At 66.8% G+C, this 57,312-nt stretch carries 49 protein-coding genes and 1 other RNA gene (2 of these 50 running past the window's edge); 13 read left to right on the top strand and 37 right to left on the bottom strand.

Going from position 1 to position 57,312, the window contains the following annotated elements:
• Positions 1 to 226, bottom strand: the 5' end (the start) of a protein-coding gene (locus ACGTN6_RS01305) for a sensor domain-containing diguanylate cyclase (protein ID WP_394589421.1). 1,274 nt of this gene lie to the left of the window's left edge; only the first 226 of its 1,500 coding nucleotides appear in the window; it begins with the start codon at positions 224 to 226; its stop codon lies beyond the left edge, outside the window.
• 221 nt (positions 227 to 447) lie between these two features.
• Between ACGTN6_RS01305 and bioA the strand changes: the two genes are divergently transcribed.
• From bioA to ACGTN6_RS01285, 4 genes are all read left to right on the top strand, one after another.
• Positions 448 to 1,725: an adenosylmethionine--8-amino-7-oxononanoate transaminase gene (gene bioA / locus ACGTN6_RS01300; protein ID WP_394589420.1), complete on the top strand. Its 1,278-nt coding sequence runs from the start codon at positions 448 to 450 to the stop codon at positions 1,723 to 1,725.
• Positions 1,726 to 1,809: 84 nt separating this feature from the next.
• A complete protein-coding gene (locus tag ACGTN6_RS01295; protein WP_394589419.1) occupies positions 1,810 to 2,103 on the top strand; it encodes a winged helix-turn-helix domain-containing protein in 294 nt (97 codons plus the stop codon).
• Between the two features lie 71 nt (positions 2,104 to 2,174).
• Complete coding sequence (locus ACGTN6_RS01290) at positions 2,175 to 2,723, top strand: thioredoxin family protein (RefSeq protein ID WP_394589418.1); 549 nt, start codon at positions 2,175 to 2,177, stop codon at positions 2,721 to 2,723.
• A 17-nt stretch (positions 2,724 to 2,740) separates the two neighbouring features.
• On the top strand, positions 2,741 to 3,118 hold the full coding sequence (locus ACGTN6_RS01285) for a VOC family protein (protein WP_394589417.1): 378 nt from the start codon (positions 2,741 to 2,743) through the stop codon (positions 3,116 to 3,118).
• Between the two features lie 63 nt (positions 3,119 to 3,181).
• Here the strand turns inward: ACGTN6_RS01285 and ACGTN6_RS01280 are convergent, their stop codons facing one another.
• The 5 genes from ACGTN6_RS01280 to ACGTN6_RS01260 form a co-directional block, all read right to left on the bottom strand.
• Positions 3,182 to 4,045, bottom strand: coding sequence for an HTH domain-containing protein (locus ACGTN6_RS01280; protein ID WP_394589416.1), 864 nt, complete (start codon positions 4,043 to 4,045; stop codon positions 3,182 to 3,184).
• A 181-nt stretch (positions 4,046 to 4,226) separates the two neighbouring features.
• A complete protein-coding gene (locus ACGTN6_RS01275; protein ID WP_394589415.1) occupies positions 4,227 to 6,050 on the bottom strand; it encodes an acyl-CoA dehydrogenase C-terminal domain-containing protein in 1,824 nt (607 codons plus the stop codon).
• 279 nt (positions 6,051 to 6,329) lie between these two features.
• Complete coding sequence (locus tag ACGTN6_RS01270; RefSeq protein WP_394589414.1) at positions 6,330 to 7,097, bottom strand: SDR family NAD(P)-dependent oxidoreductase; 768 nt, start codon at positions 7,095 to 7,097, stop codon at positions 6,330 to 6,332.
• Between the two features lie 15 nt (positions 7,098 to 7,112).
• On the bottom strand, positions 7,113 to 8,783 hold the full coding sequence (locus ACGTN6_RS01265; protein ID WP_394589413.1) for an AMP-binding protein: 1,671 nt from the start codon (positions 8,781 to 8,783) through the stop codon (positions 7,113 to 7,115).
• Between the two features lie 241 nt (positions 8,784 to 9,024).
• The gene (locus ACGTN6_RS01260) at positions 9,025 to 9,594 is read right to left on the bottom strand and encodes a TetR/AcrR family transcriptional regulator (protein WP_394589412.1); all 570 of its coding nucleotides are present in this window, start codon (positions 9,592 to 9,594) and stop codon (positions 9,025 to 9,027) included.
• Between the two features lie 128 nt (positions 9,595 to 9,722).
• On the opposite strand from ACGTN6_RS01260, the gene ACGTN6_RS01255 reads away from it, so the two are divergent.
• The 3 genes from ACGTN6_RS01255 to ACGTN6_RS01245 all read left to right on the top strand — a co-directional run bounded on the left by ACGTN6_RS01255 (position 9,723) and on the right by ACGTN6_RS01245 (position 13,025).
• A complete protein-coding gene (locus tag ACGTN6_RS01255) occupies positions 9,723 to 10,910 on the top strand; it encodes an acetyl-CoA C-acyltransferase (protein WP_394589411.1) in 1,188 nt (395 codons plus the stop codon).
• 73 nt (positions 10,911 to 10,983) lie between these two features.
• Complete coding sequence (locus ACGTN6_RS01250; RefSeq protein ID WP_394589410.1) at positions 10,984 to 11,718, top strand: alpha/beta fold hydrolase; 735 nt, start codon at positions 10,984 to 10,986, stop codon at positions 11,716 to 11,718.
• 122 nt (positions 11,719 to 11,840) lie between these two features.
• Positions 11,841 to 13,025, top strand: coding sequence for an MFS transporter (locus tag ACGTN6_RS01245; protein ID WP_394589409.1), 1,185 nt, complete (start codon positions 11,841 to 11,843; stop codon positions 13,023 to 13,025).
• Positions 13,026 to 13,035: 10 nt separating this feature from the next.
• On the opposite strand, the gene ACGTN6_RS01240 is transcribed toward ACGTN6_RS01245, so the two are convergent.
• The 8 genes from ACGTN6_RS01240 to ACGTN6_RS01205 form a co-directional block, all read right to left on the bottom strand.
• A complete protein-coding gene (locus ACGTN6_RS01240; protein ID WP_394589428.1) occupies positions 13,036 to 13,332 on the bottom strand; it encodes a metalloregulator ArsR/SmtB family transcription factor in 297 nt (98 codons plus the stop codon).
• 106 nt (positions 13,333 to 13,438) lie between these two features.
• On the bottom strand, positions 13,439 to 14,665 hold the full coding sequence (gene arsJ, locus ACGTN6_RS01235; protein WP_394589408.1) for an organoarsenical effux MFS transporter ArsJ: 1,227 nt from the start codon (positions 14,663 to 14,665) through the stop codon (positions 13,439 to 13,441).
• The gene (locus ACGTN6_RS01230) at positions 14,658 to 15,701 is read right to left on the bottom strand and encodes an ArsJ-associated glyceraldehyde-3-phosphate dehydrogenase (RefSeq protein WP_394589407.1); all 1,044 of its coding nucleotides are present in this window, start codon (positions 15,699 to 15,701) and stop codon (positions 14,658 to 14,660) included. The genes arsJ and ACGTN6_RS01230 overlap by 8 nt, the downstream gene beginning before the upstream one ends.
• A 156-nt stretch (positions 15,702 to 15,857) precedes the next feature.
• Complete coding sequence (pstB, locus tag ACGTN6_RS01225) at positions 15,858 to 16,640, bottom strand: phosphate ABC transporter ATP-binding protein PstB (RefSeq protein WP_394589427.1); 783 nt, start codon at positions 16,638 to 16,640, stop codon at positions 15,858 to 15,860.
• Between the two features lie 93 nt (positions 16,641 to 16,733).
• Entirely contained in the window at positions 16,734 to 17,900 is a 1,167-nt protein-coding gene (gene pstA, locus ACGTN6_RS01220) for a phosphate ABC transporter permease PstA (protein ID WP_394589406.1), read from the bottom strand.
• Positions 17,901 to 17,917: 17 nt separating this feature from the next.
• Positions 17,918 to 19,174, bottom strand: a complete 1,257-nt coding sequence (gene pstC, locus ACGTN6_RS01215) for a phosphate ABC transporter permease subunit PstC (RefSeq protein ID WP_394589405.1) — start codon at positions 19,172 to 19,174, stop codon at positions 17,918 to 17,920.
• A 111-nt stretch (positions 19,175 to 19,285) separates the two neighbouring features.
• Positions 19,286 to 20,299, bottom strand: a complete 1,014-nt coding sequence (locus ACGTN6_RS01210; protein WP_394589404.1) for a PstS family phosphate ABC transporter substrate-binding protein — start codon at positions 20,297 to 20,299, stop codon at positions 19,286 to 19,288.
• A 184-nt stretch (positions 20,300 to 20,483) separates the two neighbouring features.
• Positions 20,484 to 21,668 carry a multidrug effflux MFS transporter gene (locus tag ACGTN6_RS01205; RefSeq protein ID WP_394589403.1) on the bottom strand — a complete coding sequence of 395 codons (1,185 nt, stop codon included), beginning with the start codon at positions 21,666 to 21,668 and terminating at the stop codon, positions 20,484 to 20,486.
• 132 nt (positions 21,669 to 21,800) lie between these two features.
• On the opposite strand from ACGTN6_RS01205, the gene tal reads away from it, so the two are divergent.
• Positions 21,801 to 22,739 (top strand): transaldolase, encoded by a 939-nt coding sequence (gene tal, locus ACGTN6_RS01200; protein ID WP_394589402.1) that lies wholly within the window; start codon positions 21,801 to 21,803, stop codon positions 22,737 to 22,739.
• Between the two features lie 82 nt (positions 22,740 to 22,821).
• Here the strand turns inward: tal and ACGTN6_RS01195 are convergent, their stop codons facing one another.
• From ACGTN6_RS01195 to ACGTN6_RS01155, 9 genes are all read right to left on the bottom strand, one after another.
• The gene (locus tag ACGTN6_RS01195) at positions 22,822 to 23,331 is read right to left on the bottom strand and encodes an STAS domain-containing protein (protein WP_394589401.1); all 510 of its coding nucleotides are present in this window, start codon (positions 23,329 to 23,331) and stop codon (positions 22,822 to 22,824) included.
• On the bottom strand, positions 23,318 to 24,514 hold the full coding sequence (locus tag ACGTN6_RS01190) for a PP2C family protein-serine/threonine phosphatase (RefSeq protein ID WP_394589400.1): 1,197 nt from the start codon (positions 24,512 to 24,514) through the stop codon (positions 23,318 to 23,320). The genes ACGTN6_RS01195 and ACGTN6_RS01190 overlap by 14 nt, the downstream gene beginning before the upstream one ends.
• Before the next feature lie 12 nt (positions 24,515 to 24,526).
• Positions 24,527 to 25,300, bottom strand: coding sequence for an MlaA family lipoprotein (locus ACGTN6_RS01185; RefSeq protein ID WP_394589399.1), 774 nt, complete (start codon positions 25,298 to 25,300; stop codon positions 24,527 to 24,529).
• A gap of 46 nt (positions 25,301 to 25,346) precedes the next feature.
• A complete protein-coding gene (locus ACGTN6_RS01180; protein ID WP_394589398.1) occupies positions 25,347 to 26,459 on the bottom strand; it encodes a beta-ketoacyl-ACP synthase III in 1,113 nt (370 codons plus the stop codon).
• Between the two features lie 54 nt (positions 26,460 to 26,513).
• Entirely contained in the window at positions 26,514 to 30,530 is a 4,017-nt protein-coding gene (gene hrpA / locus ACGTN6_RS01175) for an ATP-dependent RNA helicase HrpA (RefSeq protein ID WP_394589397.1), read from the bottom strand.
• A gap of 224 nt (positions 30,531 to 30,754) precedes the next feature.
• Positions 30,755 to 32,434: an AMP-binding protein gene (locus ACGTN6_RS01170; protein WP_394589396.1), complete on the bottom strand. Its 1,680-nt coding sequence runs from the start codon at positions 32,432 to 32,434 to the stop codon at positions 30,755 to 30,757.
• Positions 32,435 to 32,540: 106 nt separating this feature from the next.
• Positions 32,541 to 33,320, bottom strand: a complete 780-nt coding sequence (locus tag ACGTN6_RS01165; RefSeq protein ID WP_394589395.1) for a class II glutamine amidotransferase — start codon at positions 33,318 to 33,320, stop codon at positions 32,541 to 32,543.
• A complete protein-coding gene (locus ACGTN6_RS01160) occupies positions 33,313 to 35,151 on the bottom strand; it encodes a vWA domain-containing protein (RefSeq protein ID WP_394589394.1) in 1,839 nt (612 codons plus the stop codon). The genes ACGTN6_RS01165 and ACGTN6_RS01160 overlap by 8 nt, the downstream gene beginning before the upstream one ends.
• Before the next feature lie 9 nt (positions 35,152 to 35,160).
• Entirely contained in the window at positions 35,161 to 35,577 is a 417-nt protein-coding gene (locus ACGTN6_RS01155) for a hypothetical protein (protein ID WP_394589393.1), read from the bottom strand.
• A gap of 91 nt (positions 35,578 to 35,668) precedes the next feature.
• Between ACGTN6_RS01155 and ACGTN6_RS01150 the strand changes: the two genes are divergently transcribed.
• Complete coding sequence (locus ACGTN6_RS01150) at positions 35,669 to 37,780, top strand: S9 family peptidase (protein ID WP_394589392.1); 2,112 nt, start codon at positions 35,669 to 35,671, stop codon at positions 37,778 to 37,780.
• Positions 37,781 to 37,838: 58 nt separating this feature from the next.
• Here ACGTN6_RS01150 and ACGTN6_RS01145 read toward each other — a convergent pair whose 3' ends face one another.
• The 7 genes from ACGTN6_RS01145 to ACGTN6_RS01115 form a co-directional block, all read right to left on the bottom strand.
• On the bottom strand, positions 37,839 to 38,285 hold the full coding sequence (locus ACGTN6_RS01145) for a YcgN family cysteine cluster protein (protein ID WP_183386583.1): 447 nt from the start codon (positions 38,283 to 38,285) through the stop codon (positions 37,839 to 37,841).
• Between the two features lie 182 nt (positions 38,286 to 38,467).
• Positions 38,468 to 38,770, bottom strand: a complete 303-nt coding sequence (locus ACGTN6_RS01140; RefSeq protein ID WP_394589391.1) for a YcgL domain-containing protein — start codon at positions 38,768 to 38,770, stop codon at positions 38,468 to 38,470.
• Positions 38,767 to 39,900, bottom strand: coding sequence for a ribonuclease D (gene rnd, locus ACGTN6_RS01135; protein WP_394589390.1), 1,134 nt, complete (start codon positions 39,898 to 39,900; stop codon positions 38,767 to 38,769). The genes ACGTN6_RS01140 and rnd overlap by 4 nt, the downstream gene beginning before the upstream one ends.
• Before the next feature lie 33 nt (positions 39,901 to 39,933).
• Positions 39,934 to 40,539 carry a recombination mediator RecR gene (gene recR / locus ACGTN6_RS01130; protein ID WP_394589389.1) on the bottom strand — a complete coding sequence of 202 codons (606 nt, stop codon included), beginning with the start codon at positions 40,537 to 40,539 and terminating at the stop codon, positions 39,934 to 39,936.
• An 89-nt stretch (positions 40,540 to 40,628) separates the two neighbouring features.
• On the bottom strand, positions 40,629 to 40,955 hold the full coding sequence (locus tag ACGTN6_RS01125) for a YbaB/EbfC family nucleoid-associated protein (protein WP_394589388.1): 327 nt from the start codon (positions 40,953 to 40,955) through the stop codon (positions 40,629 to 40,631).
• A 66-nt stretch (positions 40,956 to 41,021) separates the two neighbouring features.
• Positions 41,022 to 43,091 (bottom strand): DNA polymerase III subunit gamma/tau, encoded by a 2,070-nt coding sequence (dnaX, locus tag ACGTN6_RS01120; protein WP_394589387.1) that lies wholly within the window; start codon positions 43,089 to 43,091, stop codon positions 41,022 to 41,024.
• 143 nt (positions 43,092 to 43,234) lie between these two features.
• Positions 43,235 to 44,314: an endonuclease/exonuclease/phosphatase family protein gene (locus ACGTN6_RS01115; RefSeq protein WP_394589386.1), complete on the bottom strand. Its 1,080-nt coding sequence runs from the start codon at positions 44,312 to 44,314 to the stop codon at positions 43,235 to 43,237.
• Positions 44,315 to 44,452: 138 nt separating this feature from the next.
• Here ACGTN6_RS01115 and ACGTN6_RS01110 point away from each other — a divergent pair, with 138 nt between their 5' ends.
• Positions 44,453 to 45,490, top strand: a complete 1,038-nt coding sequence (locus ACGTN6_RS01110) for a sodium:calcium antiporter (RefSeq protein WP_394589385.1) — start codon at positions 44,453 to 44,455, stop codon at positions 45,488 to 45,490.
• A gap of 82 nt (positions 45,491 to 45,572) precedes the next feature.
• On the opposite strand, the gene cysK is transcribed toward ACGTN6_RS01110, so the two are convergent.
• From cysK to ffs, 6 genes are all read right to left on the bottom strand, one after another.
• On the bottom strand, positions 45,573 to 46,544 hold the full coding sequence (gene cysK, locus ACGTN6_RS01105) for a cysteine synthase A (RefSeq protein WP_394589384.1): 972 nt from the start codon (positions 46,542 to 46,544) through the stop codon (positions 45,573 to 45,575).
• 24 nt (positions 46,545 to 46,568) lie between these two features.
• Positions 46,569 to 47,603: a histone deacetylase family protein gene (locus tag ACGTN6_RS01100; RefSeq protein ID WP_394589383.1), complete on the bottom strand. Its 1,035-nt coding sequence runs from the start codon at positions 47,601 to 47,603 to the stop codon at positions 46,569 to 46,571.
• Between the two features lie 34 nt (positions 47,604 to 47,637).
• Positions 47,638 to 48,360, bottom strand: a complete 723-nt coding sequence (locus ACGTN6_RS01095) for a tellurite resistance TerB family protein (protein ID WP_394589382.1) — start codon at positions 48,358 to 48,360, stop codon at positions 47,638 to 47,640.
• 276 nt (positions 48,361 to 48,636) lie between these two features.
• Positions 48,637 to 48,894, bottom strand: a complete 258-nt coding sequence (locus ACGTN6_RS01090; RefSeq protein WP_394589381.1) for a hypothetical protein — start codon at positions 48,892 to 48,894, stop codon at positions 48,637 to 48,639.
• 141 nt (positions 48,895 to 49,035) lie between these two features.
• Positions 49,036 to 49,614, bottom strand: coding sequence for a hypothetical protein (locus tag ACGTN6_RS01085; RefSeq protein ID WP_394589380.1), 579 nt, complete (start codon positions 49,612 to 49,614; stop codon positions 49,036 to 49,038).
• 717 nt (positions 49,615 to 50,331) lie between these two features.
• An RNA gene (ffs, locus tag ACGTN6_RS01080) (signal recognition particle sRNA small type) lies at positions 50,332 to 50,428 on the bottom strand.
• A gap of 250 nt (positions 50,429 to 50,678) precedes the next feature.
• Here ffs and ACGTN6_RS01075 point away from each other — a divergent pair.
• From ACGTN6_RS01075 to ACGTN6_RS01065, 3 genes are all read left to right on the top strand, one after another.
• A complete protein-coding gene (locus ACGTN6_RS01075; RefSeq protein WP_394589379.1) occupies positions 50,679 to 51,902 on the top strand; it encodes an ATP-grasp domain-containing protein in 1,224 nt (407 codons plus the stop codon).
• Positions 51,903 to 51,948: 46 nt separating this feature from the next.
• Complete coding sequence (locus ACGTN6_RS01070; RefSeq protein WP_394589378.1) at positions 51,949 to 53,979, top strand: hypothetical protein; 2,031 nt, start codon at positions 51,949 to 51,951, stop codon at positions 53,977 to 53,979.
• 64 nt (positions 53,980 to 54,043) lie between these two features.
• On the top strand, positions 54,044 to 54,799 hold the full coding sequence (locus ACGTN6_RS01065; protein WP_394589377.1) for a TlyA family RNA methyltransferase: 756 nt from the start codon (positions 54,044 to 54,046) through the stop codon (positions 54,797 to 54,799).
• Between the two features lie 11 nt (positions 54,800 to 54,810).
• On the opposite strand, the gene mscK is transcribed toward ACGTN6_RS01065, so the two are convergent.
• Positions 54,811 to 57,312, bottom strand: partial view of a mechanosensitive channel MscK gene (gene mscK, locus ACGTN6_RS01060; protein WP_394589426.1) — the 3' portion only. It continues 843 nt past the right edge of the window; only the last 2,502 of its 3,345 coding nucleotides appear in the window; its start codon lies beyond the right edge, outside the window; the stop codon is at positions 54,811 to 54,813.

Below are 57,312 nucleotides of genomic sequence, written 5' to 3'. Positions count from 1 at the left end.
CCGGCGCGGCGGCCCACTCGAAGACGTAGTCCTGCAGCACGGCCTGAGGCTGGATCTCCAGCAACTGGAAGACCCACACCCGGCTGGCACCGGTCGCACGGCCAATCTCGGCGAGTAGCCGATCCACCCCATCCGCCCAGTTGTCGGCCTGCATCATGGCACGGCTGCCGACCGAGAGGGCCGCCAGGTAAACGCTCTCAGGAGACGCGGACGCGACTGTCGTCATGCCATCCTCATTGTCAGCGATGCCGGCCGGCGCGGCGAGGCACATCCTCAATTCGATTAGGCCGATATGTTCGACACTCTATCCGCTCAATCCAGACGACGCCACGCGCCAACAGTCAACATCTTCATAACCCAATGGTTTACATGTAAGGTGAACACACCCACTTCATCGGCACGCCGTGCGTCCCGATGGCGCCGTTTACGCACGTTTCAGGAGGCCCGATGACGTCCACCGTCTGGCACCCCTACGCCCATCTCAAGACCCAGTCTCCCGCCCCCAAGGTAGTCGGCGGCGAAGGTCCTCGCTTCATCCTGGAGGACGGCGAGTCGCTGCTCGATGCCACCTGCTCCTGGTGGTGCATGATCCACGGCTACCGTCACCCGCGTCTGGTCGAGGCCATCCAGCGCCAGGCCGACGAGCTGTGCCACGTGATGCTCGGCGGACTCACCCACGATCCCGCCGACCGCCTGGCCCGGGAACTGGTTCGCGTCACACCGGAAGGCCTGAATCATGTGTTCTTCTCCGACAGCGGCTCGGTAGGCATGGAAGTGGCCATGAAAATGGCCGTGCAGTACCACTACCTGCGCGGCAAGCCGGCCAAGCATCGCATGTTGACGCTGATGAAGGCTTATCACGGCGACACCGCCGGCTGCATGGCGGTCTGCGATCCCGAGGAAGGCATGCATTCGCTGTTCACCGGTTTCCTGCCCCGGCACCACTTCGCCCCCGCGCCCACCGCTGGCTTCAATGCCAGCCGCGCCGAGGTGCAGGCTGATCTCGACGCCCTGCGCGCTGTGCTCGAGGCCCATCACGAAGAGATCGGCGCGCTGCTGATGGAGCCGCTGCTGCAGGCGGCCGGCGGGCTCAACATGACCTCGCCCCACTACCTGCGCGGCGCCCGCGAGCTGTGCGACGAGTTCGACGTGCTGCTGGTGTTCGACGAGGTGGCCACCGGCTTCGGCCGCACCGGCAAGATGTTCGCCGCCGATCACGCCGAGGTGACGCCGGACATCATGGTGCTGTCCAAGGGGCTCACCGGCGGCTATCTGGGCCATGCCGCGACGCTGGCCACCGACCGCGTCCACGATGCCTTCATCGGCGACAGCGAGCTGCACGCCTTCATGCACGGCCCGACCTTCATGGGCAATCCGCTGGCCTGCCGCGTCGCCCTGGAGAGCCTGGCGGTGTTCGAGGAGGATGACTATCTGGGCCGCATCCAGGCGCTGAACGGCGTGCTGCGCCGAGAACTTGCGGAAGACGAGGCCCTGCGCGCCCACGCTGACGTCGCCGACGTGCGCGTGCTCGGCGCCACCGCGGTGATCGAGGTCCACGACCCCGCCGCCCTCAAGGGCGTGGCCGACTTCGCCCGCACCCGGGGCGTATGGCTGCGGCCCTTCGGCCGCTGGCTGTACACCATGCCGGCCTACATCACTCCCGAGGACGACATGCGCCGCATCACCAGCGCCATGAAGAACTGGTTCCTCTCCCGCTCCCGCTGAGACGACGCCAGGCGGACACGCCCGGGCTGGCACTCGCCTCTGCGCCATGTCAGCCTGAGGCAAATCTTCACGGACGATCCCCCCATGAGCCTGAGCAAGACCCAGACGAGCTTCTATCGCCGCCTCTACGTGGCTCACCTGATCGCCGCCGGCACCGCCAGCGTGCCGGCGATCATGCAGGCCACCGGCATGCCGCGACGCACCGCCCAGGACACCATCGCCGCCCTGGCCGAACTGGACGTTCGCTGCGAATTCGAGCCCGAACCCGGCCAGCGCCACAACGTCGGCCATTACGTGATCCGCGACTGGGGGCCCATCGACCCGGACTGGGTGGCCCGCCACGCCGACCGGCTGCGCCAGGCACTGGGATACGACTGAATCGGCAACCGCCGGGCGGCCTTCGAGCCTTCTGTTAGGCTGTGAGCATCACCCACGCAACGGGAGCTCCCATGTCCCTGACGCCGTCCACCATGATCGAGCTGGGCAGCCCCCTGCCCCCTTTCCGCCTGGCCGATGCCCAAGGCCACACGACGGGAAGCGACGACTACCCCGACCAGCCGCTGCTGGTCGTCTTCATGTGCAACCACTGCCCCTTCGTCAAGCACCTGGCCGACGCCCTGGCCGACTTCGGCCGCGAGTATCAGGCCAAGGGACTGGCGGTGGTCGGCAGCAACAGCAACGACTACCGGAGCCATCCGGAGGATCGCCCCGAGAAGATGCTCGAGGAAGCCCGGGCTAGGGGCTACACCTTCCCCTACCTGGTCGACGAGACCCAGGAGGTCGCCCGGGCCTTTCAGGCCGCCTGCACCCCTGACTTCTTCCTCTTCGACCGCGATCACCGGCTGGCCTATCGCGGCCAGTTCGACGCCAGCCGCCCCGGCAAGGAGCTTCCGGTAACCGGCGAGGACCTGCGCGCCGCCGCCGATGCCGTGCTGGCAGGCCAGGCACCGAGCCCACACCAGCAACCGTCCATTGGCTGCAACATCAAGTGGAAGTGACAGCGGAGATCATCCCGATGAGCGCTCAACCCTACCTCGAGATCCAGGCCGACGACCCAGAGCGAGCTCGCGCCTTCTACACCGGCCTGCTGGGCTGGCGATTCACCGCCGTGGAGGGTCTCCCGGTCGCCTACTGGCGCCTCGAGGCCGAGGGCCTGCGCGGCGGCCTGCTCGAGCGACCGGCCACCACGCCGCCTGCCGAGTGCGGCACCAACGCCTTCACCTGCTCCTTCGAGGTCGATGACATCCGCGAAGCGGCGGCCCGTGTCGAGCGGCTCGGCGGCCGGGTCGCCCTGCCCGTCTTCGCCATTCCCGACACCTGTTGGCAGGGCTACTTCCTGGATACCGAAGGCAACACCTTCGGACTCTTCCAGGTCGACGCCAACGCCCGCTGAGGCGCCAAACCAGCACCTTCAGCGCTCACCGCCCGTGACTCGGCGTCGTTCGGCATCGACGGGCTACGAGCCCGCCGCGTATTGCCTTGCCTCGTCAACGAACGCTGCGGCGCGGCGCTGGGCCGGGCGTGCCTCGAGGCCGGCCCAGTAGGCCTCGAATTCGGGGCATCGCGGAAGCGTGCCGAACGCCATGCCCCAGCCGATATGGGACCCGACGTAGACATCGGCCGCGCTGAAGGCATCGCCGGCGATGAAGCGGCGGTCGCGAACCGCCCCGGCCAGTGTCTCGATCACGGCCTCCGAGTTTCCGCAGCCGAGCTGCATCTCCTGCGTCGGGCTCGGATGCACGCCGAGCAGCGACGACAGGGACAGCGTGGTCTCGAGCGGCCCTGCCGCGAAGAAGAGCCAGCGGTAATAAGCGCCACGCCGGTCGGGCGCCGGCGCCAGTCCCGCCTCGGGGAAGGCGTCGGCGAGATAGGCACAGATCGCCGCGGCCTCGGTGACCACGACGTCGCCATGGCGTATGGCCGGCACCTTGCCCATCGGATTGATCGCCAGATAGTCCGGCGCCTTCATCGGCGCACCGTAGTCGAGCACCTCCCGGCGATAGGAGATGCCGAGCTCCTCGAGCATCCAATGGACGATGCCGCCCCTCGACAAGGGGTTGGTGTAGAAGACCAGCTCGGCCGAGGGTTCGACGCCGGGAGCTCGCAGCGCCGGCGGCGGCAGCGGAACGTCGGTTGGCAGCACATACCCTTGTCCGGGCTCACTGACGATCTCGACTCCCACCGCCCGCAGTACGGCGATGTCCTGGTAGAGCGTGCGCAGCGGCACCCCCAGCGCCTCGGCGAGCTCCTGCCCGCCGAGCGGTCCATCGTGATGTCGCAGCCTACCGAGCAGTTCCTGCAGGCGGTTTGTTCGGGACATGCTGGCCTCCTGGCGCACAAGGCGCGTTATCGCGAGCTCGATCCAAGCTGGCATCATGCCCCTACCTTCGCCCGAGCACCAGAGGCCCGGCAGCCAGACGCAAGAAAGGCGGCGAGATGACCTCGCCGCCAAGCCACCGGTCACCGACCGGCCGAGAGAAATACCGCGATTGCTCCGCTTGTCAGATCTCGAAGCCGAGCCCGAAGTCCTCGGCGGAGATCGCCATGAGCGAATCGCTCCCTGCCTCGATGGCCTGCTTGTGGCCACGGGTCCGCGGCAGCAGCCGCTCGAAATAGAACCGCGCGGTATCGATCTTGGTGCGATAGAAGGCGGCCTCGCCCGTGCCGGCCTCCAGGGCGCTTCGCGCCTGCCGGGCAGCGCGGGCGAACAGATAGGCCAGCGTCACGTAGCCCGCGTACATCAGATAGTCGACGCTGGCGGCGCCCACTTCGTCGCGATCGTTCATGGCCTTCATGCCCAGGCCCATGGTCAGCTCGCCCCATTCCGCGTTGAGCTTGGCCAGCGGGCGGACGAATTCCGCCATGCCCGGCGTGGACTGCTCGGCCTGGCAGAACTTGTGGATCTCCCTGGTGAAGGCCTTGAGGGTCTCGCCCTGGCTCATCAGCACCTTGCGGCCCAGCAGGTCCAGGGCCTGGATACCGGTGGTGCCCTCGTAGAGGCGAGTGATGCGGGCGTCACGCACCAGTTGCTCCATCCCCCACTCCTGGATGAACCCATGGCCCCCGAACACCTGCACGCCCTCATTGGTCGCCTCGAAACCGACCTCGGTGAGAAACGCCTTGACGATCGGCGTCAGCAGACCGAGCAGGGTATCGGCGCGCTCGCGTTCGGCCGCCTCCTCGCCGTGCTCGACCACGTCGATCAATTGGGCCGTGTAGAGCACCAGCATGCGGCCGCCCTCGGCGAAGGCCTTCTGGGTCAGCAGCATGCGCCGCACGTCAGGATGCACGATGATCGGATCGGCAGGCTTGTCCGCGGCCTTGGCCCCGGCCAGGGAGCGCATCTGCAGGCGATCCCGAGCGTAGGCCAGGGCGTTCTGGAAGCTCGCCTCGGCCAGTCCCAATCCCTGAATGCCCACCCCGATACGCGCGGCGTTCATCATCGTGAACATGCAGGCCAGCCCCTTGTGCGGGCGACCCACCAGGAACCCCCTGGCGCCGTCGAAGTTCATCACGCAGGTGGCATTGCCGTGGATGCCCATCTTGTGTTCCAGCGAGCCGCAGACCACGCCGTTGCGCGCACCAGGCTCACCTTGCTCATCGGGCAGGTGCTCCGGTAAGTACTTCGGCACCACGAACAGCGAGATACCCCTGGAGCCCTCGGGGGCATCGGGCAGCTTGGCCAGCACCAGGTGGACGATGTTCTCGGCCAGGTCGTGCTCGCCGGCGGAGATGAAGATCTTGGTGCCGGTGACGTCATAGCTGCCGTCGTCCCTCGGCACCGCCCGGGTCTTGATCAGGCCCAGGTCGGTGCCGCAATGGGGCTCGGTCAGGCACATGGTGCCGGTCCAGGTGCCTTCCACCAGCTTGGTGAGGTAGGTCGCCTGCTGCTCGGCGGTGCCATGATGGCGCAGGGCGTCGGCTGCGCCGTGCGAGAGCCCCGGGTACATGCCCCAGGCCAGATTCGCCGAACAGATCATCTCCGAGAGCACCATCGACAGCGACGGCGGCAGCCCCTGGCCGCCGTGGTCGGGAGACGCCGCCAGGCCCGGCCAGCCGCCCTCGACGTACTGCCGGTAGGCGGCCTTGAAACCGCGCGGCGTCTTGACCTCGCCTCCCTCCAGCAGGCAACCCTCGCGATCACCGCTCTGGTTCAGCGGCAACAGCACCTCGCGGGCGAAGCGCCCGCCCTCCTCGAGAATTGCCGCCACCACGTCCGGCGTGGCTTCCTCGCCGCCGGGTAGCCGCGCATAGTGGGCGGGATAGTCCAGCAACTCCTCCATCACGAAGCGCATGTCGCGCAGCGGGGCCTGATAGTCGGGCATCTCGGTCTCTCCTGATGTCGGGCGTAGGGGCACGGCGCAGGCCGCTTCAAACATGTGTTTGAAATTACGCCCGCACGAAAAGACAGTCAAGCGTTCGTTTTAGGATGAAAAAACGAAAAGCTGGAAGCTGGAAGCTGGAAGCTGGAAGCTGGAAGGCAGCATGAACCCCACCATCATGGGGTCAAGGGGTTTCTGCAAGCTTCAAGCTTAAGCCCGCGAAGCGGGCGTTCTTCCAGCTCCGGGCGAAGCCCGGCTCTTCCAGCTCCGGGCGCAGCCGGGTCACTGCATACGGATGCCGCCGTCCAGGCGAATCACCTCGCCGTTGAGCATCGGATTGGTGACGATCTGCTCGGCCAGGCGGGCATACTCGTCGGGACGCCCCAGCCGCTTGGGGAAAGGCACGGCGGCCGAGAGCGCCTCCACGGCAGCTTCGGGAATGTCGCTCATCATCGGCGTCTCGAACACGCCCGGGGCGATGGCCATCACCCGGATCCCGTAGCGAGACAGCTCCCGGGCCGCCGGCAGGCTCATGCCCACCACACCCGCCTTGGAAGCGCTGTAGGCACACTGCCCCACCTGGCCGTCGAAAGCCGCCACCGAAGCGGTGTTGATGATCACCCCGCGCTCACCGTCTTCTCCCGGCACATTCCTGGCCATGGCCGCCGAGGCCAGGCGCATGACATTGAAGGTGCCCACCAGGTTGATCTGCAGGGTTCGCGCATAGGCCTCGAGGTCCGCAGGGTTGCCTTCGCGGTCGAGCAGCTTGGCCACGCTGACAACGCCGGCGCAGTGCACCACTCCCGCCAGGCCGCGCTCGCCTCCCAGGGCCACGGCGGCATCCACCGCGGCCTGGATGTCGTCGGCGGAGGTGACGTCACCGCGTACCGCGCGTGCCGCCTCGCCCAGCCGCGCGGCATGAGCCTCGACGGCCTCGCTGAGGTCGCACAGCACCACCCGGCCGCCGGCCGCGACCAGGCGCTCGGCGGTGGCCGCCCCCAGGCCGGACGCGGCACCGGTGATCAAAAAGGCGTTGTCCTTCACTTGCATCGAGATTCTCCTCGGTCAGGGGGCGGGCGTCGCCGCCTTGTCGGCGGCATCCGCGCGTAGCTTGAAGCGCTGGATCTTGCCGCTCGGGGTCTTGGGCAGGGCATCGACGAACTCGATCACCCGGGGAAATGCATGGGTCGAGAGCCGCTCGCGAACCTGCTGGCGAACCTCGTTGGCCAGCTCGTCGCTCGGCTCGAAGCCCTCGCGCAGCACCACGTAGGACTTGATGATCTCGCCGCGAATCTCGTCAGGCTGGCCGACGGCGGCCGACTCGGCCACGGCGGGATGGCAAAGGACGGAGTTCTCCACGTCGGTGGGCCCCACCCGGTAGCCGGCGGTGGTGATGATGTCGTCGTCGCGGCCGGCGAACTGGAAGGTGCCGTCTTCGTTGCGCACCACCACGTCGCCGGTCAGGTAGTAGCCCTCGGCGAAGGGATGCTTCTCCTGCCAAGTGTAGCCGGGGAAGAAATGCGCCGGGGACCGGGCGATATCCACCGCCAGTACTCCGGGCTCACCCGGTGGCAGCTCGCGATGTTCGGCGTCGAGGATCGCCAGCCGATAGCCGGGCAACGGCACGCCCATGCCGCCGACGTGCTTGAGATGGCCAAGGGCATGGTGGTTGCAGCAGGTCATGCCGGTCTCGGTCTGGCCGTAGTGATCCATCACCGGGCAGCCCAGCGCACTCTCCACCCAGGTCACCACTTCGGTATTGAGCGGTTCGCCGGCGGAACTGGCCCGCCGCAGTTCGAGGATCTCGTGGGCATCGTCGAACAGCCCCGAGGCCTTCATCAACCGGTAGGCGGTGGGCGCTGCGGCGAAGTTGGTGATGCGATGACGCGCCATGAAGGCCAGCGCGCCTTCGGCGCTGAAGCCCGCCTCGCAGAAATGGGTGGTCACCCCCAGCAGCAGCGGGCCGGCGATCGCGTAGTAGAGCCCATAGGCCCAGCCCGGATCGGCCATGTTCCAGAAACGATCGTTGGGCTCCAGGCCGACGGACAGCTCCATGTAGAGGGCAAAGGCCGGCAGCGCCGCGAGCGGCACGGCCACGCCCTTGGGCTTGCCCACCGTGCCGGAGGTAAACATCTGCAGGAAGGGGGCATCCGGCGCCTGCCGCGGTGCCGGGGAGGCGATGGGAGCTGACGCCAGCGCCATCTCCCAATCCAGATCGGCCTCGTGGTCGCCATCTGCCCCACCCACCGCGAGTACCGGCGGGCAGTTCGCCAGGCCATCGAACTTGGCGCGATTGGCCCGATCGGTGATCACCAGCCGGGTATCGGCACGGCCCAGGCGGAAGTCCACCGAATCCGGACCGAAGGCGGTGAACAGCGGTTGATAGACCGCACCGATGCGCCAGGTGGCGAGCACCGCAATCAACAGCTGCGGCGAACGCGGCAGCATGCAGGCGATGCGATCGCCCTGCCCCAGGCCGCGATGCTCCAGCCAGCCGGCAAGCCGCTCGCTTGCCTCCGCCAGCTGGGCATAGCTCAGGGTGGTGATGCTTCCCTGGACATCCTCGTGCACCAGCGCCGTCGCCCCGCCTCGCCCCTCGCGCAGGTGGCGCCCACAGCAGGCCTCGAAGGCATTGAGCTTGCCATCGCGATGATCGTCGAGCCGATCGATCACCGCATCGACGGAGAAGGCGTCGAGATAAGTCGAGTAGTCGGTAAGCGTTGCGGATGTGCTCATGAGCTGCCCTCTTGGCTGACGGCCCCTTCCCGGGGCCATTGTGCTTGTTGTCGGCGATCGGCCGTCTGCCGGCACGGGTGCCTCTTGGCGAATCCGGCTCGCTGATATACAGTTGACGTAAACGTCAACCTAGCAAGCGCTAGGTACACGCTAGAGGCTTCTCGGCGATGGGGCAAGATGTAAAGCGACAGGATGAACTAGACGATGGTCGAGCCCGCCGCACGGCGGGCATCGTGAGACGTCAGGCGCGAGGAGACATGAGCATGGCAATGAGTTCCCGGGCCAGGTCCTCAGGAGAACGTTCACCCTCGGGGTCGTACCAACGCACGGTCCAGTTGAGCGCGCCCATCACAAAGCGCGACACCAGGAAACGATCGCCCTGGATCAACCCGGCCGCTAGCGCCTCGTCGATGACCGTCTCCCACAGCGCCTCGTAGGCATCGCGCAGGTGACTGAGATGAGCACGAGCCTGGCCGTCCAGACGGCGCCACTCGTAGAGTGCCACCACATGGGCGTTACGATCGGTGAGCAGGGTCTCCAGATGGGCCCGGGCCATGGCGTGCAACCTCGCCTCCGGGTCGCTGTCGCATTCATCGAGAGCGGCACGAGCGATGCTCAGAGCATTCTCGGTGCCCTCCTCGATCACAGCGGCCAGGATCTCCTGCTTGTCACGGAAATGATGGAAGAGGCTGCCCGACTTGATCCCCATCTCCTGGGCCAGCATGCGCACCGTGGTTCGGTCGAAGCCTTCCTGGACGAACAGCTGGGCGGCCTGACGCGTGAGTTCCTTGCGACGCGGAGAGTCATTCATTACATTCATCGACGTTTACACTAGCGCTTGCTTGGTTGACCCTGAGAGAACCATAGCCCCGCCGGCGGGTCAACGCGCCGACGGTCTCTGACCTTCACGACAACAACCCTCGAGTCGGGAGACCCCACATGAGCGATTCCACAGACATCGTCTTCCTCTCCGCCGCACGTACACCCATGGGCGGCCTGCTGGGCAGCCTGTCCAGCCTCAGCGCGCCGACGCTCGCTGCCACGGCGATCCGCACCGCCATCGAGCGCGCCGGCATCGAGGCCGATGCCCTCGACGAAGGCATCCTGGGCTGCGTGCTGCCCGCCGGTGTCAAGCAAGGGCCCGCCCGCCAGGCCATGCGCCAGGCCGGCATCCCCGACGGCATCGGTGCCACCACCATCAACAAGCTGTGCGGCTCCGGCATGAAGGCCACCATGCTGGCCCATGACCTGATCCGCGCCGGCAGCGGCGACATCCTGCTGGCCGGCGGCATGGAGTCGATGTCCAACGCCCCTCACGTGTTGACCAAGGCGCGCGGCGGTTATCGACTGGGCCATGGCGAACTCAAGGATCACATGTTCCTGGACGGCCTCGAGGACGCCGAAACGGGGCAGCTGATGGGCGGCTTCGCCCAGCAGGTCGCCAGCGCCCGTGACTATTCCCGCGAGCGCCTGGACGATTTCGCCATCGCCTCCCTCGAGCGGGCCATGGCCGCCACCAACGCCGGACACCTGGACGCGGAGATGGCCCCGGTCACGGTCCCGGGCCGACACGGCGATACTCTCGTCGAGCACGACGAGCAGCCCTTCCAGGCCAAGCTCGACAAGATCCGCTCGCTGCGCCCGGCCTTCGCCAAGGACGGAACCATCACCGCCGCCAACTCGAGCTCCATCTCCGACGGCGCCTCGGCGCTGATTCTGGCCAGTCGGGCCGCGGCAGAGCGTGCGGGGGCCAAGCCCATCGCGCGCATGCTGGGCCACAGCACCCACTCGCGGCATCCCAGCGAATTCACCATCGCCCCGGTCGGCGCCATCGAGAAGCTGATGACCAGGCTCGGCTGGGGCGTGGGCGACGTCGACCTGTTCGAGATCAACGAGGCCTTCGCCGTGGTCACCCTGATCGCCATGGACGACCTGGGCCTGCCCCACGACAAGGTCAACGTCTTCGGCGGCGCCTGCGCCCAGGGCCACCCCATCGGTTCCACCGGCTCGCGCATCATCGCCACCCTGATTCACGCCCTGCGCCAGCGCGGCGGCAAACGCGGCATCGCCAGCCTGTGCATCGGCGGCGGCGAGGCCACGGCAGTGGCCGTCGAGCTGGTCGACTAGGCACGATGCCGTGAGAGAGGGCCGGGAAACACGCATCGCGACGCCGCAGGGCGAGCTGTACGCCGTGCGATGGATGCCGCCGCGAGGAGAAGACGCCGACCGGACGCCCGTGGTGCTGCTGCACGATTCGCTGGGCAGCGTCTCGCTGTGGCGGCGCTTCCCAGCCCGACTGGCGTGCATCCTGAAACGCCCGGTGGTGGCCTACGATCGCCTGGGCTACGGCCGGTCGGCGCCCTATCCCGGGGCGCAGCCCCCGAGCTTCATCGACGACGAGGCGAGCAGCGGCTTCGCCGCCGTACGGGAGCACCTGGGGCTGGCGCGTTTCATGGTGCTGGGCCACAGCGTAGGTGGCTGCATGGCCGCCGCCATCGCGGCAATGTATCCGGAAGCCTGCCAGGGGCTGATCACCGTCGCGGCCCAGGCATTCACCGAGCCCCGCACGCTGGTCGGCATCCGCACGGCCGAGCGCGCCTTCGCGGTCCCCGGCCAGATGGAGCGGCTGGCCCGCCATCACGGCGACAAGGCCGATTGGGTACTGCGCGCCTGGGTGGACACCTGGCACTCCGAACCCTTTCGGCACTGGCGGCTGGATGAGGCGCTGGGCGGCGTTCGCTGCCCCACCCTGGCCGTTCACGGCGAGCGCGACGAATACGGCTCCCCGCAACAGCCCCGGCGCATCGCGGCCCTGACACCCGGCCCCGCCGATCCGCTGATGCTCCCGGACTGCGGTCATGTACCCCATCGGGAGTGCCCCGAGCGCTTGATCGACGGCATCGCGTCCTTCGTCGCCGCCTCGACGGCTTGCTGAGGCCGGGCGAACCCGGTCGCGTTGACAGCCTGCGGCATCGTACGCGTCCATCGCCGGCTGGATGATATGAGCCATGGCTCATAGGATGGTCGCTCCAGCATCGCATCCGCGGATTTCCTGTCATGCGCTCGCCCTCGCGCCATCCCCTGGCCATCATCGTTATCGCTCAGCTGTTCGGCACCTCGCTGTGGTTCAGCGTCAACGGCGTGGGACTTTCGCTCGCCAGTGACCTGGGCCTCTCCGATGCCGACCTCGGCCGGCTGACGCTGGCCGTGCAGGCCGGCTTCATCCTCGGTGCCCTGGGGCTTGCCACCAGTGGGATCACCGACCGCTTCCGCGCCAGCCGCGTGTTCGCCACCGCCTGCCTGGCCGGCGCCCTGGCCAATGCCGGCTTCATGCTGGCCGCTCAACACCCCGCGCTCGCCCTGGTGCTGCGCTTTCTCACCGGCGTCTGCCTGGCAGGCATCTATCCGCTGGGCATGAAGCTGGTGATCGGCTGGACGCCGCGTTACACCGGGGCGGCGCTGTCCTGGCTGCTGGGCATGCTGACGCTGGGCACCGCCCTGCCCCACCTGCTGCGCGGTGCCACTCTGGGGCTGCCCTGGCAATGGCCGCTGCTGGGCGCCTCGGCGCTGGCACTCGTCGGCGGCGCCCTGGTGCTTGTCCTCGGCGACGGCCCGCATTTGCCGCCTCCCGGTGGCCGGGCGCGGCTGCGCGAGGGGCTGGCCGCGCTGCGCACCCCCCGCTTTCGAGCCTTCGCCGGCGGCTACTTCGGCCACTGCTGGGAGCTCTATGCAGTATGGACCCTGACGCCCTTCCTGGTCGGTCGCGAGCTCACCCGGCTGTCGGCCTCGCCGGCGCTGGTGCCCTGGCTGGCCTTCACCGTGATAGCGCTGGGCGCGGCGGGCTGCGTATTGGGCGGTCGGCTGAGCCGGCGACTGGGCAGCCTGCCGGTGGCCCGAGGCGCGCTGGCCATCTCGGGGCTGATCTGCCTGGGCTATCCGTTACTGGCGAACCTGTCGCCCTGGTGGCTGCTGGCGCTGATGGCGCTGTGGGGACTGACGGTGATCGCCGATTCGCCCCAGTTCTCCGCCCTGGCCGCGGCCAACGCACCGCGCGCCCACATCGGCTCGACCCTGGCGGTGATGAACGCCATCGGCTTCGGCCTGACGATTCCCGGCATCTGGCTGACTACCGCGCTATGGGCCTCCCAGGGCCCCTGGGCGATCTGGTGGCTGCTGCCGGGCCCGGTCCTGGGACTCTGGAGCCTGCGTAGCACGCCCTCTCGGGGCGAAGGGACGGCGTGACCGCCCCGGCTCAGCAGAGCGCCGCGCGTCGTGCCGGCCGTTCGCCCATCTCGTTCAATCGTGCCGCCAAGCCTTTCACCCGCTCGGCATCGCCCTTGGCGGCGGCCTCGAGCGTCGACAGCGCCCAGTCGGGCAGGTCGACGGGCAGGCGGTAATGCACCCACTGTCCGGCGCGACGATCCTCCAGCAGGCCGCAGCGGCGAAGCTGGGCCAGATGGCGTGACACCTTGGGCTGGGAGAGCTCGAGGGCTTCGGTCAGCTCGCAGACACAGAGCTCGCCCTGGTGGCGAATCAGCAGCATCAGCATCAGGCGGGTGTCATCGGCCAGGCACTTGAAGACCTCCACGGGGGTCAGTGATATCACGGTGTCCTCGCCTCCTCGGTTATTCCGCCCACCATGTGGCGCTCGCCCCTCAAGCATCGCGGGGCAACGCCAGGGCCAACGCCGCACTGGCTGCTACCAGCGCCGCCGATACTCCCAGGCAGGCGGCCAGCCCCTGGGCCTGGTAGAGCCAACCGGACAGCAGTGTCCCGACGAGTCGACCCATGGCGTTGGCCATATAGTAGAAGCCCACGTCCATGGACACGCCGTCGGCCCGGGCGAAACGCACGATCAGGTAGCTGTGCCAGCTCGAATTGACGGCGAACAGCACGCCGAAGGCCAGCAGGCCAGCCACCAGCCAGCCCACCTCGGCCAACGGCAGCAGGGCCAGCAACGCCGGCAGGCCGGCCAGCAGCGCCGCCAGCCCCACGGTGACGCCCCGCGGGCTCGCGCCGAGCCGAGCCGTCAGCCGCGGCGCCTGGGTCTGCACGCCGCCGTAGCCGATCACCCACAGGGCCAGCAGGCCGCCCACCGTCCAGTGGCTCCAGCCGTGCTGGTCATACAGGAACACCGGCAACGCCACCACGAACCACACATCCCGAGCGGCGAACAGGCACAGCCGCGCCGCCGAGAGCACGTTGACCGCGCGCGATGACGAAAACACCTCGGTGAACCTGGGCTTGCGTTTGCCGCGCCCCAGATCGGCCGTAAGCCTGACCAGCGACAGTGACAACACCGCGATCAGCATCAGCGCCATGGCGATGACGGCGCCCCGAAAGCCGATCAGCGTCAGCAGCAGCCCGCCTAGGAAGAAGCCGGCGCCCTTGAGGGCGTTCTTGGAGCCGGTAAGGATGGCCACCCAGCGGTAGAGGGCCCCCTGGGCGCTGACGCCACCTTCGGGTACCAGTACCTTGACCGCACTCTTGGCGCTCATCTTGTTGAGGTCCTTGGCGATGCCCGACAGCGCCTGGGCGGCCATCACCCAGGGCACGGTCAGGGCCGCCGCGGGCACCATCAGCATCCCCAGCGCCACGATCTGCAGGCCGAGCCCGACGTTCATGGTGCGGTTGAGACCGAGCCGCGCGCCCAGCCAGCCCCCCACCAGGTTGGTGACTACACCGAAGGCCTCGTAGAAGAGGAACAGCAGCGCTACTTCCAGCGGCGAATAGCCCAACTGGTGGAAGTGCAGCACCACCAGCATGCGCAACGCCCCGTCGGTGAGGGTAAAGGCCCAGTAGTTGCCGGTGATCAGCAGGTACTGGCGGACCTCGAAGGGCAACGCCTTCAGACGTGCGCCGAGTGACAGGCCGTCAGGCATGGTCGCCCCGCTCACCGCCCACCTTCAGCGCCAGTTCGGCGGTGCGATTGGCGTAGCCCCACTCGTTGTCGTACCAGGCATAGAGCTTCAGCTGGGTGCCGTTCACCACCAGGGTCGAGGGCGCATCGATGATCGAGCTGCGCGGGTCGGTTCGGTAGTCGATGGACACCAGGGGGCGCGTCTCATAGCCAAGGATCCCGGCCAGCGGGCCCTCGGCGGCGGCCTCGAGGGCGGCGTTGACCGCCTCCGCCGTGGTCTCGCACTCGAGCTCGAAGACCATGTCGGTCAGCGAGGCGTTGGCCAGCGGCACCCGCACCGCGTGGCCGTTCAGCTTGCCCTCAAGCTCGGGAAAGATGGCGCTGATGGCCCTGGCCGAGCCGGTGGTGGTCGGGATCAGGCTCATGCCACAGGCCCGGGAGCGGCGCAGATCAGGCTTTCGTGGAGAGCTCGGGGCATCGAGGATGGTCTGGGTATTGGTGATGTCATGCACCGTGGTCATCGAGCCGTGGCGGATGCCGAAGGTCTCGAGGATCACCTTGACCACCGGCGCCAGGCAGTTGGTGGTGCAACTAGCCGCGGTGACGATGCGATGCACCCCGGGGTCGTATTCGTCGTCGTTGACGCCCATCACCACGTTGAGCACGCCCTCCTCCTTGACCGGCGCGCTGACCACCACCCGGCCGACGCCCTGATCCAGGTAGGCCTGGAGCCTGTCCTTCGACTTCATCCTGCCGGAGCACTCGATGGCGACATCGCAGCCGGACCAGTCGGCCCCGCCGATAGTGTCATGGCCGGCGAAGGCGATGCGCCGGCCGTCGATCACCAGGCCGTCGGCCTCGGCCCGGATGCCCTGGCCCGGCGACCAGTGGCCGTGGACCGAATCGAACTCCAGCAGGTGAGCGAAGGTGGCGGCGTCGCCACCGGGGTCGTTGAGGCGCACCACCTCGACCTCGCCGGCCTCGACCCGTGGCCAGAGGCTGCGCAGCACGAGGCGTCCGATACGGCCGAAGCCGTTGATGCCGATCTTCAAGGTCATGGGAATGTTCTCCGAGTCGCCGATGGTCTACAGGCCGCCAACATATATGGAATTCCATATATTATGCCATCGGCGTGACGATCGCATGACACGCTCGGAAACGAAGACGGGGAGGCGTGGCCGCCTCCCCGTCGATCCCCTGCGGACGCGCCGCGATCAGCCGTAACGACCGGTGATGTAATCCTCAGCCTTCTTGGTGGCCGGGTTGGAGAACATGGTCTGGGTGTCGTTGTACTCGATCAGCTCGCCAAGGTGGAAGAACGCCGTGTAGTCGGCGACCCGCGCGGCCTGCTGCATGTTGTGGGTCACGGTGATGATGGTGAACTGCTGCTTGAGCTTGTCCATCAAGTCCTCGATGGTCGCCGTGGAGATCGGGTCCAGGGCCGAGGTCGGCTCGTCCATCAGGATGACATCGGGCTGCACGGCAATCGCCCGAGCGATGCACAGGCGCTGCTGCTGGCCGCCGGACAGCGAAGTGCCGGGCTCCTGCAGCTTGTCCTTGACCTCCTCCCAGAGCCCAGCGTCGCGCAGCGAGCGCTCCACCAGCTCGTCGGTGTCGGCCTTGCGGCTCACCAGGTCGTGCATGCGCGGCGCATAGGCGATGTTGTCGTAGATCGACTTGGGAAACGGGTTGGGCTTCTGGAACACCATGCCCACCCGACGACGCAGCGCCACCTCGTCCATCTTCGCTTCGTTGACGTCGCGGCAGTCCATCTCCACCAGCCCGGCGATACGCACGCTGGGGATCAGGTCGTTCATGCGGTTGAGGCAGCGCAGGAAGGTCGACTTGCCGCAGCCGGACGGGCCGATCAGCGCCGTGATGTTCTTTTGATAGACGTCGATGTTGATATCGCGCAGCGCCTGGCTGTCGCCGTACCAGAGGTTGAGGTCGCGCACACGCACGCTCAGCTCGTGGTTGGCCTGCTCGTTGCGGGTCACCGGCTCGCCCGCACTGTGACCGGTCATGGGCGTCATGCTCCGCTGGGCAACTTTAATGTTCATCTTGGCATGTCCTGTGTCGGGCCGCATGGCTTACCAGCGACGTTCGAATTTCTTGCGCAGCACCACAGCGGTGGCGTTGAGGGTGATCAGCACGGCAAGCAGCACCAGGATGCCGCCGGAGGTCTTCTCGATGAAGGCGCGGTCGGGCTCGCCCGCCCAGGTAAAGATCTGCGCCGGCAGCACCGTAGCCGCCTCGTTGAAGGAAGCAGTGACGTCGGGGATGAAGGCCACCATGCCGACGATGATCAGCGGTGCCGTCTCGCCCATGGCCTGGGCCAGGCCGATGATCGAGCCGGTCATGATGCCCGGCAGGGCCAGCGGCAGGACATGGTCACGCACCACCTGCCAGCGCGAGCAGCCCACCCCGAAAGCGGCATGGCGGATCGAGTCCGGCACGCTGCGCAGCGCCGTGCGGGTGGCGATGATGATCACCGGCAGGGTCATCAGCGCCAGCGTCAGGCCGCCGACCACCGGCGAGGAGCGCGGTACGCCGAAGAAGTTGATGAAGATCGCCAGGCCCAGCAGGCCGAACAGGATCGAGGGAATGGCCGCCAGGTTGTTGATGTTGATCTCGATCAGCTGGGTGAAGCGGTTATCCGGGGCGAATTCCTCGAGATACACCGCGGTCATCACGCCGATCGGGAAGGACACCGCCAGGGTCACCAGCAGAGTCATCACCGTGCCCATGGCGGCGGCCGCAATGCCGGCGAGCTCGGGCATCTTGGAATCGCCGCTGGTGAAGAAGGTGGTGTTGAAGCGCAGCTCGGCGCGGCCCTCGTCCACCAGTCGATCGACCACCGCCTGCTGGCCCGAACTGAGCCGCGAATGGTGGCCCTTGAGGTACTGGTCGACCTGGCCGTCGGCCAGCACCCACTCCATGCGGGTGGTGCCGAGCAGGCCGGCATCGTCTTCCATGCGGCCCGGAATCAGGCGCAGGTAGCCGCGGCTGACCAGCGGGCGGACATCCTCCTGGACGGCAGCCAGGGGCAGTTCAGCGGCGCGTTCGCTGTAGTCGACCTCGACCTGGATCTGCGCCTGCTGGAAGGCCGGCAGGCCCTTGACCAGCATATCGGCGAAGAACAGCACCAGGAACAGGCCGGCCAGCCCCAGGGCCCCCATGGACATCCACTTCAGGCGGGCGGACTTGCGATGACGACGCCGAAGCTGGGCGCTGATCTCGTCGAAGGATTGGCTCATCGGAATGGCTCCCAGCGTTAAAGGTTATTGATCCGGTACTTCTCGCGGAACCGGCGGATCATGATCACCGAGACCAGGTTCAGCGACAGGGTGACCACGAACAGCACCAGTCCCAGGGCGAAGGCCGAGAGGGTCTCGGCGCTGGCGAACTCCTGATCGCCGGTCAGGGCGGCGACGATGCGCACCGTCACGGTGGTCATGTCCTCCAGCGGATTGACGGTCAAGTTGGGCCGCATGCCGGCGGCCATCACCACGATCATGGTTTCGCCCAGCGCCCGGGAGACCGCCAGCAGCGAGGCAGAAATGATGCCCGGCAGGGCCGCCGGCACCACCACGTCGCGGATGGTCTCGGCCTTGGTCATGCCCAGCGCCAACGACCCCTGGCGCATGCTGTCCGGCACCGAATTGATGACGTCATCGGACAGCGAGGAGATGAACGGGATGATCATGATGCCCATGACGATGCCGGGGGCCAGGGCGTTGTTGAAGGAGGCCTCGAAGCCAAGCGCGCCGGCTACGTCGACGATGATCGGCGCCACGGTGATGGCGGCGAAGAAGCCATAGACCACGGTGGGAATGCCGGCCAGCACCTCGAGTACCGGCTTGGCCAGGGTCCGCACGCGCGCCGGCGCGAACTCGGCCATGTAGATCGCCGCCAGCAGCCCCACGGGGATCGCCACCAGCATGGCGATGGCGGAGATCATGAAGGTGCCGGCAAACAGCGGCACCGAGCCGAACTGGGCGGCACTGCCGCCTTCCTCGGCGCGTCCGGCGGCCTCGAGGAAGCTGGCCCCGGGATTCCAGGTGGTGCCGGTGATGAAGTCCCAGAAACTCTGCATCTGGAAGAAGCGGATGGCCTCCCCCACGATGGAGATCAAGATCCCGAATGTCGTGAAGATCGAGATCAGCGCGGCGCCGGCCAGGATGAAGCGGATGACCCGCTCGATGGCCTTGCGCGCATGGAAGTCAGGGCGCACCAGACCGATGCCGGCGGCCAATCCCGCACAGGCCACGACCATGCTGGCAGCCAACAGGTAGAGGGGCGGAATCGCCGCGCCCAGCAGCAGCATCGCGAAGGCGCCGACCGCTCCCACGACAATCGCCGGCCCGGCGGTGGTCAGCACGCTGAACCAGGCGTACTGATCGGGCTGGGCGTACATGGACATGCCGGCGGCGCGCACCTTGGCGGCCTTGGCCCGTCCCAGGAAGAAGGCTATCAGACCCAGCACCAGCAAGGTGCCGCAGAACAGAGCGAGGAGTTGATTGGTCTGCATAGGTGTCTCTCGGCGGAATGGATCCGCGGGGCCCAAACCGGCACCCCGCCGGAACGTGCGCCGGCCGACAGCCCCTGGCTGCCGGCCGGTTCAGGGCTGGAACCCGGCCTCTTACTTGAGGTCGGCCAGCTCGAGTGCCTCGTGATTCTCGACCGCGCTGCGGGCCTCGGCACGCATGTCTTCCGGCGCCGGAATCAGGCCAATGCCCTTGAGGTAGCCGAGATCGCCGATCATCTGCTCGCTCATGAACATGTTGGCGTACGCGTTCATGGCCGGGACCTCGTCGGCGTGCTGGTTCTTGACGTAGAAGAACAGCGAACGGGACACCGGATACTCACCGCTGCCGATGGCCTCCGGGGTCGGCTCGACGCCGTCGATGCTGGAACCGATCAAGCTGTCGGCGTTCTCCTCGAGGAAGGAGTAGCCGAAGATACCGAAGGCGTCGGTGTTCTCGGCCAGGCGCTGAACGATCAGGTTGTCGTTCTCGCCGGCGTCGATGAAGGCGCCATCGGCACGGATGTCGGTGTAGCCCTCGCCGCCGTAGGCCTCCATGTCCTCTGAGGCGGCTTCCATCACCAGCTCCTCGAAGGCGTCGCGGGTGCCGGAAGTGGTGGGCGGCCCGTAGACGGCGATCTCGCGATCCGGCAGCGACGCGTCGATGTCGCTCCACTGGGTGTAGGGGTTGTCGACCAGTTCACCGTCGACCGGGACCTGGGCGGCCAGGGCCAGGAACAGCTGCTCGCGGCTCAGGTTCATGGCCTCGTTGGCACTGGACTGAGCGAAGGCGATGCCGTCATAGCCAACGAAGGCCTCGGTGATGTCGGTCACGCCGTTCTCGGCGCAGCGCTCGAACTCGGAGGGCTTCATGCGGCGCGAGGCGTTGGTGATGTCCGGGGTATCGTCGCCGACGCCGTTGCAGAACAGGCGCAGGCCACCGCCGGAACCGGTGGACTCGATAACCGGGGTCGGATAGTCGGTGGTGGCGCCGAATTCCTCGGCCACGTAGCTGGCAAACGGATAGACGGTGCTGGACCCGACGATGCGAACCTGGTCGCGGGCTTGGGCGACACCGACCACGCCCATGACGGCGGCAGCGATAGCGGTGGTCTTGAGGATGCGGTTCATGGAGAAAGCTCCTGTTCTGAGAAGTGATCATCCTGCGCGAGACACACGATGCCCCACGAAAATGACAGCTTCATGACAAGTGCTAACTCGTGCCGACCGCATCGTCGGCGAAGGGAAACAGTCGCCCTGGCACCCAGCGGCCAGGGCAGCACCGACCGAGCGGTCGGCGCGGAGGAAAGCCATCTCAGTGGAGGGCGGCGCGCCCCACCAGTCGCCGCAGGGCCAGGTTGCCGGCCAGCGACACCAGTAGCATGGTCAGCACCATCGGCCAGGCACTGTCGACCTCGAAAGCACTCACCACCACACCGGCCAGGGCCCCACAGGTGAACTGTATGCAGCCCAGCAGTGCCGTGGCGGTAGCGCTCATGTGGCTGAAATGCTCGAGCAGCGAGGCGATGGCGTTGGGTGTGATCAACCCGACCATTCCCATGAACAGCATGATCAGCGGCACCACGTTCACCAGCGAATCCAACCCGGTGGCCACCAGCGCCACCAGGGCAATGGCCACACCGAATTGCACGCCCAGCCCCAGGCGCATGTTCTGCTGTGGCGTGCGCCGCCGCAGCAGGCGGATGTTGACCCGGTTGGAGAGCGCCATGACCACCACATTGGCGCCGAACACCAGCGGATAGACCGCCGGTGACACGCCGTAGTGGGTCATGTAGAGAAAGGGCGAGGCGGTGATGAAGGCGAACATCCCGGAGAAGGTCGCAGCTACGGAGAGCACATAACCCATGCCCTCGCGATGACGCAGCACGCTGGCGTAGTTGCGAAGCACCTGGCGCGGCGAGGCCACCGGGGCATCAGGGGCCCGTGTCTCCGGCAGCCGGGTGCCCATGAACCACAGCAGGAAGGCCGCATAAGCGGCCAGGAAGGCGAAGATCAGCCACCAATCGGCCAGATACAGCAGGCCGCTGCCCACCGCCGGCGCCACCAGCGGCGCCAACATCAGGATCATCGCCATGGTCGACATCACCTTGGCCGCCTCGCGCCCGCTGAAGCAGTCACGCACGATGGCCGCCGAATTGACCACGCAGGCTCCGCCGCCGAGGGCCTGAACGAAGCGCCAGGTCAGCAGCTCGCCCAAGGTATCCACCTGGATGATCATCAGGCTGGCCAGCAGGAAGACCACCAGCCCGGTCAGCAGCACCGGGCGGCGCCCCAGGCGATCGGACATCGGCCCGCCGGCCAGCTGGCCGAAGGCGAAGCCGAGCAGGAAGATGCTGATCGACAGCTCGGTGTGGTGAATGCTTTCCCCCACCGCCGCGGCCAGCGCCGGCATGGCCGGCAGATAGGCATCGATGGCGAAGGGGGCCAGGGCGGTATTGATGGCGACCAGCAGGGCCACGCGTCGGGCATTGAGGGACAAGGAGCCTCCAGAACAATATCCACTAGGGCGCTAATGGTAACCCAAGTGCCAGCCTCTTGCCGGGATCACCTATATTCGCCTACCGGCCCTTGCTAGAGTGACAAGCCAGATACCACGGAGGACGCATGACCCATGGCTGACGACCTGCTGACGCAACTCAAAGACATGACCACGGTAGTGGCCGACACCGGCGACATCGAAGCCATTCGCCGTTTCCAGCCCACCGACGCCACCACCAATCCATCGCTGATCCTGCAGGCCGCCCAGCAGGAGGGCCGCCGCCAGCGACTGGGCGAGATCGCCCGACAGGCCACCGACATCGATGACGCCCTCGACGCAGTCGCGGTGGAAATCGGCAGCGAGATCAGCGCCCTGGTGCCCGGCTACGTGTCCACCGAGGTCAGCGCGCGGCTGTCCTTCGACACCGAGGCCTCGCTGGCCCGGGCCCGTTCACTGATCGACCGCTACCAGCGACACGGCGTGGATCCATCGCGGATCCTGATCAAGCTCGCCTCCACCTGGGAAGGTATTCGTGCCGCCCAGGTCCTGGAACGCGAGGGCATCCACTGCAACCTGACGCTGATGTTCGGCGTCGACCAGGCCCGCGCCTGCGCGGATGCCGGCGTCACCCTGGTCTCGCCCTTCGTCGGCCGCATCCTCGACTGGCACAAGTCTCGGGAACCAGAAGCCGACTTCGAGGGTGATCGCGACCCGGGCGTGCAGTCGGTCAAGCGCATCTACGAGCATTTCAAGGGCCACGGCTACGAGACCATCGTGATGGGCGCCAGCTTCCGCAACAGCGGCGAGATCAAGGCGCTCGCCGGCTGCGACCGGCTGACCATCTCGCCGACCCTGCTGGGCGAGCTGGCCGAGAGTCACGGTCACCTGGCGCGTCGCCTGTCCCCGCTGGACGCTGAGACCCGCGCCCCAGAACCGCAGAACGAGGCCGAGTTCCGCTGGGCCCTGAACGAAGATGCCATGGTCACCGAGAAACTGGCCGAAGGCATCCGCAAGTTCATGGCCGACCAGCGCAAGCTCGAGACGCTGCTGGGCGAGCTCCGCCAAGGCTGAACGACGCGCGGGAGTCGCCTTTCGGCGACTCCCGCGGAATGAGAAGCACGATGCAATCGGACTCGCGCGGAAAACGACTCACTCAGCCCCGGTGTGGCGTGGTCTCCTGATCCTCGAGCATTTCCACCAGCGGCTGGAACTGCTCGCGATTGTGCTCATTCATGTGCATCAGAATACGATGCGCCTCGAGGATGCGTTCACGCATCTGCGCCTCGTCGGCAGGAACTTCGGGCAGGTCACGCAGCTCATGGGGCTCGGTGATCGGCGAATCCACGAGGGTGAAGTAATGGGCGAAGCCCATGACGTCGAGCATGCGCCGGACGTCGGGATTGTCGACGACGATGGTCGGCGGCTGACGCAGTCGGCCCTGCAGCGCCATGGCGACCTTGGCCAGGAAACCGAGCGCCGTGGAATCGACATTGGTGGCCTCGCGAAGGTCCACCATCACCGCCTCCAGCCCCGGGGTCTCGGCCAGGCGCTGGGCCTGGGTGTCGAGGGTCGCACACAGCGTCAGGCGAACGTCTCCACAAAGCTTGAGTACGAACACCCCGGAATCGAACGCCGCCTTGATGCGGCCTTCATGCATCATCATTGCCAAATCCGCTCAACATCATGATCGTCAGGTCATCGGGAAGCTCGTCATGGCCGGGGGCGTGCTCGGCGACCTCAGTATCATCGTCGGCGATCTTGTCGCCCAGGGCAAGGCCGTCGCGCAGCGCCGACAGCGTCTCGCTGTCCCGGGCCCGCCTGCGCAGTTCCTCGAGACGCGACTCGAGCGTTTCACCGGGCAGGCACTCGAGGATGCCATCGGAGCACAGCCACAGCCGAAAGTCGGCCGGCAGCTCACAGCCCAACTGCGGGTATTCGACATCCGGAAACAACCCCACCGGCATGCCCTCCCCCGCGAGGTAGCGAGCTTCGCCCTCTTCGACCAGCAGCGGCATGGGCAACTGAGCACCGAGCGAATAGTGCAGATAGCGACGCTCACGGTCAATGACGCCGACGAACAGCGTGGCATGCTTGCCGATGCCCGTGTCGAGCAGCTCACGATTCAAGCCGGCCAGCCAGCGCGGCGCCAGGCATTCCGGATGTTGGCCGTCCCACTCGTGCTGCCAGCGGTTGGACAACGACTTGAGCAGCACGGTAACGAAGGCCGAGGAGGCTCCGTGCCCCGACACGTCGGCGAAATAGAACAGGGTATAGCGATCGTCGAAGCGCTGGAAGTCGAGGAAGTCGCCGGACAGGTACAGTGACGGCGCCAGCCAGTAGTCGCAGATCACCCCGCCCACGCTCTGGGGCCGAGGCGGCAGCAGCTTGCGCTGGATCTGGCCGCCGGCCTGCTGGTCGAGGCGCAGCATCGCCAGATGGGTTTCGAGGCGCTCGTTGAGTTCGGCCAGCCGCGCCCGATCGTGCTCGCGCTCCTGGGCCAGCCGGTTGAGGTCGATGACGCGACGAATCATGCGTCGCAGCAGGTGACCGTGCCGGCGCGGCTCGACCACGTAGTCGACCAGGCCGGCATCGACGGCCCTCAGCAGCTCGCTGTCCTGGCGATCGTCGCTGACCACCAGGGTCGGCACGCGTTCAGCCAGATCTCCCCAGGCATCGCTGGGCAGCGCGCGTGAATGCGCCACCACCAGGGCGGCATTTTGCGGCAGTTGCTCGGCGTTCTCCACGGCGATCACCGCCAGCCCGTCCTTGGCAATGATCTCGGCCAGGGCGTCGCGCTCGGGCCCGGGAACGTCGATCAGAGCAATCAGCTCGTTGGCTCCAGGCATGCTGTCATGGCCTCATTCGGCGAAGGCGTCATCGAAGTCGGCATCGTCGAAGTCGAACTCATCGGTGGCGAAGGGATCTTCGCCCAGTTCGCCGTCGTTGACCTCGAAGCGTCGACGCTGCAACCAGCTGTCGCGGATGAAACTGTAGCGATCGCCGCGAATCAGGCGCTCCTGGTCGAGCAGTCCCGCACGGGTATCGATGACATCCAGGGCCAACAGCGAATAGCGTACCTTATCCTCCTCCACATAGGTGAGCGGATCGGTGTACATGTCCACCGGCAGCCCGGCAGTATCGCGCACCGTGCTCGGCCCCAGCAGCGGCAGCACCACGTAGGGCCCCTCGCCGACGCCCCAGGTGGCCAGGGTCTGGCCGAAATCTTCCTCGCGACCGGTCAACTCCATGTGCGAGGCCACGTCGAAGAAGCCGAGCACGCCCACCGTGGAGTTGATCAAGAAGCGCCCCGTGGCAATACCAGCGTTACTGCCCTTGCCCTGCAGCAGGCTGTTGAGGGTGGTACGAATCTCGCCAAGATTCGAGAAGAAGTTGCCGACGCCCGTTTCCACCGGGTCCGGGGTCACGAATCGGTAGCCCTGGGCCGCCGGCTTGAGGGCATAGCGATCGAGGGTCTCGTTGAAGGCGAACACCTGGCGGTTGAAACCCTCCCAGGGGTCCTCGGGTCGGGAGCGCTCGCTGGTGGCAGTGGACGCACAACCCGTCAGCAGGGCCAGCGCGCACAGCGCCGCCAGGCCACGTCCGGCCTGGCGCATCGGGGCATGTGAGGTCATTGCTGGAGCAGTCTCCCTACGCATCTTTCTATCGTCCATATCGGTCTCAGCGTCGCTGGATCACGACGCTGCCGGCACTGTAGCCCGCGCCGAAGGAACACACCACCCCGAGTGAGCCCGCCGGCAAGTCCTGGCGGTGCAAATGCAAGGCGATGATCGAGCCGGCTGAGCTGGTATTGGCGTAGCGATCGAGAATGATCGGCGCTTCCGCGGGACTCGGGTCGCGGCCCAGGACCCGTCGGGCGATCAGGTCATTCATGTGACGGTTGGCCTGATGCAGCCACAGACGATCGAGCGTCTCCCCAGACAGTGACAGCTCGACCAGGTGATCGCCGATCAACGAGGCCACCATCGGGCAGACGTCCTTGAATACTCGTCGACCCTCCTGGACGAACAGCCGATCGGCAGCCAGCGGATCGGCGTCGGTGACCCGGTCGAGGAAGCCGGCATTGTTGCGGATGGCATTGGAGAAACGGGTCACGAGTCGCGTCCCCAGGATCTCGAAGCCCCCCTTGGCACTGGCCAGGCTGGCATCCTCGAGAACGATGGCCGTACAGGCATCGCCGAAGATGAAATGGCTGTCGCGGTCGCGGAAGTTGAGATGCGCCGAGCAGATCTCGGGGTTGACCACCAGGGCGCGGCGCACGCCGCCGCCGCGGATGGCATTGGCGGCGGCGTCGATGGCAAAGGTCGCCGAGCTGCAGGCCACATTCATGTCGTAGGCGTGGCCGGAGGCGCCCAGGCCCGCCTGCAGCTCCACGGCCACCGCCGGATAGGCACGCTCCAGGTTGGAACAGGCCACGATCACCAGATCGATGTCAGCGGCCTCGACGCCCGCCGCGGCCAAGGCCTCATTAGCCGCCGCCAGCCCCATCTCGCACTGGATCGAGGGCTCGTCATTGCGTCTTCCGGGCAGCCTGGGGCGCATCCGGGTCGGATCGAGGATACCCTCGGCGTCGAGCACGTAGCGGTTCTCGATGCCCGAGGCCTTGACGATGAAGTCACTGCTCGACGGTTCGAGCCTTGCCGTCTCGCCCGCCTCGGCGCGCCTGGCGTTCTCGGTCTCTACCCAGGCGTTGAAGGCATCCACCAGGGCGTCGTTGCCGATGGCATGCGGCGGGGTGTAGAGGCCGGTGCCGGTGATGATCACATCCGTCATGCATGTCTCCTTGGGCCGGCGCGTGGCTGCTGTCCTGGCCGGCCAACTCGTGAATCAGCCACGCCCGATGAGCTCCTTCCAGCGCTTCTCGAGACGCTTCTCCGATACCGGCATCCGGGTCCCCAGCTGCTGGGCGAACAGCGACACGCGCAGTTCCTCGATCCACCAGCCGAACTCGACCAGCGCCGGATCCTCAACGCCTCCGCGACGCTCGCTCTCGCGCCGAGCCATCCACCTGGACTCGAAGTCCTGCACCGCCTGCATGTGCATCTGGTCGCGCATGCGCTCCCTCGGCGCCTTCTCCAATCGAATCTGTGCGGCGTCCATATAGCGCGGGTACTCCGTCAGCCAGTCGCCGGCCTCGGTGAGGAAGCCAGGATGCACCAGACGCTGCATCTGGGCCTTTAGATCACTGTAAACCAGCGCCAGCGAGAGGTTGAGGTTGCCCTTCAACGCCTTGGTCACCGCCAGATGCCCCTCCAGCGCCTGCTTGAGGGTACCGAGCCGTTCCTCGGCGTGGGGCACCAGGGCGTCGCGTGTCTGGGCCAGGCGCGCCTCCAGTTCATCGCGAGAGCGTGGCAGCGGGTCGACGGCCACCACCTGCTGGAACACGGCGCTGACCAGATCCTCGGCCAACTGGCGCTTGCTGCCTACCTTGGCGAACAGCAGCGCGCAGGGCGAAAGGCCGGGCAGGCGCTCGATGGCGCACACCTGATCGGGCAGGCGCGACATGGCGGCGCGCACCACGCCGCGGCGATGGGCCTCGCGCGCCTTGTCGGGATGGTCGAACAGCTCGACCCTCAGGCTGTCGTCGTCAGGCACCACGGCCGGATAGGCCTCGACGCGGATGCCGGCCTGGGTGGTGACCCTGGATTCCGGCAGCGGTGCCTCGGGCAGCGTCTCCAGCGCATCCGCCTCGCTGGCCTCACTGGCCAGCGCGCGAGCGCCCTCACCGGCGGCGGTCTCGAAACGCTGCTCCAGGGCGCGAATGTCGCGCCCCTGGCCAAGTTCTCGTCCCTCATGGTCGACCACCCGCAGGTTCATCACCAGGTGCGGCTCGAGCTGATCGACCCGCCAGTCATCGGGATGCAGGCGAACCCCTGTCTTGACCCGCAGGAACTCGCCCAGCGCCTCGGTAAGCGACACGTCGTCCGGCGTCATGGCCTGCAAGGCGGCGTCTACCCAGTCGGGAATCGGCACCACCTGGCGGCGGATCGACTTGGGCAGCGACTTGAGCAGCGCAATGCACTTCTCGCGCAGCAGGCCCGGTACCAGCCACTCAAGGCGCGCTTCGGACAGCTGCGGCAACATCGCCGCCGGCACGGTCAGGGTCACGCCGTCGTCGGCGGCGCCGGGGGCGAAATGATAGCTCAGCGGATAGCGCACGCCGTTCAACGCCAGCTCGTCGGGGTAATCGGCCTGGGTGACCTCCTCCGCCTCCCGGGCCAGCAGCGCGGCACGGTCGAACTTGAGCACGTCCGGGGCGTCGCGCTCGGCCTGCTTGCGCCAGGCCTCGAAGCCCTTGCCGTTGACGATGTCCTCTGGGATCCGTGCGTCGTAGAAGTCGAACAGCGCCTCCTCGTCGACCAGGATGTCGCGCTTGCGGGCGCGGTCCTCGAGGTCCTCGACCTCTTCCACCAGCGCGCGATTGTGAGCGAAGAACTCGCCGCGGGTCTTGAACTCGCCCTCCACCAGCGCCCGGCGGATGAAAAGCTCCCGGGACTCTGCCGGCGCGATCGGGCCATAATGCACCCGGCGGCGGTTGACGATCGCCAGACCGAACAGCGTGACCTGCTCGAAGGCCACCACCTGGGCGCGCTTCATCTCCCAGTGTGGTTCGCTGTAGCTGCGCTTGACCAGATGGCCGGCCAGCGGCTCGATCCAGGCCGGATCGATCTTCGCCACGGTGCGGGCAAAAAGCTTCGACGTCTCGACCAGCTCGAAGGCCATCACCCACTTGGGCGTTTTCTTGGAGAGTCCCGAGCCGGGATGGATCATGAACTTGCGGTTGCGCGCGCCCTGATACTCCCGATTCTCCAGGAAATGGCCGAGGTGCGACAGCAGCCCCGGCAGTAGCGCCTTGTGCAGCCGCACGGCGCTGTCACGGCGGGCCTTCTTGGCGGTCTCACCATCGTCATCAACCGGCGGAAGCGGACTCGGCGCCGGGACGTCGATGTCCATGTCGCGCAGCAGCTGACGCAGCTGGCGGAAAGTGTCGTGCCACTCGCGCAGGCGCAGATAGTTGAGGTAGTGATCCTTGCACCAGCGGCGCAGTCGGTTGCCGGAGAGCTCCTCGCGGGCGGCCTCGAAGCCGTGCCACAGGTTGAGCAGCGCCACGAAATCGGAGTCCGGATCCTGCCAGCGGCGGTGGGCCTGATCGGCGGCCTGGCGCTTCTCGGCCGGGCGGTCGCGCGGGTCCTGGATAGCCAGCGCCGAGACCACCACCAGCACCTCGCGCAGCCCGCCCTGCTCGGCACCGGCCAGCAGCATGCGCGCCAGGCGCGGGTCGATGGGCAACCGCGCCAGCTTGCGGCCGAGCGGCGTGATGCGCTGGCCCTCGTCCACCGCACCGAGCTCGAACAGCAGCCGGAAGCCGTCGGTGACGAAGCGAGAATCGGGCGGATCGACGAACGGAAAGGCCTCGATGCTGCCGAGCTTCAACGACAGCATCGACAGTATCACCGAGGCCAGGTTGGTGCGCCGGATCTCGGGATCGGTGAATTCGGGGCGACCAAGGTAGTCCTCCTCGTCATAGAGGCGGATGCATACCCCCTCGGCCACGCGGCCGCAGCGGCCCTTGCGCTGGTCGGCGCTGGCCTGGCTGACCGCCTCCACCGGCAGGCGCTGGATCTTGGCCCGGTAGCTGTAGCGGCTGATGCGCACCAGGCCCGGGTCGATCACGTAGCGGATGCCCGGTACGGTCAGGGACGTCTCGGCGACGTTGGTCGAGAGCACGATTCGCCGCCCGCGATGCGCGGCGAACACGCGGTTCTGCTCGGCGTTGGAGAGCCGCGCGTAGAGCGGCAGAATCTCGGTGTCGCGCAGCTCGGCGCGTCGCAGGGTGTCGGCGGCCTCGCGGATCTCGCGCTCGCCCGGCAGGAACACCAGGATGTCGCGGGGGCCATGGAACCAGCGCTTCTCGCGCTCGATGGCCTCGATCTCCTCCACCGCCTGCAGGATGCCCTCCTGCAGGGTGCGGTCCTCCTCATCCTCGGCCTCGCGGGTTAGCGGCCGATAGCGCACCTCCACCGGATAGGTGCGCCCGGACACTTCGACCACCGGTGCCGGGGTCGGCGTGCCGTCCGGCCCCTTTAGCGCGAAGTGCTCGGCGAAGCGTTCCACGTCGATGGTCGCCGAGGTGATGATCACCTTGAGGTCGGGGCGACGCTCGAGCAGGCGCTTGAGGTAGCCGAGCAGGAAATCGATGTTGAGGCTGCGCTCGTGGGCCTCGTCGATGATGATCGCCTCGTAGCGCCTGAGGTCGGGATCATGACGGGTCTCGGCCAGCAGGATCCCGTCGGTCATCAGCTTGACCAGGGTGGCATCGTCGGTGTGGTCGGTGAAGCGCACCTGATAGCCGACCTGCTCGCCCAGCGGTACGTCCATCTCCTCGGCCAGGCGAGTGGCCACCGAGCGGGCCGCCAGCCGACGCGGCTGGGTATGACCGATCAACCCGCGTCGTCCAAGCCCCAGCTCCAGGCACAGCTTGGGCAACTGAGTGGTCTTGCCCGAGCCCGTCTCGCCGGCCACCACCACCACCTGGTGATCGCGCAGCGCCTCGAGGATGTCCTCGCGGCGCTCGGCCACCGGCAGCTCCTCGGGATAGGCCAGGCGTACCGGGCGCGACGCCCGGGCGTCCACCTTCGCCCGCGAACGCTCGACCTCCCGGCGCAGCTCGGCAAGCCCACGGTCCACCGGCTTGCCCTGCCGACTGCGCCGGATCAGGCCGGCGAGGCGCTTGCCCAGGCGGGGCGCATCGCGCAGCAGCACGCCGTCGAGCTCGCCCTGGAGGGCCTTCAGGGCGGCGGCGTCGGATTCGGGCGCGTCGGGGGCTGGGGTCAGGCTACTCACGATGGACTCAAGGGCTCCGGTGATCGATCAGGCTCGGGACGAAAGAACCCGCATCGGCAGGGCGATGCGGGCCAAGTATTGTAACGCCGAGAGACAGTCGGCGGCTAATCGCACCGAGCTGAGGGCTACGGGCTACGGGCTGCGGGCCTCCAGCTTCGAGCTACGGGCCGCTGGCGGCGCGGCACTTTCCTGAACGTGATCGCGCCTTGGGCAACCGAGCCGGCCTAGGACGCCTGGCCCTCTTCCTTTACCTCATCTCGTAGCTGACGGCGCAGTACCTTGCCCACATTGGTCTTGGGCAGCTCGTCACGAAACTCTACGTAGCGTGGCACCTTGTAGCCGGTCAATTCCCGCTTGCACCAGGCACGCAGGGTCTCGGCATCCAGGTCGGGATCCCTGGCCACCACGAACAGCTTGATCGCCTCGCCACAGGCCTCGTCCGGCACCCCGACGGCGGCCGATTCCACCACGCCGGGATGGTGAGCCACGACGTCCTCGATCTCGTTGGGGTACACGTTGAAGCCGGATACCAGAATCATATCCTTCTTGCGATCGACGATGCGGATATAGCCGTCGTCCTCGAACACCGCGACGTCGCCGGTGTGGAACCAGCCATCGGCGTCGATGGCACGCGCGGTCTCATCGTCGCGGTTCCAATAGCCTTTCATTACCTGGGGGCCTCGGACGCAGAGCTCGCCGGCCTCGCCGCCCAGCAGGTCATTGCCTTCCAGGTCCACGGCCTTGACCTCGGTGCCGGCCACCGGCTTGCCGATCGTGCCGAGCCGTATGGCATCGACAGGGTTGAAGCTGACGATCGGCGAGGTCTCGGTAAGCCCGTAGCCCTCGGCGACCGGGCAGCCGGTCACCTCCTCCCAGCGCTTGGCCACCGCCCGGGTCAGCGCCATGCCGCCGGAGATGGTCAGGTGCAGGCCGGAGAAGTCGAGCGCCCGGAAGTCGTCGCGGTTGCATAGCGCATTGAACAGGGTATTGAGCCCCACGAAACCGGTGAAACGCACCGATTTCAGGGTCTTGATGAAACCGTCCAGATCTCGGGGATTGGGAATCAGCACTGAGTGATTGCCGGTTTCCATCATGAACAGGCAGTTCACGGTGAAGGTGTAGATGTGGTAGACGGGCAGCGGCGCGATGATGGTCTCGCCACCCTCCGCCAGCCCCTGCCCGATCGCCTGGCGTGCCTGGAGCATGTTGGCCACCAGGTTGCCGTGGGTCAGCATGGTGCCCTTGGCTAGCCCGGTAGTACCACCGGTGTACTGCAGGGCAGCGATATCGTCGGCTGCGCGTGCGATCTCACGGTGCTCAAGCAACGCCCCCCGCGACAAGGTATCACGGAAACGCCAGGCACCAGGCAGGCGATAAGAGGGCACCAGCTTCTTGAGATATTTCACCGCAGCATTGATCAACGGCCGCTTGGGGAAGGCATGCAGGTCGGCCAGCTCCGTGACCACTACGTGCGAGAGCTCGGTGTCATCGAGGATTTTCTCGAGCTTGCCTGCCATGTTGGCCAGGATGACGATGGCCTTGGCGCCGGAATCCTTGAACTGGTGAGCCATTTCCCGCTCGGTGTAGAGCGGGTTGGTATTGACGACCACCAGGCCGGCCCGCAGGGCGCCGAACACCGCTACCGGGAACTGCAGGACATTGGGCAACTGGATGGCGATGCGGTCGCCGGGCTGCAGATCGGTCTCGTGCTGCAACCAGGCGGCGAAATCGGCCGACAGGCGGTCAAGCTCTCCGTAGTTCAGGGTCCGGCCCATGCAGGTGAAGGCCGGCTTGTCGGCGAAGCGCTCGATGGCGGCATGAAAGACCTCCATCACCGAGGCATAGGCGTCGCTGTCCTCGAGCTCGGGGCCGCGCAGGACGTAGGGAGTGGCGTGCTCGCTCATGGCATTCTCCAGGCTGTGATCGCCCCGGGCGTTCCGGGTCGCTCCTTGTTGTTCTGGCTCTACCCTATCCCAACCTTTTTGCGAATGTAAAACGACCGATTGAAACTTACGTTTTATAGCTCCCGCAAATCTCGCCGTCACGCCACACCAGCAGCTCGCCGGGGACCATGCGGACCCAATCCTCGTTGTCTGTCAGCGGTTCGGTGGCGATCACCGAGACCACGTCGTCGGGCGTGGTGTGCTCGGCGAAGTTCACCGCCAGTTCGGCATCCGAAAGGTTGGCCTGCCCGAACGGTGCCCGGCGGGTGATATGCGCCAGCTTGGTGGTGCAATAGGTGTAGAGATACTCGCCATCGGCCAGCAACAGGTTGAAGACCCCGAGGCCGCGAAGCCGTTCACAGAGGCGATGCAGTAGGCTCCAGAGCCGGCGGCGATCCGCCGGCGGCTCTGGAAAGGCGCCGCGCAGCTCGCCCATCAGCCAGCAGAAAGCATGCTCGCTGTCGGTACCTCCCACCGGCCGGTAGAAGGACAGCGGCAGAGCCTCCCAGCCCTCGAGCTGACCGTTGTGGGCATAGCACCAGGGCTGGCCCCACATTTCCCGGGTGAAGGGATGGGTATTGGTCAGCCGCACCTGGCCGACATTGGCCTGGCGGATGTGGCTGATCACGATATGCGACTTGATCGGATAATCACGAATCAGCCGGGCGATGGGCGAATCCACCGAGGGGTGAGGGTCGCGGAAATCGCGATAGCCGCCGGCCTCGTAGAAAGCGATGCCCCAGCCGTCGCGGTGCGGCCCCGTGCCGCCGCCCCGATGCAGGAAACCGGTGAAGCTGAAGCAGATGTCGGTCGGCACGTTGGCGCTCATGCCCAGCAGCTCACACATAGGGGTCCTCGCGGTGATGATGGACCTTTGAGCGGCGCCTCCGATGCCTCAGCAGCCCGAGCAGCAGCAGACATCCCGCCAGCACCGCGAGCCCCCACAGCCAGGGGCCAGCCGCCCAGCCACGGGCTCGCTCGACCAGCCCCGGCCAGCCGGCCTGCCAGGCCAGGCGAAGCTTGGCTGGCACCGCGTTGACGCCCTCGACGAAGCGGTCGGCGAGGCTCGACGACGCATCGGGTGCAGCCGGGTCATCGGGACCGGCGAAGCGTTCGGCGGCAAGCGTCGGACCGGCCTCGGTGCCGGCGATGCCGATCCGCGCATCGGGATTGAGCATCAGCCGCGGCAGATTCAGTTCGCGAGTCTGACCATCCAGGGTGATGGTCGCGATCAGCGCGAGCGGCTGGCGCAGCTCGGGATCCAGCGCCGGCAGTGACAGGGTCCAGCGTGCCTCACCGACCGCCTCGGCGGTGAGCGACTCACCCCGCAAATCGCCGCGGATGCGAGTATTGCCACGGGTCAGGCGCGGGTGTTCGGCGGCCAGCACCACCCGCTCCGCCGCCGGATCATGCACGGCACCAATCGCCGGCAGGACATTGACCGCCTGACTGCGCTGGCGTGTGAATCCCTCGCCGGAGGCCCGCACCACCAGCCGTGCATTGCCGGTCAAATCCGGCGGCGGTAACTCGCCCATGTAGCGTCCGTCTGCCTCGGCGTCCAGGGTCACCAACGACTGCTCTTCGCCGTCCGCACCCTCCAGGGCCACCTCGAAGGTGAGATTCCCGGGCAGGTCGACCGCGTCCGATTCCGCCTCCAGCCAAGCCTCGACCGGCACCGGGAAACCACGGTACAGCGTGGCGGGCAGCGGCGAGGTGCGCAGATGCCAGGCGCCGCTGACGCTGATGCGGCTGCGTTCACCCACCGCCCCTTCGAGACGCCACTCGCCCGCCTGGGGCTCCGGCAGACGGATCAGATCAAAACGGGGCTCCACTTGCCAGTTCGCTCCTTCCGGAGCCGTCTCGGCCTGGTAGCGGGTACCATCCGGGGCGACCAGGGTCAGCGGAGGGGCGTCGGGCTCGTGGAAGACCAGCGCCGAGAGGCTATCCACCCCTTCGTCAACGATGAAGCGGCCTTCGTCGTCGAGGGGCAGACGGTCGGCCGGAAAGATACGCTCGAAGATATCGAGAAAAGCCCCAAGTAGCCCCTCGGGTGAATCCACCCGGGAAGCCAATCCGCCGGTGTTCTGGGCCAGCCGCTCGACCAGCGCCAGATCGGCCTCGTCGGAGAAGGCGATGGCGTGCACCGCCACCCCCTGGTCGGCGAGCGTCGGCGCCAGCTCCTCCATCAGGCGACGCCGCGAGTCCCGGTCGATGGCAGGCTTGGCGCCACGGGCGGGCGGCAGATCGATGACCCCATCGGTCATCAGTATCAAGTGCCGACCGCCATTGGCCTCGGCCTCACTGGCCCGGCGCAGCGCGGCCTCGATGTCGGTGTACTGCTGATAGTCGCGCAACGCCGGGGGAAGGCCCAGGGCGCGCTCGCGCCAGGCGGACTCAACGCGCCCCAGCGGCAGCGGATTGTCGATCCGTTCACCGAAGGTCCAGACCCCGGCGCTGGCTCCCTCCGGCAGCAGCGAGACCAGAAGCCCCATGGCACTCGCCGCCAGGCGATCGGGATCATGGGCCTTCATGCTACCGGAAACGTCGACGACGACCCGCACGTCCGGTCGCGCCGACGCCGGCGGTGCAGCCGCCATCAGCGCCACGCCGGCCAACCACAGCATCAGCAGCCACCACGAGTGGCTACCCCAACGACCGCGCCAACCTCCGCTACGCATCGCGCATCCTTAGCCGATCACCGGCTCCTGTCGTTGTGCGCCGCCATCCTGGCGGCGTTCTCTCTGACGCCCCTGATCCTCGGTGGCCTCGGCCGCCGCTCCACGCCGGCCGCGACGCCACAGCAACAGGCCGACCAGGGCACCCAGGCCCGCTGACACCACGACCAGCAGCAGCGCCGGGAGCATGGCCCCGGAGTCCCCTTCGAGGAAGGCCAGCCCGCTGACCACCACGGCCGGAGCCAAACCCCTGTAGACTTCCCCCTCTTCCATCAACGGCAGCTGAAAACTGGCCGGCACCCACATTACGCCAGCCACCGCCCAGGTAATCACCAGACGCGGCAGGCGCGGCAGGAACGCCAGACCCAGATAGCCGGTGCCGAGCACCACCAGCGACAGCACGGCATAGCTCAGCCATAGTAGAGACATTGAATCCGAAAGCAGCATCGGTACCTCGTCATTTGCGGCGTCGAAAGACGCACCCTGTTGAATTCACTTCGAGTATGGTACATCCCGCACCATGAAAGCACAGCCGCCACGTGATCCCCGCCAGCCAACGGCCTCCTTCGCCTCCTCCCCGATCGCCGGATTCCGGCGTCCCGAAGACCCCGACTGGCACTGGCTGGAACAGCGCGACGATCCGCAGGTGACGGCCTTCCTCGAGGCCGCCAACGACCAATCCCGGGCCTGGTTCGCACCACTGGACGATCTCACCGAACGCCTCTATCACGGCCACCTGGCCCGTCGCGAGCTGGCCGTTCATGGTCTGCCCACGGCGCTCGACCACTACACGGTGTGGAGCGAAACCGCGGTAGACGCCGATCATCCGGTCTGGTGGCGCCATCTCAACGGCCAACCCGAGCGAGGCGAGCCGTTCTTCGACCTGCAGCGCCGCGCCGCCGACCATGCCTTCTTCGAGGTCGGCGACATGTCGCTATCACCGGACGAAGGCTGGCTGGCCTGGAGTGAAGACACGCGTGGCGACGAGACCTATACCCTATGGCTCAAACGACTGCCCGACGGCGAGCCGCTGGCCCTGCTGGAGGAGATCGGTCCCGAGCTATGCTGGGCAGAGGACGGCGCCACCCTGCTGTTCACCCGCTATGATGCCACCCAACGGCCCGACAGCATCTGGCGATTGCCGCTTCGACTCGGCGCGACACCCACGGCGGACGAGCCGGCGCTGATGCTGCGCGAGGACGACCCGGAATTCTGGCTGGGGCTTGGCAAGACACGCTCCCGCGAGTGGCTGATGCTGGAGTCCGCCTCCAAGGACACCAGCGAGGTCCACCTGGTTCCGGCAGCCGCACCGACGACGACGCCCACGCTGTTCCAACCTCGCGAGCGCGGCGTGGAGTACGGCGTGGATCACCGACCCGGCCATTTCTACGTGCTGCACAACCGCGAGGCGCCCCATTTCTGCCTCGACCGGGTCGACGAGGCCGCCCCTCAGGGCAAGCCCGAACGGCTGATCGAACACCGCGAAGACACCACCCTCGAAGGCATCGATGCCTTCGCCTGGGGCCTGGTGGCCACCGAGCGCGACCATCACCAGGCCCAGGTGCATCTGAGGGTACTCGAGCTCGATGAGCGCCACATACTGCGTCGCAATGAGCGGCTGACGCTACCCGAGACGCCCTGCAGCCTGTCGCTTGCCGACGCGCCGCACTTCGCCGAGCGGTGCCTGCGACTGCGCGAGGAGTCCTTCACCCTGCCGGTGACCTGGACCGAGCTGGACCTGGACAGCGGACGCCGGCGACGCCTCAAGCAGCAGCCGGTGCATGGCGACCTCACGCCCGACCAGTTGGTCTGCGAGCGACTGTGGGCCACCTCCCACGACGGCGAGCGCATCCCGGTCTCGGTGGTGATGCGCGCCGACCTGAGCGGTCATCCGCTGCCCACCCTGCTCTACGGCTACGGCGCCTACGGTGAGGTGCTCGACCCCTGGTTCTCGGTGGCCCGCCTGGAACTGCTAGCGCGGGGCGCCGCCTTCGCGGTGGCCCACGTGCGCGGCGGCGGCGACCGTGGGGAGCCCTGGTACCTGGCTGGCAAGCTCGAGCACAAGGCCAACAGCTTCCAGGACTTCCTGGCCGCCCGCGACGCCCTGGTCGAGCAGGGGTTCAGCGACGATGAACGCCTTGTCGCCTATGGCGCCAGCGCCGGCGGGCTACTGGTGGGAGCCAGCCTCAACCTGGCGCCGGAAGGCTTTTGCGCCGCGGTACTCGACGTGCCCTTCGTCGACGTGCTGCGCACCATGGAGAACCCCGATCTGCCGCTGACCACCGCCGAGTACAGCGAGTGGGGCGACCCACGCGAGCCAGCCGCGCGGCGCCGCATACGCGACTACTCGCCGCTCGACAACCTCCCTGAGCGCCCCTGGCCGCCGGTGTTCCTGCAAGGCAGCTGGCACGACACCCGGGTGCCCTACTGGGAGCCGGCCAAGCTGTATGCCCGCCTCACCGAGCTGGCCGAGGGCAGCGGGCTGTCCTCGCACGACCATCCCACACTGCTGCGAACCGACCTTGAAGCCGGCCACGGCGGCGCCTCGGGGCGCTTCAAGGGCTGGCACGACAACGCCCGCCAGGATGCCTTCATCCTGTGGGCGCTGGGGCTGGAAACGCGGGAAGCCTGAGCGACGTGCACACCAGGCGTCACCACGAAGAAGGCGGCCAAGAGGCCGCCTTTCTCATTTACCCATCGATCGGAAGAATCGCGATGATATGGTCCTCGAGCTCTTCCTCGGGGACCTCGGACTGGGACACCGCGAAACTGCGCACGCTGATGCCCTTGCGATGCACCCGCTCGGGGTCACCGGAGATCAGCGGATGCCAGCCGGCAAGCTTGCGCCCCTCGGCCAGACGCCGGTAGGCGCAGGACCTGGGCAGCCAGCGGAACTCCTCGATGCGTTCGACGGTGAGCTGCTGGCAGTCCGGCACCTTTTCGAAGCGATGAGCGTAATCGCTGCAACGACAACCCTGGATGTCGAGCAGCTCGCAGGCCACGTTGAGCACCGCCAGGTCACCTTCGTCGTCCTGGAACTTGAGCAGGCAGCACTGACCACAGCCGTCGCACAGCGCCTCCCACTCCTCATTGGTCAGCTCCTCCAGCGGGAAGCGCTCCCAGAAACGTTCTCTCATCGTCACCGTCGTCGATCGGTTAGTGGCAAACAAGCCGCGAGCAGCGAGCCCCGGGCAGCGAGCGATTCATCGCAAGCCCGCAGCCCGCAGCCCGCAGCCCGCAGCCCGCAGCCCGCAGCCCGCAGCCCGCAGCCCGCAGCCCGCAGCCCGCAGCCCGCAGCCCGCAGCCCGCAGCCCGCAGCCTAGTATTTTGCTTCCGTGGGCGTCCGGTAAAGATCCAGCAGATACGCTTCCTTGGCCGGCGGCATCTGCAAATAGAAGCCCTTCTCCGCGATGGCGGCCATCACCTCGGCGCCGCGGGTTCGGGCCAGCGGCTTGTCCGGCGACAGAATCAGCGTCATCGCCGAGACCGGCTCACCGAAGCGCTCGAGCAGCGCCTCAGGCACGTCTACGAGACCGCGACGCTTGTCCACGTAGAGGTACATCTCTTCCTTGCGCGGGCTCTTGAAGACCTCGCACAACAGCTTGCCGTTCAGGGTCGTCATGCGGGTTCTCCCACCTCGTTCAGGGTACGCTCCAGTGTCGCGGCCAGGCGCTCGCCGCGCCAACCGACCGGCAGCGGCAGTGGCCGCCCGCGCAGCCGGGCGCTGGCCAGGGCCTCGAGGTCACGGCGTCGCATCAGCACCTCCGGCGCCACCCCCAAAGATTCTGCCTCGGCGCCCACGACTTTTTTCATCGCCTTCAGGCAGCGCTTGAAGGCCGGCGACAGCGGCGACAGCGGCGCCGGCGCCAGATCGGCCTCATCGGCGTGGCGCGCCTCCTTGACCAGCGCCAGCAGGGCATCGCCCTCGCGCTTGACCAGTGGTGGCTTGATACCGTCGACCGAGGCCAGCTCATAGCGATTCTCCGGCAGTCGCTCGGCAATGGCGAACAGCAGCTTGTCGCTGACCAGCCAGCTACGCGGGAGGTCGCGGCGGCGCACCTCGCCCTCACGCCAGATGGTCATCCGCCGGTAGGCCTCGATCTGCCGAGGCCCCAGCCGCCACAGGTTGCGCTGGCGCAGGTACCACTGGCCATCGGCCTCGTCGCTGCGGGTCGCCTGATCCACCAGCGCCGCGCAATCCTCTTCCAGCCAGGCCAGGCGCCCGTGGCGTTCCAGGGATTCACGCTGGCCGGTCCAGACGTCAAGCAGGTAAACCACGTCCAGCGCCGCGTAGGACTTCTGGGCCTCGGAGAGCGGACGCTCCAACCAGTTCGAACGAGTCTCGTCCTTGGGTAGGGTCTCGCCCACCCAGTGCTCGACCAGCTTCTGGTAGCCCATGGACGGAACCTCGCCGAGCAAGGCCTGGGCGATCTGGGTGTCCACCAACGGCGCTACCGGCGCGCCGGCCCAGTGGGCAAATACTTCCAGGTCCTCACTGGAAGCGTGCAACAGCTTCAGCGGTCCCTCGGAGAGCAGGCGGCGAAAGCTCGCGGTGCACTCGACCTCCAGCGGGTCGACCAGGAAGGCCGGCCCACCGGCACAGAACTGGATCAGCGCCGGCACCGGGTGAAAGGTGCGTTCGCGAAAGAACTCGGTATCCAGAGCGAGGACGTCGGCCCCCGCCACCTCGGCGCAGGCGGCATCCAGGGCCTCGGGGGTATCGATCCAGCGGATCTCGGGAGTCAGGGACATGGGTCATCCGACATGGCAGGGATGGGAGAGCGATCACTCGCCCTGGAAGGGCAGCCGGCCGTTGAAGGCCCGGCTCAGAGTGCCGCCGTCGACGTATTCGAGTTCGCCGCCCATGGGCACACCATAGGCGAGACGCGAGAGCTTGACGCCCAGCGGCGACAGCTGGGACGCGATGTAGTGAGCCGTGGCCTCACCCTCGACCGTGGGGTTGGTGGCCAGGATCACCTCCTCGACACCGGCCTCGGCGACTCGCGCCTCCAGCTGGTCAAGGCCGATGTCCTCGGGCCCGATGCCGTCCAGCGGCGAGAGATGGCCGTGCAGCACGAAGTAGCGGCCGCGGAAGCCGCCGGCCTCTTCGATGGCGATCTGGTCGGCGGGAGATTCCACCACGCACAGCACGCCATCGTCGCGCCTGGGGCTGGCACAGATGCCGCACAGCTCTTCCTCGGTGAGGGTGCGACAGCGCTGGCAGTAGCCGACCGCCTCGAGGGCCAGACCGAGCGACTCCACCAGGCGCCGGCCGCCATCACGATCACGCTCGAGCAGGTGCATGGCCATGCGCTGGGCGGTCTTGGGGCCGACGCCGGGCAGCACCCGGAAGGCCTCCATCAGCCGTTCGACCAGGGGGGAAAAGCTCATCGGTGGTCAGGACTCAACTTTCGTCATGCGGCGGGATGAGCGTCATGCGAAGGCATAGCGCTCATCCCTCGTATCGTGAACGAGATGCCTCAGAAAGGCATCTTGAACCCGGGCGGCAGATTCAGGCCGGAAGTGGCATCTTCCATGAGCTGCTTGGAGTTGGCCTCGACCTTGCGCACGGCATCATTGACCGCGGCGGCCAGCAAGTCTTCCAGCAGCTCCTTGTCCTCTTCCATGACGCTCGGGTCGATGTCGACCTTGAGCACGTCGTGGCGGCCGTTCATGGTGATCTTGATCATGCCGGCCCCGGCTTCGCCATGCACCTCGGCCTTGGCGACCTCCTCCTGGGCCTTCTGCATTTTCTCCTGCATCTCCTGGGCCTGCTTCATCAGGTTGCCCATTCCACCCTTCATCATGGTGACGTCCTCTCGATTGGATGTTCCGCTCGGCCGCCGCGGCGGCCGTTGTCTGTTCGGGTCGTTTCAGCGACGCTCCGCCGCCTCGGCGGGCTTCACCGTGGTCTCGATCAGCCTGGCGCCGAAGGCCTGCTGGATCTTCTGCACCTGAGGATCGGCCTGCAGTGCGGCCACCGCCTCGGCATGTCGCTCGGCGGCCAGCCGATCGGCGCGCTGGCGCGGCGTCTCGATGTCCGTAGGCAGCGGCCCATCGGCGATGGTCAAGCGCCGCTCGAACCCGGCAGCAGCCAACGCCTGGCGAATGCGCTCGACGTGGACCTCGGCCTGCATGGCCGCCTGGGACGGATCGAGCCGAAGAGCCAGCGCCATGCCGTCGTCGGCTTCGACCACGCAATGGGCGGCGAGGTTGCGCGTCAGCCCGGACAGGCCCAGCGAATCGAAGCGCTCCAGCCAGATGGAGTGACTCAGCTCGCCCGCTGCGGCTTCGGCCGTGTCAGCAGCGTCCGGCGACTCGGCGGGCTCGGTTGCTGGCTGAGACGCTGGGGCCGGTTCGACCGCAGCCGCGGGGGGAGACTCCGTCTCGAGCGCGGGAGCTGGCGTTTCCGGCATGGTGGGCTCAGGCGACGCCGCTGCCGGGACCTCGGCCTGGGGCGAGGAAGCCTCGGATACGGGCAATACCGGCCGAGACGGCTCGTCCTCGATCCAGGGCGGCGGTTCCGGGATCGGCTCGGCCTGCAGCGTCGGCTCAGGCTGTTCGGCCCTGTCGACAGCGGCAGGCTCCGGGGCCGCCTCGGGCTCAGGCGCTGGGGCCGTTTCAGACGCTGGAGGCGGTTCAGGCGCGGGACGGGACGGAGACCGATCAGTCGGCGTGGCCGGCTCCGCAGGCGCGGCGGCGGGCTGTCGGGGCGCTTCGCCCCCGGCCGCTGCGGCGCCCGGCGCCTGACCGACGTTGCCGCCCGCCTGATCGTTGCCCGGTGCCGGGGTTCCGCCATCGCCGCGCATCGGCAGCGGCGTCTGGGCCGGCTTGGGCACACCCTGGGGCCGGAAGGCCAGCATGCGCAGCAGGGTCATTTCCAGGGCGGTACGCAGGTCCGGCGCATGGGCCATGTCGCCACGGCCCTGGATGCCGATCTGGTAGTAGAGCTGGATGTCCTCGGCGGTGAAGCGCGCCGCCAGCGCCAGCAGCGTCTCGCGGTCACCGTGGCCGTTGTCCAGGGCGTCCGGCACCATCTGCGCTACCGCCAGGCGGTGCAGCACGCCGGTCACGTCGTCGAGCACCCCGGCGAAGTCCGGGCCCTGCTCGGCCAGGGCGGCGACCTCGGCCAGCACCCGAGCGGCATCGACCTCGGCCAGCGCCTCGAGCAGCGCCAGCACGTGGCGATGGTCGAGGGTGCCGAGCATGGCCGCCACGTCGGCGTGGCGCACCGCGCCCTGGCCGAAGGCGATCGCCTGGTCGGTCAGGCTCATGGCGTCACGCATCGAGCCCTCGGCGGCCTTGCCCAGCAGCCACAGCGCGCTCTCCTCGAAGGAAACGCCCTCTGCCTCGAGCACCTGGGAGAGATGGCCGACGATGCGCTCGGGGGGCATGTGCTTGAGCGTGAACTGCAGGCAGCGCGACAGCACCGTGGGCGGCAGCTTCTGCGGGTCGGTGGTGGCCAGCAGGAACTTCACATGGGGCGGCGGCTCTTCCAGCGTCTTGAGCAGCGCATTGAAGCTGCTGGTGGAGAGCATGTGCACCTCGTCGATGAGGTACACCTTGTAGCGCCCCTGGGTCGGCGCGTACTGGACGTTGTCGAGCAGCTCGCGGGTGTCCTCGACCTTGGTGCGCGAGGCGGCGTCGACTTCGATCAGATCGACGAAGCGGCCCTGGTCGATGGCCTCGCAGCTCGGGCACTGGCCACAGGGGGTCGAGGTCACGCCCTCGTCGCCCCGCCCGCCTGCGGTGCAGTTCAGGCACTTGGCCAGTATCCGCGCCAGGGTGGTCTTACCGACCCCTCGGGTGCCGGTGAACAGGTAGGCGTGGTGCAGCCGGCCCTGATCCAGGGCGTTGACCAGCGCGCGCTGGACATGCTCCTGGCCGACCAGTTCATGGAAGGTACGCGGCCGCCACTTGCGGGCCAGAACCTGATAGCTCATGCAGCTCGGAATCCTTGCGGCTGGGCTGGCTGGCAGCCGAACACGAAAGCCCCGCCGGTACCGGGCTCGCCCACCGACGGGCTAGAAAGAGATGGCTACATTCTACCGGGTGGCGGCCCGGGCGCAAAGCATAGCCCTGAGCCTCAGCCGCTGCACAGCCGGCCGCTGTCGCGGATGTCGGCGAGACGGCCGGCGGCGATGCCGTCGATGCGAGTGAGCTCGCCGCTGCCCGCCCAGGGTCTGCCGGCCACGATGGCCGCGGCGCGGGCCGGCCCGATATGCGGCAAGACCTCCAGCTCGGCACGGGAACTGGCGTTGAGGTCGATGCAGCCGGCCGTGGAACCGAGAGAGGCGCCGCCGGCACCTGCGACCACACCGGCGCCGGGCGGCAGGAACTCAAGCTCGCCCTGGTGCAGTGCCAGGTAGACCGGGGCATGGTCAGAGACTCGCTCGCGGGCCTCGTCATGAGATAGCCCGGCCAGTGCCGGATAGCGAAGCATCCCCAGCATCGACGGGCTCAGGCGATCCGGGCGATACCAGATGTTGTCGTAGGGGCTGGCATAGCGGCCTGGCGCATGGCCAAGCGTGGTGGCCTGATCGCTCAGGGCGGGCACCGCGCCGAGCGCCCTGAGCGGCGCCCAGGCGGGATCATCCGGCGCCATGTTGAAGTCACCCATCAGCATCCTTGGCGTGTCGGGATAGGCCTCGTCGAGCCATTGCCAGTAGTCGGCCAGCGCCTCGACCTCAGGCCGGCGGTCATCGAGGCCGTCGCCGTAGACCACATGCACCGTGGCAGTGACGAAGGTGTCGCCGCTGTCCAGGTCGCGAAATGTCGCCGAGAAGGGCTCGCGGGCGAAGACGTCGCCGCGATCGATATACACCGCCCCGCCGCCGAGCGATTCGACGCGCGATTCGCGCCACAGGAATCCGTAGTGCTCCTGGTAGCTGCTGCGCCCCACCGCGTGGCTGGCCATCGACGACCAGTCCTCGCCGGAGACGGCCTCGAGCTCGCGTTCCAGCTGCGTCAGCGCCTCGCCGTCCATCAGCTCCTGCACCGCCAGCAGATCAAAGCGCCCAGCCACCCGAGCCACCAGGTCGAGGCGCTTGTCGTTGTTCCAGCCCAGATGCTCGAGATTCCAGCTGCCGATCACCGCGGCCCCGGCCAGGCCTGGAAAAACAGTCGGAACCAATGTCAGAAATGCAGCCAAGACAAGACGTTGCATGCGACTCTCCATGTCGGAAAGGCGCCATCCTGCCCGTCGGCGACGACGACATCAATATCAGCAACAGTAAATATGCATCAGCCGTAAGCGAGCAAGGCTGGTAGGCTTGGCACGTCATTCACGGAAGGGACGACCGTCATGCCTCCCATCCTGCTCTGGAGCCTCGTGGCCGTAGTGGCCACCGTCATCGTCTGGCGCGGCAGCGGCCTGCTGGAAACCAGCAGCGAGCGACTGGCGGCCTACTATCAACTGCCGGACATCGTTCAGGGTGCCATCGTGGTGGCCATCGGCTCGAGCTTTCCGGAACTCTCCACCACAGTGATCTCGACCCTGATCCACGGCGAGTTCGAGCTGGGCGTGGCCGCCATCGTCGGCTCGGCGCTGTTCAATATCCTGGTGATTCCCGCGGTGTCGGGTCTGGCCAGCCGCCACCCGTTGAAGGCCAACCGCGATCTGGTCTACAAGGAAGCCCAGTTCTACATGATCGCCGTCGCGGTGCTGACCCTGACCTTCGCCTTCGCCGCCATCTATCACCCCGTCGAGACCTCGGGCGGCGCCATCAGCGGCGAGCTGACCCGCGGCCTGGCGCTGATGCCGGTAGCGCTCTACGGGCTCTATCTGTTCGTGCAGTATCAGGACACCCTCGACCACCAGGGCGAGGTCGACGCCGGCGACGTGCGCCCGGGTCGCGAATGGGCTCGGCTGGCGCTGTCGCTCGGGGTAATCGTGCTCGGCGTGGAGGGGCTGGTACAGGCGGCGATCCACTTCGGCGAGATCTTCGACACCCCGAGCTTCCTGTGGGGCATCACCGTGGTCGCCGCCGGCACCTCGATCCCGGATGCCTTCGTGTCGATCCGCGCCGCCCGCCAGGGCCGCGGCGTGACCAGCATCGCCAACGTACTGGGCAGCAACACCTTCGATCTGCTGGTGTGCATTCCGGCAGGGGTGCTGATCGCGGGCACGGCGATGGTCAACTTCTCGATCGCCGCACCGATGATGGCGGTGCTCACCGCCGCCACCGTGGCGCTGTTTCTGATGATGCGCACCGGCATGGTGCTGACCAAGCCCGAATGCGCGATCCTGCTGGCGCTCTACGCCGGTTTCCTGGTGTGGATCGGAGTGGAGACCTTTGGAGTGGTCGACCTGGTGCCCAGCCTGCCGCCGCCGAAGGCGTAGATAGCCCAGCGAGGCGACAGAGCGTGCGAGAAACTGGCCCCGGCGGACGGGCGACCGCCGGGACAGGGACTCGGGATGAGGCTTACTGCTCGGTCTCCAGCTCGCCGAAGCGGCCGGCGAACAGCGCCGAGGACAGGTAGCGTTCGGCGCTGTCGGGCAGCACCACGACGATGTTTTTGCCTTGATAGGCCGGATCCCGAGCCACGCGCAGCGCGGCGACCACAGCCGCACCGCAGGAGATACCGCACAGGATCCCCTCCTCCTGCATCAGCCGGTGCGCCATCTCCATGGCCTCGTCGTTGCCGACGGTCTCGACCCGGTCGACCAGCGACATGTCGAGGTTGGTGGGCACGAAACCGGCGCCGATGCCCTGGATCTTGTGCGGCGCGGGCGTCGGATCCTGGCCGTCCCGCGTCTGGGTGATCACCGGCGAATCGACCGGCTCCACGGCCACGCTGGTGATCGCCTTGCCCTGAGTCTCCTTGATATAGCGCGAAACGCCGGTCAGGGTACCGCCGGTGCCCACGCCAGCGACGAAGACGTCCACTTCACCATCGGTATCGTTCCAGATCTCGGGGCCGGTGGTGGTCTCGTGGATGCGCGGATTGGCCGGATTCTCGAACTGCTGGGGCAGGAAGTACTTGTCCGGCTCGGCATCGGCCAGCTCCCTGGCCTTGGCGATGGCCCCGGCCATGCCCTTGGCCGGCTCGGTGAGCACCAGCTCGGCACCCAGCGCCTTGAGTACCTTGCGTCGCTCCAGGCTCATGGAGGACGGCATGGTCAGCACCAGCGGGTAGCCGCGGGCCGCGGCGACGAAGGCCAGGGCGATGCCGGTGTTGCCGCTGGTGGGCTCGACGATGGTCATGCCCGGCTTGAGCACGCCGCGCTCCTCGGCGTCCCAGATCATCGCCGCGCCGATGCGGCACTTCACCGAGTAAGCCGGGTTGCGGCCCTCGATCTTGGCCCAGATCGTCGCCCCCTCGCTGACCCGGTTGAGCCGGACCAAGGGGGTGTTGCCGATCGACTGGGAATTGTCGTCATAGATGCGTGCCATGGATCACTCCTTGTGATGGGCGTATTAACGGGCGGCCTCGAAGCCGGTCAGCACGTTCACGGCGTTGATACCGATCTCCTCCACCGCGTAGCCGCCCTCGAGCAGGAAAGTCGTTGGCAGGCCCAGGTCGGCGAGGCGCCGGCCGAGGGCCGTGAAGTCGTCGCTGGTCAGCTTGAAGGCGCTGATGGGATCGTGTTCGAAGGCGTCGACGCCGAGCGATACCACCAGCAACTCGCAGCCGGCGTCGCGGATGCGCTCGAGGGCGTCGCCGAGGGCCAGGGACCAGGCCGCGAAGTCGGTCCCCGGTGCCATCGGATAGTTGAGGTTGAAGCCCTCCCCTCGCTCACGGCCGGTCTCGTCGGCGTGGCCCAAAAAATAGGGGAAGCAGGTGCGCGGATCGCCGTGCAGCGAGGCGAACAGCACATCATCGCGCTCATAGAAGATCTGCTGGGTGCCGTTGCCGTGATGGAAGTCGACGTCCAGCACCGCCACCCGCCCGACGCCGCGATCCAGGGCATGCTGGGCGGCGATGGCGGCATTGTTGAAGAAGCAGTAGCCGCCGAACTGGTCGGTGGCGGCGTGATGTCCCGGCGGCCGGCACAGCCCGAAGCAGGGCTCGCCGCTTGACAGGGTATGACGCACGGCGGACAGCGCGATGTCCTTGCTGGCCATGGCGGCCTCGAAGGTGCCCTCGCAGATCGAGGTCTCGGCGGCCAGAGCGTAGTAGCCGAGCCGGCCATCGATATGCTCGGGAATGATGTCGTCACGCATGGCGCGGGTCGGCCAGATCGTCGGGATGGCTTCGCCGCCGTGGCCGGCGGCACACCAGTCGTCCCAGCAGCGGGCAATGAAGTCCACGTAACCGGAGTCATGCACCGCCAGCACGGGCTCTAGGCCGAAGGTCTCGGGAGCACGCACTTCGCCTAGCGACACCTCGTGCACCCGCCTCAGCACCAGCTCGACGCGTTCCGGGCACTCGTAGGGGGTTACCAAGCGGCCCTCGTCGAGCTCTGTGCGGGCGCGACGGCGGCCAGTGTCATCACTGTGGAAGGTCAACATCGGATCTTGGGTTCCTTGTCATCATGCATGCGACTCAGGCATCGGACCTGGCGGCCGCCTCGGCCTCGCGCTCGAGGGAGCGCTTCACGTTCTCGTCCAGCCCCAGCCCCGAAGCGAGCTGGTCGAGCCAGGCGCGCTCCATGGGGTTCTCCTCGTCGATCACCGCCACGCTGGTCAGATACATCTCCCGGGCCGCCTGGGGCGAATCGGCCTGCCGCGATAGGGCCAGGGCATCCAGGGGCGCCGACAGCTGGCGCTCCATCCAGGCATGCAGCTCGTCGTCGGCGCCAATGGCGTCGATCTGCTCAGTGATCAGTGCCCGCTCGCGTTCGTCGATGTGGCCATCGGCCCGGGCCGCCATGATCATTGCCTGCAGCAAGGCCAGGCTGCGCTGCTCGCCGGCCTCGCCCTGCAGGTCCTCGAGGGGAGCGCCCTCCGCGGCCGCATCCCCCGAGGCACCACCTCGCGAGCCTTGCCAGGCCTTCCAGGCCAGCATCCCGACACCGGCGATGGCACCGTACTTGAGTGCCTTGCCGCCCAGCTTACGGCCCCGCTTGGAGCCGAGCAGCAGGCCGAGCGCACCGCCGCCCAGGGCACTGTTGAGTCCTCCACCGGAACGGCGCGACGACTGGCCGGACGCGCCATCCCCTGAGACCCGCGACGTCAGGCCGTCTACCAGGCCTTGGACGTCAACGCCGCCGCGGCGTCCAGCACCGGCTTGCTGCATCAGTTGAGCGAGAATTCGTTGTGCGTTCATCACAGCCTCCAGGATGGGAAACGCTTCGGCGAGACGACGTCGGACGGGAACGACATCCCACGCTCTCGACGCCTCGGGCACGACTATGACGCGGCCCGTGGCGGGCTGCAAGCGCGCTCCCGCCATGCTCGATACCGCACCGGACGCATGCCATCGCCGGCGCCTGCCTCGCACCTCAGACCTCGTCAAGCCCCGGCATCAGACAGTCGAGCTCAGCCGGCGCTTGATAAATGAAATGGAAACGAGTGAAGGTACAGGCGGGCACCGGGCCAGGCGTCACATTGCCTTGTCGACAGGCATGACGTCATGACGTCGAGACCAGAAGGGATGGTCCGACCAACGCTGCTCCCGCCGATACGGGTCCTGCCACTCCTGGAGAAAACGACCGATGCCCAGGTTCGCGCGCTGCGCACACTGCCGGGCCGCTTCCAGACCGTTGTCGTCGAGCCAGGCGGCGATGACCGGCGCCGCGGCCAGGCCATCGCCCAGCGCATTGGAAATCCCCGAGGAGGTCAGTGGGTCGAAAGTGGCCAAGGCGTCGCCCACGGCCACCAACCCGGGCCAGCGGCCCGGGTCACGAAACCGCTATGGGCAGGAAAGCAATGGAGAACAGCGTCAAGCCGGGACGGTACCGGCCAGGCCCATGCTCGATGAAATGGCCAGGTGAGCAGGATCCTAGGCAGCGGTTCCATGGGGGAATTTCGGCCTGCCCGAACCCTGCGAGTACTTGCCGAGTAACAGCACGGTGCTACCGTGGGGAATCGTGCCACTGCGAGAGATCGAATAGGGAGGCACATACACCGGCCCGTCGGAGCCAGCGCCCGCGGATAGTTCGGGATAACCGATGTCGGTCATGATGGATTGATCGTCGGCGGGATGATTATATAGGGTATCCAGCCACAGATACATGCCGTTCTCTTCATGGAGCCCGTTCCCCGCGAGATCCTGAATACTCTGGCTGTACTCGACCACACCACTGAACTGCTCGTTGGCGCCACCGCGGTTGCGAACGCCACCGGGCACCAGCGTAAAGCTCAGTTCTTCCTGGTAATCCTGACAGAGAAAGTGAAACTTTCCGGGAATGGTTTCTGAGTTGGTACCGGGGGAAGGCAGGCAAGTGGTGTGCAACCCCCACCCCGTACGATTGTTATCCGGGTTGTGATTGACCCAGGTTCTGGCCAGCTGTTCGAGAACGCTATAATTCGCTGGCGTGTCGAGCACGCCGGGATGATATGTCGGCTGATGAGCTGACATGTCCTCTCCCCCCTGTTGCTGCATCTGTTGTTGTATATATCGTTGTATATGTTGTCGTATGCGTTGTTATGTCTCGGACAGCGTGAAGTCACGGAAACGGCCTCACGAGACCCCACGGCAAACTACCCTGCCCCCATTACACAGCCGAATGATGGAGCCCCTTGCTACCTCTGTTACCTGCAGCCTGAGACGAGGCATCCTGGCCCCCACGATATTCCGATGACGTCGCGATTCCGCCCCTGCAATGGAACGCCGTGGAAGCATGAAAAAAATCATACATTATGAAAAAGCAATGTAGTCGCCGGATGACCGGCGCGAATTCAGCCGCCGTGGCCAGCAATGCCAAGTCGTTTCATCCGGACATGCGACTATCGAAACCGGACACCTGCGCCGTGCTGACATCGCAGACAAGCGTCGGGGCGGCACCGATACTCAGACAGATTCTGCAAACAAGGGGCGAAGGCGGGAGCACAACGCGGCTCGGCTTGACATCACAGCGAGACAAACGGAGCCGAAAAGGAAGGCTCGAGTCATTTGGAAGGCTTACATCAGGAACGGCAACAGCAGGCAACTCACCGCACGCCGGTATTCACTGGAAGGTATTGCCGGGAAACACCATCACGCGGGGGTGGAACACGCGAGAGGATAGGAAGCGCAACGTCTTCGGCGGTCGTCGAGCTGACCATCGATGATGTCCGGGCCCTGAAATGGAGGCGGCCCCAAAAGCCACATCCCGGCACACGCGTCCATCACTACCGTTGCTCCCTTCCGGGCCTGGCGGGGTTTGCGACTTAGCGTTGCGGGAGGACCTAAGGGGCCACCATAACGGGCACTTGGCGTGCCATTTTGGTTAGGCAGTTCTCTGAGCGGGATCAGGCACTTGCCGAACGCTGCGCACTATACCAAGTGACCCTCCGCTCGGCAAGGATGGATTGTCGTCGACACAAGGCGTTGACTGGTGCGGGAAGGCGGCTCGCGGCCACCTGCTATGGTAAAGACATGCATTCGCTCGTGGCCTCGATGTGCCGACGGGCGTTTTCCCTTGTCGACCCTGGAGGTATCTCATGAAGAAGGATCCGAACAAGGGCTATATCGCCCTGCTGGGCTGGAGCCTGAATGCCATCGAAGCCGCCGAGAATTTTGACCGACGGTACGTGGTGGTGGCCCCTGACTGGGCAGAAGAATACTGCCAACAGCATGATATTCCATACATTTCATGGAATTTCGAGCGACTCAACGACCGCTCCATGGAGATCGCCGAGACGCTCAAGGAGATGGGCGTCAATGTGTCCATCCCGCTGTTCGAGGAAACCGTTGAATGGGCCGGGGCCATTAATTCGGTTCTGCTCGACAGCCCCCGGCTCTATGGCCAGTCGCTGCTGCTGCGCGACAAGGCGCTGATGAAGCGACGCGCACAGCTGGGAGGCATCCGCGTCGGAATCTTCGAGGAAGCCCATGACAAGGACGACGTCATCCGTTTCCTTAAACGCGTCAACCAGACCCTGCTCAAGCTCGACGGCGATCCCAACGATCCCATCCACCTCAAGGCCTTCGACAAGGCCGGCTGCCTGGGGCACCGGGTGATCCGCACTCCGGACGAGGTGGATACCATCCCCGACGAGGAATTCCCGGTGCTGATGGAGTCGCACCTGGACGGCTGGGAGTTCGCCGTGGAAGCCTGGATCCACGACGGCAAGATCGCCTTCCTCAACATTTCCGAGTACGTCACCCTGGGCTACTCCGTGTTCGTGCCCGCCTCGCCCGAACTCGAGAAGTACCGCCCTCAGATCACCGCCCAGATCGAGAAGCTGATCAAGGCCTTCGACATCGAGTTCGGCCTGATCCATCCCGAATATTTCGTGACCAGCGACGGCGAGATGTACTTCGGTGAAGTCGCCTATCGCCCACCGGGATTCAAGGTCTTCGAGCTGCTCGAACGGGTCTATGGCTTCAATGCCTATCAGGCCAGCATGCTGGTCTTCGACCCCAAGACCACTGCCGAGGAGGTCAAGGCCTTCTTCCCCGAGGAAGTGGTCGGCGCCGACGGCTACGCCGGCTGCTTCGGCGTATACCCGCGGCTGCGGGTCGTCAGCCGGCTGGAGATTCCCGAAGAGGTCGAGGACGACCCCTATTTCGAGTCCCACGAATTGACCCCGCCGCTCCAGGAGACGGTGACCAAACGCACCGCCTTTGGCACCCACTGGGGCCTGGTGTACTTCAAGGGCGACGATCCCCATCGCATGCGAGATCTGCTCAAGAATCTGGAAGAACTTGATTTCTATATCTGATAGGGGCGTCATGGTCGCCATAATGACCTGAAGACGAGGAGTCGGCGTGACCACGCAACCCGATCAACCCGGCACCGGCGGGCCCGCCGAAGACAAACTGGCGGGCCTGGTGGCCAAGCTGGACGAAGCCATCGCCCTGCTGGCCGGCGCCCGGGAGTTCGCCAAACCGGGCAAGCTGCCGCGGGTGCTGGATACGGCCCGCCGGATGCTGCTCCAGGAGGGCGGCGCCGAGGCCATCGAAACCCGCGCCGAGGCGCTGGAGATGGCCGGCGTTTTCCAGGGCTCGGACTGGGCCACACCGCAGTTCCTGGTGCCCTCGCTGACCACCCAGGCGCTGAAGAGCCCGGACGCCAACACCGTGGTGATCGAGGCGATCAGCGAGCTGAGGCTACTGGCGGTGGCCAAGGGCGAGTATCGTCACGCCCAGGTGTCGGCCGAGCAGGCCCATCACTACCTGACCCAGGTCATCGCCCTGAACCTGTGGCTGCTGTTCGGCGCGCCCAGCGAAGCCGAACGAGAGACCCAGGGTCGCCTAGCGGCGCTGCCCCGACGGCTGTTCGCGCATCTCGCCCAGCGCATCGGCTACGAGCACATCATCGACAAGCTGATCGCCGAGATCTGGCGGATCCTGCAGCAGCGTCCGATCCAGGTCGAGTCGGTCAAGCTGATGATCACCCAGATCGCCATCTGCCAGGCCGATCCGGCGATCGACCTCGGCGTCAGCGGCCAGGGCGCCGACCGCCTGGTCAGCTCGCTTTACGGCCCTACCCACGCCTCCCGCGAGGATCCGGGCGTCGACATCTATCGCGACCGCCTGGCCGGCATGGACGCCACGGCCCTGCAAGCCGAAGCCACCGGCTTCGCCCGGGCGATGCACGATACCGGCCTGGTCTCACCCTATCATCCGGTGCTGCTGCGTCATCTGATCGAGCACGGCGACCAACTGCTCAGCGAGGCCCTGGGGCTCTCCTCCACCGGTCGTGACTGCCTGCTGTGCTACCGTGAGCTGGTGCACGCCCTGATCCGCGGCGGCGTTCATCCCGCCACGCCCCAGGCCGTCTACGGCCTGGCGCTGATGCTGGAACGCGGGATCCTCTACCAGCCGCCGGTGGCGCCGGCCATGTGGCGCCAACTGGGGCTTTCGCTATCGGCGTGGTCGGAAGCGCGGCTCAACCTGGCCTGCGGGGAAACGGTGTCGCCGCGAGCCAGGCTGCTCGAGGGCGTATTGTGCATGCTCGGCCTGCCACTGGGCGTTGGCCAGGGCAACAACCCCACCTGCCAGTCCGCCCGGGCCCTCTCAATGTGGGCCTACAACGATCCCGACTACCTGCTGCAGATGGTCGCCTGGGCGGCCCGCGACGACGAGATCATCATGCATTTCGAGGGCCAGCCGATCTCTTCCATGGCCAGCATCGGCGGCGTCGCCACCGAACTGCCGATGGACCTGGACCCGGTGTCGCTGATCGTGGTGCCGCACCTGGATCGTATCTACGCCGAGATGGGTCGACGATGCATCGACCGCGAGGGTGATCCCCACCGCTGGGTCAACCCGGAATTCCACGGCTGGTGGTCGGGCCGCGGCTTTCGCATCAACGTCGACGTGGCCAGCGGAAAGCTGGTCGAGCTGGACAGTTTCCTGCGCCACTTCTATGCCAGCTATCACCCCTACTACAACGGCAATCAGCCGTTGATTCATCCGCAGCCGGCAGGCATCGCCGTCACCGACAGTGCTGCACGCTTCATCGGCTGGCACGCCATCACCCTGCTGCGCGCCAACCTCGACCCCGGCGGAGAGATGCGGGTCTACTTTTACAACCCCAACAACGACAGCGGCCAGGACTGGGGCGACGGCGTCAGGGTCAGCACGACAGGGAACGGCGAGCGCTTCGGCGAGGCGTCACTGCCCTTCGAGCAGTTCGCCTCGCGGCTCTACATCTTCCATCACGACCCCCTGGAGCGAGGCGAGCTGGCGCAGATCGAGCAGGACGAACTGGACCGAGTGATCGGCTATCTGGAACGCAGCTGGGGCGCCGATCGCCTGCCACCCGGCAACCTGCAAGCCGACGCCGGACCTTGAGCGGCGGACCGGCATCGCGGCCCTGTGGCATAATCCCAGGCCCATTTCGATACCGGGACGCCTCATGCCACGCCTCGACCAGCTGCTGCTCCATCAGGGACTGGCGCGTTCGCGCACCCGTGCCCAGCGCCTGATCCGCCACGGCAGAGTACGCCTCGCCGACGACGGACGCGTCCTGACCAAGCCCGGCGAGAAGCTGCCCGACACGGTGCGGCTGAGCGTGGAAGACGACCCGGAGGAGCGCTACGTATCCCGCGCCGGCCTCAAGTTGGAAGCGGTGCTGGCGACCCTGGCGTTGTCGATCGAAGGCCGCACGGTCCTTGATGTAGGCCAGTCCACCGGGGGCTTCAGCGACTGCGCCCTGCGCCACGGCGCGGAACACGTGATCGGCGTGGAGGTCGGCCACAACCAGTTGGCCCCGGAACTGCGCGACGAGCCGCGCCTCACCTGCCTGGAGGGGCTCAACGCCCGCGCCATGCAAGACGACCCGCGGCTCGCCGCGGCGCTGGACGCCCACCCGGCGACGCTCGCGGTCATGGATGTTTCCTTCATCTCGCAGACCCTGATCCTGCCGGAGTTGGCCGCCCTGCTGCCCCGCGGCGGCGAGCTGGTATCGCTGGTCAAACCGCAGTTCGAGGTCGGCCCCGAGGGCGTCAACGCCCGAGGCCTGGTGACATCCCCCGAACATCATGCCCGTGCACAAGCCCGCGTCCGCCAGGCCTGTGCCGACACCGGCTTCGAGATCCGCCACTGGCAGGAGAGCCCGATCCGCGGCGGCGACGGCAACCGCGAATTCCTGCTCTACGCGCGCCTGGGCTGACTCGGCGCACCTCAGCGCCCGGCATCTCCCCCGCCGCCATCGCCACCTTCCCCGGCGTCCAGATCACCGGGATCGCCACCGGCGCCCGGCGGGGGATTGGCCGGCGCCTCCCCCGTCCCCTGGCTGACGACCTTGGCCTCGTTCCCGCGGCGATCGCGAAGCCAGACATCCAGCTGGTTGAAGGCGATATCCAGGTCGTGCTCGGCAAACAGCTCTCCGACCCGGCCATTGAGCTCGTCGGTGGCGAATAGGCGGTCCCCCAGGCTGTTGACGAAGATCCGCAGCTCGAACTCCAGGCTGTTGGCACCATAGCGCATGAAGAACACCTGGGGCTCAGGGTCGTCCAGCACACGGGTATTCTCCTCGGCCGCCTGATACAGCAACCGCTGCACCAGCCGGTGATCGCTGCCATAGGCCACACCATAGGTCAGGATCACCCGGGTGATATTGTCCGACAGCGACCAGTTGATCAGTTGGTCGGTGACGAAGGTCTTGTTGGGAATGATGATTTCCTTGCGATCGAAGTCGGTCACCGTGGTGGCGCGAATGCGAATGCGGTTGACCGTACCGGTGAGATTGCCCAGCGTGATGGTGTCGCCGATGCGTACCGGGCGCTCGAACAGGATGATCAGCCCGGAGATGAAGTTGGCGAAGATCTCCTGCAGCCCGAAGCCGAGCCCCACGCCGAGCGCCGCCACCAGCCATTGCAGCTTGCTCCATGACACCCCAAGGGTGCCCAGCGACCAGACCACGCCGGTGCCGATGATGACGTAGGAAAGCAGCGAGCTGATGGCATAGGCACTGCCCTGCTTGAGCTCGAGCCGCGACAGCACCATCACCTCGAGCAGCCCCGGGAGGTTACGCGCCATGATCAGCGTCAGCGCCACCACCAGCAGCGCCACAAAAAGGTCGGCCACCGAGATCGAGGCGCCCACCAGGTCGCTGCCCTGCTGCCCGTCGCCGCCCAGGATCATCACCTGCTCAAGATAGCCGAACACCGTCAGCAGATCGGCCCAAACCAGATAGAAGACCACCAGAAAGCCCAGCATCAGGATCAGCTTGGACAGGCGCAGCGACTGCTGGTTGACCTGCTGCATGTCCAGCGGCGGCTCCTCGACCACTTCCACACCGTGCTCGCTGCTGTCGGTCTCCTGGGCCAGCGCCCGACGCCGCGCCAGCGCCCGCCGATAGGCCAGCCGGCGTGCCGCAACGGCCAGCCCGCGCACCACCGCCGCCTCGACCAGGATCCACACGCCCAACAGATACAGGGTGATGACGAAACGCGCCACCAGACTGAGCGCCGTATAGGCATAGCCATAGACGACCAGGCCGCCCAGTACCAGGGGAACCATGGCCATCGCCAGGCCCACCAGCAGGCGGAACAGCTTGACGCCGAAAAAGGGCGTGTGGGCCAGGATCAGCTTGGCCAGCGCCAGGCTCATGCCCGTGAGCCCCAGCAGCAACAGCAGTAGTGCCAACGGGCGCTGTGTCAGGTCGATGGCCGCATCACGCGCCAGGGTGCCCACGAACAGAACCGGCACCAGAGCCACGCCCAGCCACAGCAGCCAACGTCGCAGTTGCACCACGTAGCCGCTCGGCCAGTGGAAGTGGCGGGTCGCAACCCCTTCGGGCACCAACAACCCTCTCGCCCAGGCAAGCACCGCCCACGCCAGAGAGAGATGCAGCAGCGCCCAACCAACGCTCACGCCGATGCCAGCGCTTCCCAGCACCAGGCCAAGGGATAGCGTCACCATGCACAGTGGCCCGGGCAAGGCCTGCAGTGCCTGCAGCGCCACCGCCAGCGGCGTATGGCCCTGGCTGTCCTGACGCAGATGGCCAATTTCGCCGTGCAGGCCCTTGAGCCGTCGCGACAGGGTGCGACGCAGCCCCAGCAGAATACCGGCGAGCAACAGCAGCGGCGAGGCCAGCAAGGCCCCGGCATCGGGCCACCGCCAGTGCGACGGCAGGGCCTGGCGCCATTCACCATCATGCCACTCGGCCTGCAGATGGTTCGGCAAGCGCAGCACCCAGGTCAGATCCAGGGGACGAGCATTGGCGACCCAGAACAGCTGCTCGTCGATGGTCGATCGCAGGGCACGGCTCGTCTCGAGCAATTGCTGTTGGTTGAGCTGCAGTTCGATGGCCGCCGTTAGCACCTCCCCGTAGGTCGGTCCCAGCCGATCAAGCAGTTCGTGCCGCGCTTGCAGCAGCTGCGTCAACGAATCGAGAACCGCATCGGAGGCCCTTGCATCGGCTTCTTCCAGGCGCTGACGCGCCATCTGTTCGGCGTCCTGCAGGCGCTCGCGCTGGCGATCGAGCTCAAACTGCTTGAGGCGCAGATCGGCGATCTCCTCCTTGAGACTGCCCTCCGACTCGACTCGCGGCAGCGCCTGGCGCTGCTCGCGCAGGATGCGCGACAGCAGCGGACTGCCACGAATTGCCTCGATATGCTCGGAGAGCCCTCGCTGCAGCTGGCGCACGCGATCGAGACGCCGGCGCGCTTCCTGTCCCTG

This window comes from Halomonas sp. B23F22_20 (genome assembly GCF_043496985.1).
GTDB lineage: Bacteria > Pseudomonadota > Gammaproteobacteria > Pseudomonadales > Halomonadaceae > Halomonas.
Note: the sequence above shows the minus strand (reverse complement) of the source record. Positions and strands in the feature narration are given on the sequence as shown.

Bases quoted from the DNA above. Each gene is read 5' to 3' on its own strand.
- bioA (WP_394589420.1), top strand. From the start codon at position 448: ATGACGTCCACCGTCTGGCACCCCTACGCCCATCTCAAGACCCAGTCT.
- ACGTN6_RS01295 (WP_394589419.1), top strand. From the start codon at position 1,810: ATGAGCCTGAGCAAGACCCAGACGAGCTTCTATCGCCGCCTCTACGTG.
- ACGTN6_RS01290 (WP_394589418.1), top strand. From the start codon at position 2,175: ATGTCCCTGACGCCGTCCACCATGATCGAGCTGGGCAGCCCCCTGCCC.
- ACGTN6_RS01285 (WP_394589417.1), top strand. From the start codon at position 2,741: ATGAGCGCTCAACCCTACCTCGAGATCCAGGCCGACGACCCAGAGCGA.
- ACGTN6_RS01280 (WP_394589416.1), bottom strand. From the start codon at position 4,045: ATGTCCCGAACAAACCGCCTGCAGGAACTGCTCGGTAGGCTGCGACAT.
- ACGTN6_RS01275 (WP_394589415.1), bottom strand. From the start codon at position 6,050: ATGCCCGACTATCAGGCCCCGCTGCGCGACATGCGCTTCGTGATGGAG.
- ACGTN6_RS01270 (WP_394589414.1), bottom strand. From the start codon at position 7,097: ATGCAAGTGAAGGACAACGCCTTTTTGATCACCGGTGCCGCGTCCGGC.
- ACGTN6_RS01265 (WP_394589413.1), bottom strand. From the start codon at position 8,783: ATGAGCACATCCGCAACGCTTACCGACTACTCGACTTATCTCGACGCC.
- ACGTN6_RS01260 (WP_394589412.1), bottom strand. From the start codon at position 9,594: ATGAATGACTCTCCGCGTCGCAAGGAACTCACGCGTCAGGCCGCCCAG.
- ACGTN6_RS01255 (WP_394589411.1), top strand. From the start codon at position 9,723: ATGAGCGATTCCACAGACATCGTCTTCCTCTCCGCCGCACGTACACCC.
- ACGTN6_RS01250 (WP_394589410.1), top strand. From the start codon at position 10,984: ATGCCGCCGCGAGGAGAAGACGCCGACCGGACGCCCGTGGTGCTGCTG.
- ACGTN6_RS01245 (WP_394589409.1), top strand. From the start codon at position 11,841: ATGCGCTCGCCCTCGCGCCATCCCCTGGCCATCATCGTTATCGCTCAG.
- ACGTN6_RS01240 (WP_394589428.1), bottom strand. From the start codon at position 13,332: ATGCTGATGCTGCTGATTCGCCACCAGGGCGAGCTCTGTGTCTGCGAG.
- arsJ (WP_394589408.1), bottom strand. From the start codon at position 14,665: ATGCCTGACGGCCTGTCACTCGGCGCACGTCTGAAGGCGTTGCCCTTC.
- ACGTN6_RS01230 (WP_394589407.1), bottom strand. From the start codon at position 15,701: ATGACCTTGAAGATCGGCATCAACGGCTTCGGCCGTATCGGACGCCTC.
- pstA (WP_394589406.1), bottom strand. From the start codon at position 17,900: ATGAGCCAATCCTTCGACGAGATCAGCGCCCAGCTTCGGCGTCGTCAT.
- pstC (WP_394589405.1), bottom strand. From the start codon at position 19,174: ATGCAGACCAATCAACTCCTCGCTCTGTTCTGCGGCACCTTGCTGGTG.
- ACGTN6_RS01210 (WP_394589404.1), bottom strand. From the start codon at position 20,299: ATGAACCGCATCCTCAAGACCACCGCTATCGCTGCCGCCGTCATGGGC.
- tal (WP_394589402.1), top strand. From the start codon at position 21,801: ATGGCTGACGACCTGCTGACGCAACTCAAAGACATGACCACGGTAGTG.
- ACGTN6_RS01195 (WP_394589401.1), bottom strand. From the start codon at position 23,331: ATGATGATGCATGAAGGCCGCATCAAGGCGGCGTTCGATTCCGGGGTG.
- ACGTN6_RS01190 (WP_394589400.1), bottom strand. From the start codon at position 24,514: ATGCCTGGAGCCAACGAGCTGATTGCTCTGATCGACGTTCCCGGGCCC.
- ACGTN6_RS01185 (WP_394589399.1), bottom strand. From the start codon at position 25,300: ATGACCTCACATGCCCCGATGCGCCAGGCCGGACGTGGCCTGGCGGCG.
- ACGTN6_RS01180 (WP_394589398.1), bottom strand. From the start codon at position 26,459: ATGACGGATGTGATCATCACCGGCACCGGCCTCTACACCCCGCCGCAT.
- ACGTN6_RS01170 (WP_394589396.1), bottom strand. From the start codon at position 32,434: ATGAGCGAGCACGCCACTCCCTACGTCCTGCGCGGCCCCGAGCTCGAG.
- ACGTN6_RS01165 (WP_394589395.1), bottom strand. From the start codon at position 33,320: ATGTGTGAGCTGCTGGGCATGAGCGCCAACGTGCCGACCGACATCTGC.
- ACGTN6_RS01160 (WP_394589394.1), bottom strand. From the start codon at position 35,151: ATGCGTAGCGGAGGTTGGCGCGGTCGTTGGGGTAGCCACTCGTGGTGG.
- ACGTN6_RS01155 (WP_394589393.1), bottom strand. From the start codon at position 35,577: ATGTCTCTACTATGGCTGAGCTATGCCGTGCTGTCGCTGGTGGTGCTC.
- ACGTN6_RS01150 (WP_394589392.1), top strand. From the start codon at position 35,669: ATGAAAGCACAGCCGCCACGTGATCCCCGCCAGCCAACGGCCTCCTTC.
- ACGTN6_RS01145 (WP_183386583.1), bottom strand. From the start codon at position 38,285: ATGAGAGAACGTTTCTGGGAGCGCTTCCCGCTGGAGGAGCTGACCAAT.
- ACGTN6_RS01140 (WP_394589391.1), bottom strand. From the start codon at position 38,770: ATGACGACCCTGAACGGCAAGCTGTTGTGCGAGGTCTTCAAGAGCCCG.
- rnd (WP_394589390.1), bottom strand. From the start codon at position 39,900: ATGTCCCTGACTCCCGAGATCCGCTGGATCGATACCCCCGAGGCCCTG.
- recR (WP_394589389.1), bottom strand. From the start codon at position 40,539: ATGAGCTTTTCCCCCCTGGTCGAACGGCTGATGGAGGCCTTCCGGGTG.
- ACGTN6_RS01125 (WP_394589388.1), bottom strand. From the start codon at position 40,955: ATGATGAAGGGTGGAATGGGCAACCTGATGAAGCAGGCCCAGGAGATG.
- dnaX (WP_394589387.1), bottom strand. From the start codon at position 43,091: ATGAGCTATCAGGTTCTGGCCCGCAAGTGGCGGCCGCGTACCTTCCAT.
- ACGTN6_RS01115 (WP_394589386.1), bottom strand. From the start codon at position 44,314: ATGCAACGTCTTGTCTTGGCTGCATTTCTGACATTGGTTCCGACTGTT.
- ACGTN6_RS01110 (WP_394589385.1), top strand. From the start codon at position 44,453: ATGCCTCCCATCCTGCTCTGGAGCCTCGTGGCCGTAGTGGCCACCGTC.
- cysK (WP_394589384.1), bottom strand. From the start codon at position 46,544: ATGGCACGCATCTATGACGACAATTCCCAGTCGATCGGCAACACCCCC.
- ACGTN6_RS01100 (WP_394589383.1), bottom strand. From the start codon at position 47,603: ATGTTGACCTTCCACAGTGATGACACTGGCCGCCGTCGCGCCCGCACA.
- ACGTN6_RS01095 (WP_394589382.1), bottom strand. From the start codon at position 48,360: ATGAACGCACAACGAATTCTCGCTCAACTGATGCAGCAAGCCGGTGCT.
- ACGTN6_RS01085 (WP_394589380.1), bottom strand. From the start codon at position 49,614: ATGTCAGCTCATCAGCCGACATATCATCCCGGCGTGCTCGACACGCCA.
- ACGTN6_RS01075 (WP_394589379.1), top strand. From the start codon at position 50,679: ATGAAGAAGGATCCGAACAAGGGCTATATCGCCCTGCTGGGCTGGAGC.
- ACGTN6_RS01065 (WP_394589377.1), top strand. From the start codon at position 54,044: ATGCCACGCCTCGACCAGCTGCTGCTCCATCAGGGACTGGCGCGTTCG.